Annotated in this window: 57 protein-coding genes (2 of these 57 only partly in view); 25 read left to right on the forward strand and 32 right to left on the reverse strand. The window is 75.2% G+C overall.

What is annotated here, in order from left to right; translation table 11 throughout:
* Positions 1-657, reverse strand: partial view of an ABC transporter substrate-binding protein gene (locus DMP15_RS19025; RefSeq protein ID WP_073577030.1) — the start only. 657 nt of this gene lie to the left of the window's left edge; 657 of the gene's 1,314 nt are visible here — the first part of the coding sequence; the start codon lies at positions 655-657; the stop codon falls past the left edge of the window.
* Between the two features lie 106 nt (positions 658-763).
* On the opposite strand from DMP15_RS19025, the gene DMP15_RS19030 reads away from it, so the two are divergent.
* The 5 genes from DMP15_RS19030 (at position 764) to DMP15_RS19050 (ending at position 5,796) form a co-directional block, all read left to right on the forward strand.
* Positions 764-1,744 carry a C40 family peptidase gene (locus tag DMP15_RS19030; RefSeq protein ID WP_083658875.1) on the forward strand — a complete coding sequence of 327 codons (981 nt, stop codon included), beginning with the start codon at positions 764-766 and terminating at the stop codon, positions 1,742-1,744.
* Positions 1,745-1,819: 75 nt separating this feature from the next.
* The gene (locus tag DMP15_RS19035) at positions 1,820-3,049 is read left to right on the forward strand and encodes a precorrin-3B synthase (RefSeq protein WP_337826263.1); all 1,230 of its coding nucleotides are present in this window, start codon (positions 1,820-1,822) and stop codon (positions 3,047-3,049) included.
* Complete coding sequence (locus DMP15_RS19040) at positions 3,046-3,687, forward strand: precorrin-8X methylmutase (RefSeq protein WP_073577137.1); 642 nt, start codon at positions 3,046-3,048, stop codon at positions 3,685-3,687. Before DMP15_RS19035 ends, DMP15_RS19040 begins: the two co-directional genes overlap by 4 nt.
* A gap of 32 nt (positions 3,688-3,719) precedes the next feature.
* Positions 3,720-5,276, forward strand: a complete 1,557-nt coding sequence (locus DMP15_RS19045) for a precorrin-2 C(20)-methyltransferase (protein WP_073577138.1) — start codon at positions 3,720-3,722, stop codon at positions 5,274-5,276.
* Between the two features lie 58 nt (positions 5,277-5,334).
* Positions 5,335-5,796: a GNAT family N-acetyltransferase gene (locus DMP15_RS19050; RefSeq protein ID WP_083658876.1), complete on the forward strand. Its 462-nt coding sequence runs from the start codon at positions 5,335-5,337 to the stop codon at positions 5,794-5,796.
* On the opposite strand, the gene DMP15_RS19055 is transcribed toward DMP15_RS19050, so the two are convergent.
* Entirely contained in the window at positions 5,777-6,406 is a 630-nt protein-coding gene (locus DMP15_RS19055) for an HAD-IA family hydrolase (RefSeq protein WP_304580174.1), read from the reverse strand. The two genes, DMP15_RS19050 and DMP15_RS19055, sit on opposite strands and share 20 nt — an antisense overlap.
* A 56-nt stretch (positions 6,407-6,462) precedes the next feature.
* Between DMP15_RS19055 and DMP15_RS19060 the strand changes: the two genes are divergently transcribed.
* Positions 6,463-7,479 (forward strand): alcohol dehydrogenase catalytic domain-containing protein, encoded by a 1,017-nt coding sequence (locus DMP15_RS19060; RefSeq protein ID WP_073577032.1) that lies wholly within the window; start codon positions 6,463-6,465, stop codon positions 7,477-7,479.
* A 103-nt stretch (positions 7,480-7,582) separates the two neighbouring features.
* On the opposite strand, the gene DMP15_RS19065 is transcribed toward DMP15_RS19060, so the two are convergent.
* Entirely contained in the window at positions 7,583-8,338 is a 756-nt protein-coding gene (locus DMP15_RS19065) for a cobalt-precorrin-6A reductase (protein ID WP_073577033.1), read from the reverse strand.
* Positions 8,339-8,356: 18 nt separating this feature from the next.
* Between DMP15_RS19065 and DMP15_RS19070 the strand changes: the two genes are divergently transcribed.
* On the forward strand, positions 8,357-9,019 hold the full coding sequence (locus DMP15_RS19070) for a haloacid dehalogenase type II (RefSeq protein ID WP_161151844.1): 663 nt from the start codon (positions 8,357-8,359) through the stop codon (positions 9,017-9,019).
* Positions 9,020-9,062: 43 nt separating this feature from the next.
* On the opposite strand, the gene DMP15_RS19075 is transcribed toward DMP15_RS19070, so the two are convergent.
* From DMP15_RS19075 to DMP15_RS19105, 7 genes are all read right to left on the reverse strand, one after another.
* Positions 9,063-10,235: an ROK family protein gene (locus tag DMP15_RS19075; RefSeq protein ID WP_062404671.1), complete on the reverse strand. Its 1,173-nt coding sequence runs from the start codon at positions 10,233-10,235 to the stop codon at positions 9,063-9,065.
* A gap of 1 nt (position 10,236) precedes the next feature.
* Entirely contained in the window at positions 10,237-11,739 is a 1,503-nt protein-coding gene (locus tag DMP15_RS19080) for a sugar ABC transporter permease (protein ID WP_379674580.1), read from the reverse strand.
* Positions 11,739-12,512 (reverse strand): ATP-binding cassette domain-containing protein, encoded by a 774-nt coding sequence (locus DMP15_RS19085; protein WP_100880336.1) that lies wholly within the window; start codon positions 12,510-12,512, stop codon positions 11,739-11,741. Before DMP15_RS19085 ends, DMP15_RS19080 begins: the two co-directional genes overlap by 1 nt.
* A gap of 75 nt (positions 12,513-12,587) precedes the next feature.
* Complete coding sequence (locus DMP15_RS19090) at positions 12,588-13,733, reverse strand: sugar ABC transporter substrate-binding protein (protein WP_100880335.1); 1,146 nt, start codon at positions 13,731-13,733, stop codon at positions 12,588-12,590.
* A gap of 251 nt (positions 13,734-13,984) precedes the next feature.
* Positions 13,985-14,701 carry an ABC transporter ATP-binding protein gene (locus DMP15_RS19095; protein ID WP_253068892.1) on the reverse strand — a complete coding sequence of 239 codons (717 nt, stop codon included), beginning with the start codon at positions 14,699-14,701 and terminating at the stop codon, positions 13,985-13,987.
* A gap of 8 nt (positions 14,702-14,709) precedes the next feature.
* Positions 14,710-15,477 carry an ABC transporter permease gene (locus tag DMP15_RS19100; protein WP_174565898.1) on the reverse strand — a complete coding sequence of 256 codons (768 nt, stop codon included), beginning with the start codon at positions 15,475-15,477 and terminating at the stop codon, positions 14,710-14,712.
* The gene (locus DMP15_RS19105; RefSeq protein ID WP_073577039.1) at positions 15,474-16,499 is read right to left on the reverse strand and encodes an ABC transporter substrate-binding protein; all 1,026 of its coding nucleotides are present in this window, start codon (positions 16,497-16,499) and stop codon (positions 15,474-15,476) included. The genes DMP15_RS19100 and DMP15_RS19105 overlap by 4 nt, the downstream gene beginning before the upstream one ends.
* Positions 16,500-16,832: 333 nt before the next feature.
* Here DMP15_RS19105 and DMP15_RS19110 point away from each other — a divergent pair, with 333 nt between their 5' ends.
* Positions 16,833-17,555, forward strand: a complete 723-nt coding sequence (locus DMP15_RS19110; RefSeq protein ID WP_073577040.1) for a hypothetical protein — start codon at positions 16,833-16,835, stop codon at positions 17,553-17,555.
* A gap of 7 nt (positions 17,556-17,562) precedes the next feature.
* Here the strand turns inward: DMP15_RS19110 and DMP15_RS19115 are convergent, their stop codons facing one another.
* Positions 17,563-17,991 (reverse strand): hypothetical protein, encoded by a 429-nt coding sequence (locus DMP15_RS19115; RefSeq protein ID WP_073577041.1) that lies wholly within the window; start codon positions 17,989-17,991, stop codon positions 17,563-17,565.
* A gap of 117 nt (positions 17,992-18,108) precedes the next feature.
* Here DMP15_RS19115 and DMP15_RS19120 point away from each other — a divergent pair, with 117 nt between their 5' ends.
* Positions 18,109-19,812 (forward strand): choline dehydrogenase, encoded by a 1,704-nt coding sequence (locus DMP15_RS19120; RefSeq protein ID WP_073577042.1) that lies wholly within the window; start codon positions 18,109-18,111, stop codon positions 19,810-19,812.
* Positions 19,813-19,904: 92 nt separating this feature from the next.
* Here the strand turns inward: DMP15_RS19120 and DMP15_RS19125 are convergent, their stop codons facing one another.
* Entirely contained in the window at positions 19,905-20,090 is a 186-nt protein-coding gene (locus DMP15_RS19125; RefSeq protein WP_062402550.1) for a DUF7455 domain-containing protein, read from the reverse strand.
* 344 nt (positions 20,091-20,434) lie between these two features.
* Between DMP15_RS19125 and DMP15_RS19130 the strand changes: the two genes are divergently transcribed.
* Entirely contained in the window at positions 20,435-21,316 is an 882-nt protein-coding gene (locus DMP15_RS19130; protein ID WP_337826710.1) for an EamA family transporter, read from the forward strand.
* Positions 21,317-21,550: 234 nt separating this feature from the next.
* Here DMP15_RS19130 and DMP15_RS19135 read toward each other — a convergent pair whose 3' ends face one another.
* Positions 21,551-23,278: a DEAD/DEAH box helicase gene (locus tag DMP15_RS19135; protein ID WP_073577043.1), complete on the reverse strand. Its 1,728-nt coding sequence runs from the start codon at positions 23,276-23,278 to the stop codon at positions 21,551-21,553.
* 167 nt (positions 23,279-23,445) lie between these two features.
* Positions 23,446-24,081 carry a class I SAM-dependent methyltransferase gene (locus tag DMP15_RS19140; RefSeq protein ID WP_157818546.1) on the reverse strand — a complete coding sequence of 212 codons (636 nt, stop codon included), beginning with the start codon at positions 24,079-24,081 and terminating at the stop codon, positions 23,446-23,448.
* Between the two features lie 114 nt (positions 24,082-24,195).
* Here DMP15_RS19140 and DMP15_RS19145 point away from each other — a divergent pair, with 114 nt between their 5' ends.
* The 3 genes from DMP15_RS19145 to DMP15_RS19155 all read left to right on the forward strand — a co-directional run bounded on the left by DMP15_RS19145 (position 24,196) and on the right by DMP15_RS19155 (position 27,472).
* Positions 24,196-25,929: a hypothetical protein gene (locus tag DMP15_RS19145; protein ID WP_337826265.1), complete on the forward strand. Its 1,734-nt coding sequence runs from the start codon at positions 24,196-24,198 to the stop codon at positions 25,927-25,929.
* A gap of 76 nt (positions 25,930-26,005) precedes the next feature.
* Entirely contained in the window at positions 26,006-26,851 is an 846-nt protein-coding gene (locus tag DMP15_RS19150) for an alpha/beta fold hydrolase (RefSeq protein ID WP_062404658.1), read from the forward strand.
* A 60-nt stretch (positions 26,852-26,911) separates the two neighbouring features.
* Positions 26,912-27,472 carry a GNAT family N-acetyltransferase gene (locus DMP15_RS19155; RefSeq protein WP_337826266.1) on the forward strand — a complete coding sequence of 187 codons (561 nt, stop codon included), beginning with the start codon at positions 26,912-26,914 and terminating at the stop codon, positions 27,470-27,472.
* Positions 27,473-27,478: 6 nt separating this feature from the next.
* On the opposite strand, the gene DMP15_RS19160 is transcribed toward DMP15_RS19155, so the two are convergent.
* The 3 genes from DMP15_RS19160 to DMP15_RS19170 are packed head-to-tail and all read right to left on the reverse strand — an operon-like array spanning position 27,479 to position 29,050.
* Positions 27,479-27,733: a DUF3039 domain-containing protein gene (locus DMP15_RS19160; protein ID WP_073577143.1), complete on the reverse strand. Its 255-nt coding sequence runs from the start codon at positions 27,731-27,733 to the stop codon at positions 27,479-27,481.
* 26 nt (positions 27,734-27,759) lie between these two features.
* Complete coding sequence (locus tag DMP15_RS19165) at positions 27,760-28,158, reverse strand: DUF3099 domain-containing protein (RefSeq protein ID WP_337826267.1); 399 nt, start codon at positions 28,156-28,158, stop codon at positions 27,760-27,762.
* Complete coding sequence (locus tag DMP15_RS19170) at positions 28,151-29,050, reverse strand: alpha/beta fold hydrolase (protein WP_337826268.1); 900 nt, start codon at positions 29,048-29,050, stop codon at positions 28,151-28,153. Before DMP15_RS19170 ends, DMP15_RS19165 begins: the two co-directional genes overlap by 8 nt.
* 40 nt (positions 29,051-29,090) lie before the next feature.
* On the opposite strand from DMP15_RS19170, the gene DMP15_RS19175 reads away from it, so the two are divergent.
* A complete protein-coding gene (locus DMP15_RS19175) occupies positions 29,091-30,830 on the forward strand; it encodes a GNAT family N-acetyltransferase (protein WP_337826269.1) in 1,740 nt (579 codons plus the stop codon).
* Between the two features lie 24 nt (positions 30,831-30,854).
* Here DMP15_RS19175 and DMP15_RS19180 read toward each other — a convergent pair whose 3' ends face one another.
* Genes DMP15_RS19180 through DMP15_RS19190 form a run of 3 tightly spaced genes read right to left on the reverse strand, consistent with a single transcriptional unit; the run spans position 30,855 to position 33,067 of the window.
* Positions 30,855-32,045 carry an AMP nucleosidase gene (locus tag DMP15_RS19180; protein ID WP_337826270.1) on the reverse strand — a complete coding sequence of 397 codons (1,191 nt, stop codon included), beginning with the start codon at positions 32,043-32,045 and terminating at the stop codon, positions 30,855-30,857.
* Entirely contained in the window at positions 32,042-32,449 is a 408-nt protein-coding gene (locus tag DMP15_RS19185; protein ID WP_062402532.1) for an ArsR/SmtB family transcription factor, read from the reverse strand. The genes DMP15_RS19180 and DMP15_RS19185 overlap by 4 nt, the downstream gene beginning before the upstream one ends.
* Before the next feature lie 27 nt (positions 32,450-32,476).
* Positions 32,477-33,067: an HhH-GPD-type base excision DNA repair protein gene (locus tag DMP15_RS19190; protein WP_073577049.1), complete on the reverse strand. Its 591-nt coding sequence runs from the start codon at positions 33,065-33,067 to the stop codon at positions 32,477-32,479.
* 31 nt (positions 33,068-33,098) lie between these two features.
* Here DMP15_RS19190 and DMP15_RS19195 point away from each other — a divergent pair, with 31 nt between their 5' ends.
* The 3 genes from DMP15_RS19195 (at position 33,099) to DMP15_RS19205 (ending at position 35,470) form a co-directional block, all read left to right on the forward strand.
* A complete protein-coding gene (locus tag DMP15_RS19195; protein ID WP_337826271.1) occupies positions 33,099-34,658 on the forward strand; it encodes a DUF7782 domain-containing protein in 1,560 nt (519 codons plus the stop codon).
* Positions 34,655-35,116 carry a D-aminoacyl-tRNA deacylase gene (gene dtd, locus DMP15_RS19200; RefSeq protein ID WP_100880323.1) on the forward strand — a complete coding sequence of 154 codons (462 nt, stop codon included), beginning with the start codon at positions 34,655-34,657 and terminating at the stop codon, positions 35,114-35,116. Before DMP15_RS19195 ends, dtd begins: the two co-directional genes overlap by 4 nt.
* A 69-nt stretch (positions 35,117-35,185) precedes the next feature.
* Positions 35,186-35,470 carry a YggT family protein gene (locus DMP15_RS19205; RefSeq protein WP_062402520.1) on the forward strand — a complete coding sequence of 95 codons (285 nt, stop codon included), beginning with the start codon at positions 35,186-35,188 and terminating at the stop codon, positions 35,468-35,470.
* Between the two features lie 14 nt (positions 35,471-35,484).
* On the opposite strand, the gene DMP15_RS19210 is transcribed toward DMP15_RS19205, so the two are convergent.
* The 4 genes from DMP15_RS19210 to DMP15_RS19225 form a co-directional block, all read right to left on the reverse strand.
* A complete protein-coding gene (locus DMP15_RS19210; RefSeq protein ID WP_100880966.1) occupies positions 35,485-36,795 on the reverse strand; it encodes a patatin-like phospholipase family protein in 1,311 nt (436 codons plus the stop codon).
* Between the two features lie 103 nt (positions 36,796-36,898).
* Positions 36,899-37,261, reverse strand: coding sequence for a hypothetical protein (locus DMP15_RS19215; protein WP_062402515.1), 363 nt, complete (start codon positions 37,259-37,261; stop codon positions 36,899-36,901).
* A gap of 109 nt (positions 37,262-37,370) precedes the next feature.
* Positions 37,371-37,868: a helix-turn-helix domain-containing protein gene (locus tag DMP15_RS19220; RefSeq protein WP_301549213.1), complete on the reverse strand. Its 498-nt coding sequence runs from the start codon at positions 37,866-37,868 to the stop codon at positions 37,371-37,373.
* Between the two features lie 219 nt (positions 37,869-38,087).
* Positions 38,088-39,878 (reverse strand): PHA/PHB synthase family protein, encoded by a 1,791-nt coding sequence (locus tag DMP15_RS19225; protein ID WP_083658881.1) that lies wholly within the window; start codon positions 39,876-39,878, stop codon positions 38,088-38,090.
* A 335-nt stretch (positions 39,879-40,213) separates the two neighbouring features.
* On the opposite strand from DMP15_RS19225, the gene DMP15_RS19230 reads away from it, so the two are divergent.
* From DMP15_RS19230 to DMP15_RS19245, 4 genes are all read left to right on the forward strand, one after another.
* On the forward strand, positions 40,214-41,500 hold the full coding sequence (locus DMP15_RS19230) for an alpha/beta fold hydrolase (protein ID WP_157818544.1): 1,287 nt from the start codon (positions 40,214-40,216) through the stop codon (positions 41,498-41,500).
* A 202-nt stretch (positions 41,501-41,702) separates the two neighbouring features.
* Positions 41,703-42,851 carry a sigma-70 family RNA polymerase sigma factor gene (locus DMP15_RS19235; RefSeq protein WP_226356376.1) on the forward strand — a complete coding sequence of 383 codons (1,149 nt, stop codon included), beginning with the start codon at positions 41,703-41,705 and terminating at the stop codon, positions 42,849-42,851.
* A gap of 257 nt (positions 42,852-43,108) precedes the next feature.
* Positions 43,109-43,624, forward strand: coding sequence for a flavin reductase family protein (locus tag DMP15_RS19240; RefSeq protein ID WP_073577054.1), 516 nt, complete (start codon positions 43,109-43,111; stop codon positions 43,622-43,624).
* Entirely contained in the window at positions 43,621-44,166 is a 546-nt protein-coding gene (locus DMP15_RS19245; protein WP_253068943.1) for an NAD(P)H-dependent oxidoreductase, read from the forward strand. Before DMP15_RS19240 ends, DMP15_RS19245 begins: the two co-directional genes overlap by 4 nt.
* Before the next feature lie 15 nt (positions 44,167-44,181).
* Here DMP15_RS19245 and DMP15_RS19250 read toward each other — a convergent pair whose 3' ends face one another.
* The 6 genes from DMP15_RS19250 to DMP15_RS19275 form a co-directional block, all read right to left on the reverse strand.
* The gene (locus DMP15_RS19250) at positions 44,182-45,081 is read right to left on the reverse strand and encodes a pseudouridine-5'-phosphate glycosidase (protein WP_073577055.1); all 900 of its coding nucleotides are present in this window, start codon (positions 45,079-45,081) and stop codon (positions 44,182-44,184) included.
* The gene (locus DMP15_RS19255) at positions 45,078-45,434 is read right to left on the reverse strand and encodes a hypothetical protein (RefSeq protein WP_073577056.1); all 357 of its coding nucleotides are present in this window, start codon (positions 45,432-45,434) and stop codon (positions 45,078-45,080) included. The genes DMP15_RS19250 and DMP15_RS19255 overlap by 4 nt, the downstream gene beginning before the upstream one ends.
* Positions 45,435-45,467: 33 nt before the next feature.
* Entirely contained in the window at positions 45,468-46,826 is a 1,359-nt protein-coding gene (locus DMP15_RS19260) for an MFS transporter (protein ID WP_208623079.1), read from the reverse strand.
* A gap of 63 nt (positions 46,827-46,889) precedes the next feature.
* Positions 46,890-47,564: an HAD family hydrolase gene (locus tag DMP15_RS19265; protein WP_083658883.1), complete on the reverse strand. Its 675-nt coding sequence runs from the start codon at positions 47,562-47,564 to the stop codon at positions 46,890-46,892.
* An 83-nt stretch (positions 47,565-47,647) separates the two neighbouring features.
* Entirely contained in the window at positions 47,648-48,196 is a 549-nt protein-coding gene (locus DMP15_RS19270) for a GNAT family N-acetyltransferase (RefSeq protein WP_073577059.1), read from the reverse strand.
* Positions 48,197-48,230: 34 nt separating this feature from the next.
* Entirely contained in the window at positions 48,231-49,928 is a 1,698-nt protein-coding gene (locus DMP15_RS19275) for an L-lactate permease (RefSeq protein WP_073577060.1), read from the reverse strand.
* 179 nt (positions 49,929-50,107) lie between these two features.
* Here DMP15_RS19275 and DMP15_RS19280 point away from each other — a divergent pair, with 179 nt between their 5' ends.
* Positions 50,108-51,322: a cytochrome P450 gene (locus tag DMP15_RS19280; RefSeq protein WP_100880319.1), complete on the forward strand. Its 1,215-nt coding sequence runs from the start codon at positions 50,108-50,110 to the stop codon at positions 51,320-51,322.
* A 22-nt stretch (positions 51,323-51,344) separates the two neighbouring features.
* Positions 51,345-51,965, forward strand: coding sequence for a TetR/AcrR family transcriptional regulator (locus DMP15_RS19285; RefSeq protein WP_062402483.1), 621 nt, complete (start codon positions 51,345-51,347; stop codon positions 51,963-51,965).
* A 120-nt stretch (positions 51,966-52,085) separates the two neighbouring features.
* Here DMP15_RS19285 and DMP15_RS19290 read toward each other — a convergent pair whose 3' ends face one another.
* Both DMP15_RS19290 and htpG read right to left on the reverse strand, forming a co-directional pair.
* Positions 52,086-53,132 (reverse strand): ABC transporter substrate-binding protein, encoded by a 1,047-nt coding sequence (locus DMP15_RS19290; RefSeq protein WP_301549212.1) that lies wholly within the window; start codon positions 53,130-53,132, stop codon positions 52,086-52,088.
* 81 nt (positions 53,133-53,213) lie between these two features.
* Positions 53,214-55,142: a molecular chaperone HtpG gene (gene htpG / locus DMP15_RS19295; protein ID WP_167410058.1), complete on the reverse strand. Its 1,929-nt coding sequence runs from the start codon at positions 55,140-55,142 to the stop codon at positions 53,214-53,216.
* Between the two features lie 157 nt (positions 55,143-55,299).
* On the opposite strand from htpG, the gene DMP15_RS19300 reads away from it, so the two are divergent.
* Together DMP15_RS19300 and secD are read left to right on the forward strand one after the other, a co-directional pair.
* Positions 55,300-55,668: a hypothetical protein gene (locus DMP15_RS19300; protein WP_167410057.1), complete on the forward strand. Its 369-nt coding sequence runs from the start codon at positions 55,300-55,302 to the stop codon at positions 55,666-55,668.
* A 95-nt stretch (positions 55,669-55,763) separates the two neighbouring features.
* Positions 55,764-56,305: the 5' end (the start) of a protein translocase subunit SecD gene (gene secD / locus DMP15_RS19305; protein ID WP_161152093.1), read on the forward strand. 1,765 nt of this gene lie beyond the right edge of the window; only the first 542 of its 2,307 coding nucleotides appear in the window; it begins with the start codon at positions 55,764-55,766; the stop codon falls past the right edge of the window.

Genomic DNA, 56,305 nt, shown 5'->3' on the forward strand with positions numbered 1-56,305 from the left:
GGCGTCGTAGGCGGTGGCGATGTCGGCGCTCGCGAGCAGCGGCAGCGCCAGCGGGTAGCGGATCCCGCCGTCGCGCTGCACCCGGGCCGCGACCTCGCGCAGCTCGGCGAAGGTCCGGGGTGGGGCCAGGCCGAGCCGGTCGAACACGTCGCGGCGGTAGACGAGCGTGAACGGCTGGGCCATGGTCGGCAGCCCGTAGAGCTTCCCGTCGTAGGACAGCGCCGCCAGCATCTCCGGGCTCAGCCGGTCCAGGCCGTACTCCTCGCGGTACCGGGCGACGAGGTCGTCGAGCGGGCGCAGCTTCCCGGTCGAGGCGAACTGCGGCACGACCAGCCCGTAGGTCTCGACGATGTCGTAGGTGCCGTAGCGCCCGGACAGCGTCGCGATGGTCTTCTGGGTCTGCCCGGCGAAGTCGATCGGCTCGTGGCGCAGCGTCACGCCGTCCCTCGAGCAGCTGCGGACCATCGTGTTCGTGAACGGGTCGACGGCCGAGGAGTTGTAGGCCAGCACCCGCACGTCGAGACCCTGCGCGGGCGGCGGGAACCCGCACGGCACGAGTGTCGCCGTCGCGGCCGGGGTGCGTGAGCCCGCGCCGCAGCCGGCCAGGAGCAGGGCCAGCACCGTCACGACGGCCGCGGTGATCCGGTGGGGGCGCACCGCACCATGAGAACCCACCCGTGTGGGCGGGGCCACTCCACCCGTCGTGGTGACCCGGCGGTGTGGCTGCTTGCCCCGGCCCATCCGGCTGTCGAGAGTCCCCGCCGTGCCCCGTGTCCTGTCCGTCCTGTTCGCCGCGGTGCTCGGCTGCGCCGTCCTGCCCGCGGTCGCCCTGCCCGCGGCCGCCGACGGACCGGGGCGCACGTTCGTCGCCGTGTCGGTCGCGACCGTGTGGACCTCACCGGACAGCCCGCGCCCGCGGGACCGGGCCGCCGTCGCCGCCCCGGCCGACCCGGCCGCATGGATGGGGTCGATGAGCAGCGCGGACCGCCGCGAGCTCACCACCGCCTCGCGGACCCAGACCCAGGCGCTGCTCGGCGCCCCGGTGACCGTGACCGAGCGCCGCGACGGGTGGGCGCGGGTCGTCGTGCCCGGCCAGCCGTCGGACAAGGACGGCCGCGGCTACCCCGGCTGGGTCCCCGCGGCCCAGCTCGTCGACGACCCCGCGTTCGGTGCGCTCGCCGCGGGGGCGCCCACCGGCACCGTCGACGGCGTCGCGACGGCCTGGCTGTACCGCGACCCGGCACGCACCGAGCGGCTGCGCGAGGTCAGCGTCGGCACCCGGCTGCCCATCGTCGGCGAGGCGGGCGACGCGGTCCGGGTCGCGCTGCCCGGCGGCGACCAGGCGTGGCTGGCGGCGGGTGAGCTGCGCGGAGGGGCCCCGCCCTCCCCGACCGGAGAGGGTCTGGTCACGACGGCACGGCTGTTCCTGGACCGCCCCTACCTGTGGGGCGGGCGTTCCGGGTTCGGCCCCGACTGCTCGGGGTTGACCGGGCTGTCCTACGCCCTGCACGGGATCACCGTCGGGCGGGACGCCTCCGACCAGTCCCGCGGCGGGCGCCCGGTCGACGACCCCGCCGACCTGCGTCCCGGTGACCTGCTGTTCTGGAACTCCCCGGCGACGCACGTCGCGATGTACGCCGGCGACGGCACGATGATCGAGGCCTTCGACGCGGCCACCCCCGTCCGGGTGACCCCGGTGCGGTTCGACGCGACCTACTCCGGCGCCCGCCGGTACCTGCCGTGACCTGAACACCTGACGAGGTGTGACCGCCGCCCCGACGGGTCCCCCCACCGGTCGCGGATGCCTACAGTGTCCGGCGTGCCGTCGCCGACCACCCGTACCCGCGCCGACGCCTGCCCCGGCGTCGTCTCGCCGCACGCGGCGGCGGACGGGGCCCTGGCGCGGGTCCGGCTTCCCGGCGGGACGGTCACCGCGGCGGCGCTGCGTGCGGTCGCGGCGCTGGCCCGCGACGCCGGCGACGGCGCCGTCCACCTGACCTCGCGCGGGAACCTGCAGCTGCGCGGCCTCGACCCGGCCGACCCGCGCCCGGTGGAGCGGCTGACGGCGGCCGGGCTGCTGCCGTCGACGACCCACGAGCGGGTCCGCAACGTGCTGGCCTCCCCGCTGTCGGGGATCGACGGCGGCCTCGCCGACGTCCGCGGCCTGGCCACCGCGCTCGACCGCGGCCTGTGCGCGCGCCCCACGCTGTCGGCGCTGCCCGGCCGGTTCCTGTTCGCCCTCGACGACGGCCGCGGCGACGTCGCCGCCGAGCGTCCCGACCTGTGCTGGCGGGCGCGGGGCTCCGACGGGGGCGAGCTGGTCGTGGCGGGCGCCGCGACCGGCCTCTCCTGTCCCCCCGCCGAGGCCCCCGTGCTGCTGCTCGACGCGGCCGCGGCGTTCCTCGACCTGCGGGCCGCCCACAGCGCCGACCCGGCCGCGCGGGCCTGGCGCGCCGCGGAGCTGCCCGGGGCCGCGACCGGGATCCCGGCCCGGCTCTCCGGCCGCAGGACGACGCCCGCGCCGGGACCCGGAGCCCGGTCCGCGGGCGACACCGGTGGTCGATCAGCACGTTCCCGCCGCGCGGGGGGCGGGAACGTGCTCGTCGGCGTGTCCGACGGCGGAGCACTGGGCGTCGCGCCCCTGCTCGGGCAGCTCTCGGCCGCGCAGCTCGATGTGCTGGCCGGTGAGGCCCCGGGGCTGCTGGTCACCCCGTGGCGCACCCTCGTGCTGCCCACCCCGGCAGCCGGTGCCGCCGACCGGCTGGCCGGGGCGGGACTCGTCGTCGACCCCGGGCACCCCGCGCTGCGGGTGAGCGCCTGCGCCGGATCGCCGGGCTGCGCGAAGTCGCTGGCCGACGTGCGTGCCCATGCGCTCGACCTGATCGGCCGGGGCGGCCCGCGGACGGGCGCGGGGCCGGACATGCTGCACGTCGTCGGCTGCGCCCGCCGCTGCGGCGCCCCGCACGCCGCGCACCGCGACGCCGTGGCCACCGGGCCGGGCACCTACGTCATCGACGGACACACGATCACGACCGAGGAGCTCCGCTGAGCGGGTACGACTACATCACCGACGGCAACGAGATCTACCGCCGCTCGTTCGCGACGATCCGCGCGGAGACCGACCTCTCCGGGCTCCCGCCCGGCGTCGACGACATCGCCGTCCGCATGATCCACGCCTGCGGCCAGGTCGACCTCGTCGACGACATCGCCGCCTCCGACGGCGTCGTCGCGGCCGCACGCGCCGCGCTGCGGGCCGGTGCCCCGATCCTGTGCGACGCGATGATGGTCGCCTCCGGGGTGACCGCCGCCCGGCTGCCCGCGGACAACGAGGTGCTCTGCCTGCTGCGCGACGCCCGGGTGCCCGACCACGCGCGGCGGATCGGCAACACCCGGTCCGCGGCCGCGCTGGAGCTGCTCGCCGACCGCTTCGAGGGCGCGGTGCTCGCGATCGGGAACGCCCCGACCGCGCTGTTCCACGTGCTGGACCTCATCGACCGCGGCGACGCACCCCGCCCGGCCGCGGTCATCGGCATCCCGGTGGGGTTCATCGGCGCCGCCGAGTCCAAGGCTGCCCTCGCCGAGCGGACCGACCTGGAGCACCTCGTCGTCCACGGCCGTCGTGGCGGGTCGGCGATCACCGCGGCGGCGCTGAACGCGCTGGCCCACGAGCAGGAGATCATCGCGTGAACGAGCGTGCGAGTGCCGCGCAGCAGCACAGCGTGACAGGCACCCTCTACGGCGTCGGCCTCGGTCCGGGCGACCCCGAGCTGACCACGATCAAGGCCGCCCGGCTCGTCCGCGACGCCGACGTCATCGCCTACCACTCGGCCCGGCACGGCCGCTCCATCGCGCGCCGGATCGCCGAACCGCACCTGTCGGGCACCGCGATCGAGGAGGCGCTGGTCTACCCGGTCACCACCGAGGCCACCGACCACCCCGGCGGCTACCAGGGTGCGATCGACGCGTTCTACACCGAGGCCGCCGCCCGGCTCGCCACGCACCTCGACGCGGGCCGCGACGTCGTGCTGCTCGCCGAGGGCGACCCGCTCTTCTACGGCTCCTACATGCACATGCACAAGCGGCTGGCCGGGCGCTACCCGACCGAGGTCGTCCCGGGCGTCACCTCGATCAGCGGCGCCGCCGCGGCGATCGGGCAGCCGCTGGTGGAGCGCGACGAGGTGCTCACCGTGCTGCCGGGCACGCTGCCCCGCGAGGAGCTCGCAAGGCGGCTCGCGGGCACCGACTCGGCGGCGGTGATGAAGCTCGGGCGCACCTTCACCACGGTCCGCGGGGCGATGGCCGACGCCGGCGTGCTCGACCGGGCCCGCTACGTCGAGCGGGCCACGATGGAGGGCCAGCGGACCGGCTCGCTGTCCGACGTGGATCCCTCGGACGTGCCCTACTTCGCGATCGCCCTGGTCCCCGGTGAGGTCGCCGCCTCGGTGCCCGAGGAGGCCGTCGGGTCCGTCGCGGAGCCCGGAGGCGCGGCGGCCGAGGAGCGGTCGGTGCGCGGGCCGGGTGAGGTCGTCGTGGTCGGGACCGGTCCCGCCGGGCGGGACTGGCTGACCCCGCAGGTCGCCCGCGCCCTGTCGGAGGTGGACGACCTCGTCGGCTACGGCCCCTACCTGGACCGGGTGCCGCCGAACCCGCGTCAGACCCGGCACGCCTCGGACAACAAGGTCGAGTCCGAGCGGGCGGCGCACGCGCTGGACCTGGCCGCCTCGGGGCGGCGGGTCGCCGTCGTCTCCGCCGGGGACCCGGGGGTGTTCGCGATGGCGACCGCGGTGCTGGAGGTGGCGGCGGAGCCGAAGTACCACGACGTCCCGGTCCGGGTGCTGCCCGGCATGTCCGCGGCGCAGGCCGTGGCGGCCGCCGTCGGTGCCCCGCTGGGGCACGACCACGCCCTGATCTCGTTGTCCGACCGGCTCAAGCCGTGGGACGTGGTCGCGGACCGGCTGCGTGCCGTGGCCGCGGCGGACCTGGCGATCGCGATCTACAACCCGCGCTCGAAGGCCCGGCCGTGGCAGGTCGGCGCGGCCCGCGACGTGCTGCTGGAGCACCGTGCACCGGAGACCCCGGTGGTGCTGGGACGCGACGTCGGCGGCGCCGGGCAGCGGATCGTCGTCACCACGCTGGGCGAGCTGGACCCGGAGCAGGTCGACATGCGCACCCTGGTGGTGGTCGGCTCGTCGACGACCCGGGCGGTCGAGCGCGGCGGCGCGACCGTCGTGTTCACGCCCCGGCACTACGGCCCCGGCGGCACGACGACCGACTGACCACATCCGCCGGTTGTCGACATCCTGACGGATGCCGGTTCCGCGCTAGCGTCACGCCGTGCAACTGCAGGTGCGGCGCTTCGGGCCCGACGACTGGGAGCCGGCACGCGCAGCCCGGCTCGCCTCGGTGCGGGACGGCTTCGGTGAGGACAGCGACTTCTACCGCGAGCAGGCGGCCATGGAACCGGCCGCCTGGCGGGCGGTCCTGGCCGAGCACGTCCGTTTCGGAGCCTTCGACGGCGACCGGCCGGTCGGCACCGCCTGCTGGCGGGCCGGTGACGACGGCGACGGCGACGGGCAGCTCTACGGCATGTGGGTCCATCCCGACGCGCGCGGGACCGGGCTGGCCGACGCGCTCGTCGACGCCGTCGTCGCGGCCGCGCGCGAACTCGGCTCGGCCACCCTGTCGCTGAAGGTGGAGCCGGGCAACGCCCGGGCGATCGCCTTCTACGTCCGTACCGGGTTCGTCGCCGACGGCGACCCCGGCCCGGGACTGGTCGTCATGACCCGCCCGGTCTGACCGCGGCGGCGAGCCCCAGCAGGGCCGTCAGCCCGGTCAGGCCGGCGGGCCGCAGGTCCCCGTCGAGGCCCCGCAGCGCCGCGGTCGCCGCGCCGGCGGCCCGGCCGGCGGCGAGCCCGACCTCGGCGTCCTCCACGACCAGGCAGGCGGCCGGGTCCACCCCGAGCGCGGCCGCGGCGGCGCGGTAGCCCTCCGGGTCCGGCTTGCCGTGCCGCACGTCGTCGCGGGCGACGAGCACCGGCGCATCGATCCCGGCGGCGCCGAGGCGGGCGGCGGCGAGCCGCCGGTCGGCGCTGGTCACGACGGCCCACGGGACCCGCGCCGCGTCGAGGGCGGCGAGCAGGGCGTGTGCCCCGGGCAGCGCGTCGACGTCGTCGAGGTCGTCGTACTGCAGCTCCAGCTGGCGGGCCGCGGCGGCGTCGAGTGCCGCGCCGGACAGGTCCGGGCGCAGCAACCGGATCGTGCCGTCGCTGGGCACCCCGTGCGCGACGCGGACGAGGTCGGCCCCGGCGACGCCGTACTCGCGCGCCCAGGCGGCCCAGGAGCGGGCGACCGCGGCGTCGGACCCGACCAGCGTGCCGTCCATGTCGAACAGGATCGCGGCGTACACACCGCACCACCCCTTTCCCTCGGATGGCGAGCCTATCGGCCTGGGAGGATCGCCCCATGCGAGCAGTACGGATCACCGCGTTCGGCGCACCGCCCGAGGTCGTGGACCTGCCGGACCCCACCCCGCCCGTGGGTGGAGTGGTCGTGCGGGTGGAGGCGACCGGGCTGTGCGCCAGCGACCGGTTCGCCTGGGCCGGGCACGACGGTGACGTGACGCTCCCCCACGTGCCCGGCCACGAACTGGTCGGGCACGTGGTCGCGACCGGCGCCGGGGTCACCCGGTTCCGGGCCGGTGACCGGGTCACGACGCCGTTCGTCTGCGGCTGCGGTGTCTGCCCGGACTGCCGGGCGGGCCGCGCGCAGGTCTGCCCGCACCAGCAGCAGCCCGGGTTCACCCACGACGGGTCCTTCGCCGAGCTCGTCGCGCTGCACCACGCCGACCACAACCTGGTGCCGGTCCCCGACGACGCCGACGCCGCCGGCGCCGCACTGCTCGGCTGCCGGGTCGCCACCGCGCACCGGGCGCTCGTCGGGCGCGGCGGACTGGCCTCCGGGGAGCGGGTCCTCGTACTCGGAGCGGGCGGGGTCGGGCTGGCCGCGGTGCTGATCGCGTCGGCGCTGGGCGCCGAGGCGGTCGTCGCGGACCCCTCGCCCGTGGCGCGGGACCGGGCGGTCGGGCTGGGCGCGGTCGCGGCGGTGGACACCGCGGACGGCCCGGACGCGGTGCGCGAGGCCGTCGGCGAGGGCGGCGCCCGCCTCGCGGTGGAGGCCGCGGGCCGCGCGGACGCCCTGGACCTCGGGGTCCGGTCGCTGCGCAGGCAGGGAACGCTCGTGCAGGTCGGTCTGCTCACCCGGGAGCCGGTGGTGCCGGTGCCGCTGATGATCGCGCACGAGCTGACCGTCACCGGCAGCCACGGGATGGCCGCAGCGGACTACCCGGAGCTGATGGCACTCGTCGCCGACGGGCGGCTCGACCCGGGCCGGCTGGTCACCCGGCGAGCCGGGCTGGACGCGCTCGCCGGGGCGCTGGCCGCGGCTCCCGAGCCGGGCGGGATCCTCGTCGGCCTGCCCTGAGACCCGGCCGCGGACCGCTCGGCCCTCCCGGTGGAGCCGGCTGTGCCCTCCCGCCCGGCGACGCGCACCGTCGTCCGCCAACGGGCGACCGGTCCCCTGGTGATCAGTCCCCGAGCAGCCGGGCCAGCGCCGCGTCCACCGTGGGCTCCACCGCGACCCCGCCGGGCAGCGGCGGCCGGTCGACGACGAGGACCGGCACCCCGCGCTCCCGGGCCGCGGTGAGCTTCGGCGCGGTCGCCGCACCGCCGGAGTCCTTGGTGACCAGCACGTGCGGGACCACGGCCTCGAACAGGGCGCGCTCGCCGTCGAGGGCGAACGGGCCCCGGTCGAGCAGCAGCTCGTGCCGGGCGGGCAGCGGGCCGTCGGGCGGGTCGACCGCACGGATCCAGAACGCCGCGTCGACAGCCGCGAAGTGCGCCAGTCCCCCGCGGCCGGTCGTCAGCAGGACCCGCCCGGCCGAGCCGGGGAGCAGGCCGGGCAGCGCGGCCGCGGCGGCGGCGACCGAGGTGACCCGGTGCCACCGGTCCCCCGGCCCGGGCGTCCAGCCCGGCCGGCGCAGCACGACCAGCGGTACCCCGGTCCCCGCGCAGGCGGCGGCCGCGTTCGCGGTCATCGTCGAGGCGAACGGATGGGTGGCGTCGAGCACCGCCGCGACCCGCTCGGCGCGCAGGTGCGCGGCCAGCCCCTCGGCACCGCCGAACCCACCGATGCGGACCTCGCCGTCGGGCAGGGCCGGGCTGCGCACCGCCCCGGCCAGGGACGACACGACCCGGACATCGTCCCGGCCTGCCAGCGCGGCGGCCGCGGCCCGGCCCTCGGTCGTACCACCGAGGACCAGCACCGTGCGGGGAGCGCTCACACCTGTGAGGGTAGGGGGATGGCGATCACGACCGTGGTGTTCGACGTCAACGAGACCCTGTCGGACCTGACCCCGATGGGGGCCCGGTTCGCCGCGCTGGGCGCCCCGGAGGGGCTCGGGCCGCTGTGGTTCGCCGCGACCCTGCGCGAGGGCATGGCGCAGGCCGCCGGTGGGGAGCTGACGCCCTTCGCCGAGCTGGCGAGGGCGACCGCGGCCGGGCTGCTGCGCCGGCACGGGGTCGCCGAACCCGACGCGGGCGCGCGGCACGTCGTCGACGGGTTCCTGGAGCTGCCGGTGCACGACGACGTCCACGGCGGGGTCGCGGCACTGCGGTCCGCGGGGCTGCGGCTGGTGACACTGTCGAACGGCGCCGCGTCGGTGGCCGAGCGGCTGCTCGGCGACCACGGCCTGCGCGAGCAGTTCGACGCGGTGCTGTCGGTGGAGGACGCCGGGATCTGGAAGCCGGCTCCCGCCTCCTACGCGTATGCGCTGCGGACCTGCGGGGTCGACGCGGCCGAGTCGGTGATGGTCGCGGTGCACCCGTGGGACCTCCACGGCGCCGCCCGGGCCGGCATGGCGACGGCCTGGCTGGAGCGCCACGGCGACACCTGGCCCGGGTACCTCAGCCCACCGACCTTCACCGTCGGCGCGCTGCCCGAGCTGGCCGGCCACCTGGCCTGAGCCCGCGGGACGCCGGGAGCGGTGCCGTCCGGCCCGCTCTCCGTCAGACCGCCGCCAGCACCGGCTCGAACGCGATCTCGGCCGCGCCGACCAGCGCGCCGTCGCGGCCGAGCGGAGAGACCGCGAGTCGGGTCCCGCCCGCGGCCCGGCTCACCAGGCTGCGCCGGCGCAGCTCGGACCCGATCCGCTCGACCACCGAGGGCGGCAGCGCGCCGAACAGGTCGCCCAGCACGACGAGCTCGGGGGCCAGCATGTTCACCACGGTGACCAGCCCGGCGGTCATCCACCCGGCGTAGCCCTCCAGCAGCCGGTCGGCCCGGCCCGGCACGACGGCCAGGTCGCGCAGCTCCGCGACGAGCACCCCGCGCGGGGTGTCCTCGGGCAGGCCGAGCGCGCGGCACAGCGCGGGCTCGCCCACCTCGGTCTCCCAGCAGCCGTGCGAGCCGCAGAAGCACTCCCGCCCGTCCGGGCGGACCATGAGGTGACCGAGCTCGCCGACGTAGCCGCCGGTGCCGCGCAGCGGCTGCCCGCCGGACACCACGCCGCCGCCGACGCCGACGTCGGCCGAGAGGTAGACCATGTCGGCGACGTCCCGGCCGATCCCGCGCAGGTGCTCGGCGAGTGCGCCGGCCTCCGCGTCGTTGGCGACCTGCACCGGCCGGGCGAGGACGGCGGCGAGCCGGGCACCCAGCTCGACGTCGCGCCAGCCGAGGTTGGGCGCCTCGTGCACGAAGCCGTCGGAGCGCCGCACGACGCCGGGCACCGAGACCCCGACCGCCTGCTCGGCGACGCCCAGCTCGTCGCGCAGCAGGGCGGCGGACTCGGCGAGGTGGGTGATCACCTCGCCGGGCAGCCGGGTGGTGCGGTGCAGGTTCCAGCTGTGCCGGCCCAGGATCTGGCCGCCGATGCCGACCATCGCCAGCGCGACCTGCTCGACCCGGATGTCGACGGCGAGCACCACCGCCGCCTGCGGGTCGGGCAGCACCAGCAGCGACGGCCGCCCGGCCCCGGAGCGCTGGGCCGGGACGGCCTCGGTGACGACGCCCGCCTCGGCGAGCCCGTCCACCACCGCCTTGATCGTGCTGCGGTTGAGGCCGAGCTCGCCGGCCAGCGTCGCGCGGGTGCAGGGACCCTCGACGTGCAGCCGGCGCAACAGGACGGCCCGGTTGTGCCGGCGCGCGTCGTCGGGCCGGGTCCCCGATCCGGGCTGAGTCATGTCACCGGCCGCTGGCCGCCGCCCGGCGCCGTGACGCCACGTCGACACCGGCCGCGAGCAGCAGCACCAGGCCGGTCACCACGAACACGACGGCGGCGGGCTGCTTGAGCAGGCCCAGACCGTTCTGCACCGTGGCGAGCACCGTGCCGCCGATGACGGCGTTGCTGATGCGGCCGCGGCCGCCGAACAGCGACGTGCCCCCGATGACCGCGGCGCCGACCGCGAACAACAGGGTGTTGCCGCCACCGGCCGCCGGGTTCACCGACCCGATCTTCGACGAGTAGACGATCGCGCCGATCGCGGCGAAGGCTGTGGAGATGACGAACACCGACGCCCGGATGCGGGCGACGTCGATGCCGGCCCGGCGCGCGGCCTCCCGGCTGCCGCCGACGGCGTAGACGTGCCGGCCGAACCGGGTCCGGTCGAGCACCCAGGTGCCCGCGACGAGCAGCACCAGCACGACCGGGACGACGTAGGGGATCCCGGCGATCGCGATGACGCCGGGCGAGCGGTCCTGCACGAGTGCGAACGTCACCAGCCCGCCGAGCACCACCACCGCTCCGATCTTGAGTGCGACCAGCCCCGTCGGCGGCGCGACCAGTCCGCCGCGGCGCCGGGTCCGCAGGCGCACCACCTGGACGGCCGCGTAGCCGCCGGCGACGACCACGAACAGCACCCAGGACGCCGTGACCGAGAGATTGCCGTTCGCCACGGCGTTGATCAAGGGGTCGCGCAGCGCGATGGTGCCGCCGTCGCCGATGAGCTGCAGGATCACGCCCTGCCACGTGATGAACAACGCCAGCGTCACGACGAACGACGGCATCCCGATCCGGGCCACGAGGAACCCGGTGAGGCAGCCGATCACCACCCCGACGCCGACGGCGAGCCCCATCACGGTGAACGCGTTCGCCGGGACCCCGATCACGAGCACGACCGCGGTGAGCAGGCTGATCACCGACCCGGCCCACACCCGGACCAGCGCGGCGAGCACGGCACCGGCCAGCATCACCGCCACGAGGAGCACGAACACGGTGGTGCCGGTGGCGCCGAGCACGTTGCCGTCGCTCATCAGGTGCAGTGCCATCAATGCCGCCGCCAGCCCGGACGCCGTACCGGCGGCCAGGTCGATCTCCCCGGTGAGCAGCACGAACACCAGACCCATCGCGATGATGGTCGGGCCGGCGCCCTGCTGGAGCAGGTTCGCCAGGTTGAGCAGGCTCGGGAAGGTGCCGCCCGAGTCCAGCACGCTGAACAGCACGAACAGCGCGGCCAGGCCGAGCAGCGCCGGCAGCGAGCCCAGGTCACCGCCACGCAGGCCGCGCAGGTACGTCGTGATCGCCTCGCGGGTGGTGCGGGCGGTGGTGTCGATGCCGAAGTCGGCGGCCCGGTTACCGGGGTTCGCCCGGCGGGCCGCGCTCTGCTCCTGCTCGGGCGCGGGCGTCCGTTCGGTCACGGTGTCTCCTCCCGGGCCGGCGGGGCCGGACGGATCGGGGTGGGGGGCCATCAGGTCACCGCCTGCTCGGGCCGCGGCAGCCCGAGCTCGCCGGAGCGGCCCGCGGTGATGAGCTGGACGACGTCGGAGTGGGTGACCTCGCGGGTCGGGACCTGCGCGACCATCCGGCCGAGGTAGAGGCAGGCGATCCGGTCGGACACCTCGAACACGTCGGCCATGTTGTGGCTGATGAGCACGACGCCGAGGCCCTGCTCGGCCAGGCGTCGCACGAGGTCGAGCACCTGGCGGGTCTGGGCGACGCCGAGCGCCGCGGTCGGCTCGTCGAGCAGCACGACGCGCGAGTCCCAGAGCACCGCCTTGGCGATGGCGACGGTCTGGCGCTGCCCGCCGGACAGCGACGCGACCGGGGTCCGGACCGAGGTGACGGTGCGGACCGAGAGCGACGCGAGGGTGTCGCGCGCGGCCTGCTCCATCGAGCCCTCGTCGAGCATCCAGGAGCGGCCGCGCTCGCGGCCGAGGAACATGTTCTGGACGATGTCGAGGTTGTCGGCCAGCGCGAGGTCCTGGTAGACGACCTCGATGCCGAGCCGGGAGGCGTCCGACGGCCCGGCGACGGTCACCGGCGCCCCTTCGAACAGGACCTCGCCGGAGTCGATCGGGTGGATACCCGCGACGCACTTGACCAGGGTGGACTTGCCCGCGCCGTTGTCGCCGACGAGCGCGGTGACCTCGCCGGCGCGCACGGTCAGGTCGACGTCGTGCAGGACCTGCACGGCGCCGAAGCTCTTCGACACACCGCGCAGGGAGAGGATGGGGTCGGCCACTTTCGGGCACCTTCCACGTGGGCGTCGGCCGGGCCGCGGCGGGGTCTCCGCCGCGGCCCGGTCCGGCTGCGGGTCCTACTTGATGCCGAGCTGGCCGCAGGCGGCCTGGGTCTCGGCGTTGCAGATCTCCGAGGCCTTGACGTAGCCGGCGTCGGTGACCTTCTTGACCGAGTCCTTGGTGATGAGCTGCGGCTCGAGCAGCACCGACTTGACGTCGCGGTCGCCCTTCGGGTCCTCGACCGTCTGGGTGGCGACGCCGTCGGCGGCCGCGGTGTCGCCCTTGGCCAGGGCACCGGCGAGCTTCGCGGCGGCCTCGGCCTCCTGCTCGATCGGCTTGAACACCGTCATGTACTGGTCCCCGCGCAGGATCGCGGCGAGCCCGTCGGCGGTGGCGTCCTGGCCGGTGACCACGACCTTGCCGTTCAGGCCGTACTTGGCCAGCACCGTGACGATGGCGCCGGCGAGGCCGTCGTTGGCGGCGACGACGCCGTCGACCTTGCCGCCGTTACCGGTGAGGATCTGCTCGAAGGTGGTGCCGCCGACCTGGTTGTCCCACTTGTCGATCTTCTGGCTCTGCACCAGCTTCAGCGCCCCGGACTCGTACTTGGGCTTCAGCACGGTCTGCTGGCCGTTGTAGAACAGGGTCGCGTTGTTGTCGGTCGGCGCGCCCTCGATCTCGATGACCTGGGCGCCCGGCTTGTCGCCGATGCCCTGGACCAGGCCCTCGCCCTGCAGGGCGCCGACCTTCTCGTTGTCGAAGGAGACGTAGTAGTCGCTGACGCCGCCGAGGTTGAGCCGGTCGTAGTCGATGACCGGGATGCCCTGGGCCTTGGCCTTCTGGGCGACGGCGGTCCCGCCGTCGCTGCTGATCGATGCGATGATCATGACCTTGACGCCGCTGGAGATCATCCCGTCGGCCAGGGTGGAGAACTTCTGCTCGTCGCCCTGGGCGTTCTGGATGTCGGGGTCCATGCCCTCGGCGCGCAGCGCCTTGTCCAGCATGGGCTTGTCGAAGCCCTCCCAGCGGGCCGAGGAGTCGGTCTCGGGGAGGATCACCCCGACCTTCACCCCGCCCCCGGAGTCGCCGGAGCCGCCCGCGGACTCCCCGCCGCCGCCCGCGCTGTTCTGTCCGCAGCCCGCGACGGCCAGCAGCAGGCCGAGGCCCGCCGCCGCGACCGCCCGACGCAGCCGGGGACCGCGCCCCGTGTTCCGTGCCCCCATCGGGGTCTCCCTCCACCACGTTGTGGACCGCTCGCATGATCACGAACGGGTGAATGTTGCGAGCGCCAACGTATTGGGCGGAACCGGTTCCACGACAGCCTTCTGAATCGAGAGAGTTCCTCTTTTGTCATCACGATCCGGTCACGAACATCGACTTTGTTGTCCTGCGGCACGATCCGGACGGCCGCAACGGCACCGGAACGCCGTGGCGGGCGGCGACCACCGGTCCCCGCCCCCGGGGTCGATCCCCCTCAGCCGCGCAGGGTCTCCAGCAGGTCCGCCTCGACCGCGGCCAGGGCCGGGTCGGTACGGCTGCGCGGCCGCCCGGCGTCGACGACGACCTCCCGCACCACGGTCGCCGGGCGCGGCGAGAAGACCAGCACCCGGTCCGACAGCAGGGCCGCCTCCCGCACGTCGTGGGTGATCAGGACCGTCGTCCAGCCGTAGCGGGCGCGCACCGACTCCAGCCAGTCCTGCATCGCGGTCCGGGTGAGCGCGTCCAGCGCACCGAACGGCTCGTCGAGCAGCAGCACCTCGCGCCCCCCGACGACGGTGCGCAGCAGCGCCGCGCGCTGGCGCATGCCGCCCGACAGCGCACCCGGGCGGACGTCCTCGAAGCCGGCCAGCCCGAACGGCTCGAACAGCGCGCGGGCACGCTCGCGGGCCTCGCGACGCCCCACGCCGGCGACCTCCAGCCCGAGGGTGGTGTTGTCGAGCACGGTGCGCCACGGGAACAGCAGGTCCTGCTGGGGCATCAGGCCGAACGGGGCGCCGCGCACCGGGCCGCCGTCGACCTCGATCCCGCCGGTCACCGTCGCCCCGTCGAGGATGCCCGCCAGGGCCCCGAACAGCGTCGACTTGCCGCACCCCGACGGCCCGACGAGCGTCACGAACTCCCCCGGCGCGACGTCCAGGTTCACCCCGGACAGCACCGGCAGGTCGCCGTAGGAGACCGACAGGTCACTCACCACGACCTTCACCGCGCACCGTGTCCGTCGTGGTCGGCCACGTACCAGGGCGTGACCAGGCGCTGCAGCAGGAAGGTCAGCGCGAACAGCGTCACCGACAGCACCGCGGTCACCCCGACGGCCGCGAGCACCAGGTCGGTGCGGAACTGGTTCTTCTGCAGCTGCATGAAGATCCCCAGGCCGGCCCGGGCGCCGACGTACTCGGCGAAGATCGCCCCGGTGACGGCGTAGGTGATCGCGATCCGCAGCGCCGTGAAGAACGACGGCAGCGCCCCGGGCAGCCGCACGTAGCGGAACCGCTGCCAGCGCGAGGCCCCCATCGACCGCAGCAGCGCGGTCGCGGACCGGTCGGTCGCGGCGAAGCCCTCGATCAGCCCGACCGCCACCGGGAAGAACGTCACCAGCGCGATGACCAGCACCTTCGGCAGCAGGCCGAACCCGAACCAGATGATGAGCAGCGGGGCGATCGCGACCACCGGCAGCGTCTGCGAGGCCACCAGCAGCGGGGTCAGCGCCCGGCGCAGCCACGGCGAGAAGTCCACCGCGACCGCGGCCGCCCAGGCCAGCACCATCGAGACGGTGAACCCGATCAGCGTCACCTGGACCGTCGGCAGCGTGTTCGCCCACAGCTCGGCCCGGAACGCCCAGCCCTGCTCGACCACCCGCAGCGGCGAGGGCAGCACCTGGGGGCGGGCGCCGGCGACGGTGACCGCGACCTGCCAGGCGACCAGCAGGACGGTGACCAGCGCCGCGGCCGGCCACAGCCGGCGGATCACGGTGCCAGGTAGTCGTTGGTGAACCAGGTCGAGAAGTCCGGCTTCTGCCGCACCGGGGCGCCGTCCGGCCCCGCGACGGTGCCCGTGTCGTAGAGGAACCCGGAGAACCCGGCCCACTGCTGCGGGGTCTGGAACCCGACGCGGCCCTGCGTGTCGCGCAGGAAACGCTCGCTGAGCATCTGCGCGCCCCGGTCGACCAGCGCGTCGGAGGTGAACGCGCCGGGGTTGGCCTCCTTCAGCATCCGGGCCGCGGTCGCCGGGTCCTGCGCGGCCAGCACGTAGCCCTTCTGGACGGCCTGCACGAACGCGCGGGCCCGGTCGGGGTGGTCGCGCAGCCAGGTCGAGTTGCCCAGCAGCAGCACGTTGTAGGAGTCCGGGAAGCCGTAGTCGGTGTAACGGAAGGTGCGGATCGGCTCGCCCCGCAGCTGCGCCTCGATGCCCTCGACGTTGACGAACGGCTCGGTGAAGTCGGCCTGGCCGGAGTAGAGCGCCTCGTAGGCCGCGGTGGACAGGACCTCGGTGCGGAAGTCGCCGCGCCCGCCGTCGGCCCGGATCACGGCCTGCATCTTCTGGTTCTCACCGGGCCCGCCGAATCCGGCGTAGATCTTGCCGTCGAGGTCGCGCGGGCGCCGGATGTCGGTGCGGTCGGAGCGCACCGCGATCTCGGTCGCCCAGTGCTGCAGGATCGCCATCACCGAGGTGATGTCGGCGCCCGCGGCCTTCGAGAACGTGAAGGAGTCCTGGAAGCCGACGCCGAAGTCCGCGGCGCCGGAACCGACCAGGGTGTCCGGCGAGGTCTGGTTGTAGGGCAGGAACTCGACGTCGAGGCCGGCGTCGCGGAAGTAGCCCGCCTGCTGGGCGGCGAACAGCCCGATGTGGTTGGTGTTCGGCGTCCAGTCCAGCGCGACGCGGATCGGCCCGCCCCCGGCGGAGCCGCCGGAGCCGTCCTCCGCGGCGCAGCCGGACAGGGCCAGCGCGAGCGCCAGCGCGACGGCGAGTGGACGGAGAGCACGTGACAGCACGGGGCGGCCTCCCTACGCCGGTGTGACCCGGATCAGGTTCGAACGGTCGGCGGCCGGTCCTGCCGCCCTCTCAGCCTCGGTGCGCGGGCTCCCGCGGTACGACCGTGAACCCTACGCGGTCCGCCGGGTCCTGCCGGGACGACGTCCGCCGCACCGGACCGGCCGGACACCCGCAGTCACCGTGGCCGTCCGATCCGGTCACCTGCGGTGATCGTCGGGACTGCCGGGCGAGCCGCCGTCCGCGGCGCGGACCACGATCGTTATCCTCGCCACCACACCCGCGACGCTGTGTCACGAACCCCCGCTCGCGGGAGCTGACGCGGAAGGGACGAGATGGCGGCCTCGCTCTGGACCTCCGGCACGACCGGGCGGCCGACGCCCGACCCGGCCCCCGCCCTGGTGCGGGTCGCGTTGCAGGCCGGCGCCACCTCCGTGGCGCACGCCGACATCGCCGCGATGCTGTCCGGGATCTGTGTCGCGCTGGTGCCCGCCGCCCGGGTCGGGGGTGCGGCGCTGCTGCTGCGCGAGCCCGCCGACCCCCGCGACCCCGAGGCCCGGCGGGTGTTCGGCTCCGACACCGCCGCGCTGCGCCTGGGTGAGCTGCAGCGCCGGGCCGACGCCGGGCCGGGCCCCGCCGCCGAGCGCGGCGACCGCACGCTGACCACCCCGGACCTGACCCGGTCCGGACCGCCCGAGCTGGCCGCCGCCGCGGCCGACTGCGGCCTGGTCCGCTCACTGTCGGTGCCGGTCCCGGTCGCCGGGCGCACCGCGGGCGTCCTGCAGCTGTTCGCCCGCGGCGGGCCCGACGACCCGCTCGGCGAGCGTCTGGTCGTCGCGCTGGCGCCGGTGGTGACCGCGCTGGCGGCCCGGCTCACCGACGTCCGCGAGCTGGCCCGGCTGCAGCTGCGCGCCGCGCCGCCGTCGGTGCCGGAACAGCCCGACGCGCTCGACCGCACCGCGCTGATCCCGGCGGCCCGCCGCTCCCCCGTGGTGCCGGTGGCGCCGCGAGTGCCCGCCCAGCGGCAGGCGCGGCACCGCAGGCACGACCAGGGCTGACCCGGGGTCAGGCTTCCGGCCGGTCCTGGCGGTCCGCACACCGTTCGAGGAGCTGCTGGTGCTCCTGCAGGTAGGCCGATACGCGCTGGCGGCTGACCCCGAACAGCCTGCCGATCCCGGCGATCGTCTCGCCCTCGCCGTGCAGCGCGACGGCCTCCTCGCGGCGGAACCGGCCACCGACGGCGCCCAGGCCGTCGAGGGTGCGGGTGAGGGTCTCCACGATCAGCGGCCGTGCCTCGCGCGGGACGATCGCCCGCCAGCTCAACCCCTGAGAGCGCAGCTCCTGCAGCTCGGCCACCCGTTCACGGGCCGAGGACAGCTCGGCGACCGACGCCTCCAGCTGGGCGGCGAGGGCGGCCAAAGCGGCGTCGGCGTCGTCCGCGGCGGCATCGCGGAGGTCCGCTCCGTCCTCGGCGTCACGCTCGGTCGTCGTCACACCATCGAGCCTACGGGGGTGGCGGCGACGGCCGGTGGGCGCGGCGTACCGTGATCCACGCAAGGGGGGTTGCTCCCTCGAACAGGGCAATCCCGACAGTGGGTGTGGAGGGCGCGCATGGGCCGGTACGACGTCGTCATCGTCGGCGGGGGATCCGCGGGGGCGGTGCTGGCCGCCCGGCTCACCGAGGAGCCCACGCGCCGGGTGCTGATGCTCGAGGCGGGCCGGCCCGACCACCGCTGGGACCCGATCATCCGGATGCCCGCCGCGCTGTCGAAGGCGTGGGGCAACCCCCGCTACGACTGGTGCTACGTCACCGAACCCGAGGCCGGTCTGGCCGGGCGCCGGATCGCCGTCCCGCGCGGGAAGGTGCTGGGCGGCAGCAGCAGCATCAACGGGATGGTCTACCAGCGGGCCCACCCGGGCGACTACGACCGCTGGTCCCGCCTGCCCGGCTGCGAGCAGTGGAGCTCGGCCCACCTGCTGCCCTACTTCCGCCGCCTGGAGCGGCGGATGTCCGAGCGCGGCACCCCGCTGACCGACGGCGGTCACGGGCCGCAGGTCCTCGAGCGCGCCCCGGCCGCGGGCCCGCTGAACGCGGCGTTCCTGGCCGCGGCGCAGCAGGCCGGGCACGCGCTGCTCGACTCCACGAACGGCCCGGTCCAGGAGGGCTTCTCCCGCACCGAGCGCACGATCTCGCGCGGGCGCCGCTTCTCGGCGACCGACGCCTGGCTGCACCCGGTCGCCGACTCGCGGCCCAACCTGACCGTCCGCACCGGCGCCCTGGTCCGCGCGCTGCGCACCGACGCCCGCGGTACCCGGGTCATCGGCGTCCGCTACCGCGCCGCCGACGGCACCCTCCGCGACGTCGACGCCGGCGAGACCCTGCTCGCCGCCGGCTCCATCGCCACCCCGCAACTGCTCCAGGTGTCCGGCTTCGGCGACCCGGAGCACCTTGCCGGGATCGGCGTCGAGACCCGGGTGGCGCTGCCCGGGGTCGGCGCGAACCTGCAGGACCACCTCGCGGTGCACCTGCAGCACGCCTGCTCCCAGCCCATCTCGCTGGCCCCGCACCGGGCCCCGCACCGGCTGCCCGCCGCGGCGGCCCGCTGGCTCGTCTCGGGCACCGGGATCGGGGCCAGCAACCACTTCGAGATCGGCGGGTTCGCCTCCACCTCGATGGCCGGGGGCATCCCCGACGTCATGATGCTGTTCGCGCCGGTCGCGATGCGCTTCGCGCCGGACGTCCCGCCGGTCGGGCACGGCTACGAGATGCACGTCTCGGTGATGGCGGGCGACGTCCGCGGGACGGTGCGGGCGGTGTCCCGCGACACCGCCGTCCCACCGCGCCTGGTGCAGAACTACCTGGTCACCGACGGCGACCGGCGTCGCTGGGTGGAGGCCGTCGGCCTGGCCCGGGAGATCCTCACCCAGCCGGCGTTCGCGGGCCTCGACGCCGGGGAGACCTTCCCCGGCGAGGGTGTCCGCTCCGACGCCGAGATCCTCGCCTGGGTGTCCCGGCGCGCCCAGAACGGGCTGCACCCGACCAGCACCGCGCGGATGGGTACCGACGCCGACGCCGTCGTGGACCCGTCGACGCTGCGTGTGCACGGCACCGAGGGTCTGCGGGTCGTCGACGCGTCGATCTTCCCGGACGTGCCCAACGCCAACACCTACGGCCCGGTGGTGGTGGTGGCCGAGCGGGCCGCCGACATCGTCACCGGCGCCACCCCGCTGCCCGCCGACCCGGCGCCGTCGCGGCCGGCCGGGGCACGCGGGGCCCCGGGCACCGGCCCGGAGCCGCTCGCACCGGTGTCCTGAGCACCCCCGGACATACCGAACGGGGCGGGGATCCGATCGGATCCCCGCCCCGTTCGAGGGTCTGTGTGGGGGCGCGGGTGGCGCCCCGGGTGTCACTCCCCGGTCTGCACCTGCACCCCGGACTCACGCAGCTTGGCGGCGTGGGCGTTGCCGTGGTGGTTGCAGAACAGGAGTTCCCCACCGGAGGGCAGGATCGCGCGCACCTTGGCAGCCGCACCGCAGCGGTCACAACGGTCGGCAAGGGTCAGTTCGGGCCGGGTCAGCGTTTCGGGCTGCATAGCGGTCTCCCTCCGTCGCGGCGGCGGGCTTCGGGCGCTCGCCGCCGTATCACTGTGACGACCGCACGAGCGGTTCGCCCACACCTGTACAGACGCTCGAGGCCCCTGCACGTGTTCCCGGGATGCGTCGCGACGTCCGTCACGTGTGGCGTGCGCCGCACGGTTCGGTGGCGCCGCGATGTACCCGCGGTGACCGGTTGCGTATGAAGTTGACTGCGTGTGAATCATGCGGGCAACTCGCCCGACGTGCAAGCGCGCCACGGTAAATACGGTGTGTCGCGGTCTACGGTGGCCGGGTGAGTCCCCGCCCGTCGCCCGATCGTGTTCCCGCTCCGTTGCTGTTCATGGCCGGTGGGACCTCGATGTACGTGGGGGCCGCGCTGGCCGTCGGGCTGTTCGACCGGCTCGCGCCGTCGGCGGTCGCCGAGCTGCGCCTCATCGGTGCCGCGCTGGTCCTGCTGGCGTGGCGCCGCCCCGGCCGCGACTCGTGGCGCGGCGTCCGGCTCGTCCGCGCGGGGACGTTCGGGCTGGCCACGGCGCTGATGAACGTCGCCTACTACGAGGCGATCGCGCGGCTGCCGCTCGGCACCGCGGTGGCGGTCGAGTTCACCGGCCCGGTCGTGGTCGCGGCGCTCGCCTCGCGCCGGTTCCGCGACGTCGGCGCGGTCGGCCTCGCCGCGGCGGGCGTGCTCCTCATCGCCGACGTGCGCTGGTCCGGCAGTCCCGCCGGGGTGCTGTGGGCGCTGGGCGCGGCGGCGATGTGGGCGGCCTACATCGTGCTGGGCAAGCGGGTCGCGCGGGCCGGTTCCGGCATCGACGACCTGGCGACCGGGTTCACCGTGGCCGCCGTCGTCCTGGTCCCGCTGCTGTTCACCGGGGGTACGGGTGCCGCGACCGGGTTCGGGCTCGCGAACCTCGCGCCGCTCGCCGATCCGGTGGTGCTCGGCCTGTCCGTCGGGCTGGGTGTGCTCAGCTCGGTGATCCCCTACGTGCTGGACCAGGTCGTGCTGCGCCGGGTCGGGCAGGCCCGATTCGCGGTCCTGCTGGCGCTGCTGCCCGCCACCGCGACGCTGGTCGGGCTCGTCGTGCTCGGTCAGCTGCCGGGGCCGCTGGAGGCCGTGGGGATCGCGCTGGTCGTCGCCGCGGTGGCCCTGCGGTCCCGCGACGGCGACGAACCCGTCCCCGTTCCCGCCACGTACGTCCGGGATCGGTCCGCCCCGTCCTGACCGCTCCGGCGGCGCGACGTCCGCACGGTGATCCGGAGCTCGCGCGCTGATCCGCGGTCCGCGCGTGTCCGGACGCGCGCCCCGAGCGGATCAGCGCGCGCGGAGTGGATCACCGCGTGCCGGCCGTGGTGGCTCTCCGGTCCCCCGACGGTGCCGGGCCGGCCCCCACCGCGCCCGCACGGGCGGCGTCGTCCTCCGGCCCGCCGGCGACACGGCGGCCCGCCAGGGCGGCTCTCAGCGCCAGGACCGCAGGGTCGCGATGCGTTCCTCGAGCTGCTCGATGGTCGCCATCGCCACCGGCGGGCCGCCGCAGTGCGCCCGCAGCTCGTTATGGATCTTCCCGTGCGGCTTGCGGGTCTTGTGGTTGTGCAGCGCGACCAGGGTGTTGAGCTCCTTGCGCAGCGTCTGCAGCCGCTCCCGCACGCTCTGCCCGCGCTCGGCGGCCGGCGGCGGGGTGGGCTCGGTCGCCGGGGTGGCGCGGGCCTGGGCGCCCGTGCGCGGCGAGCCCTTCGCGATCCAGTCGGCCTGCCGCTGGGACAGCAGGGTGCGCACCTGGTCGGGCTCCAGCAGCCCGGGCAGCCCGAGGTAGTCCTCCTCGTCGGCGGAGTAGGTGGCGCCCTCGTAGATCAGCTGGTCCAGCTCGGCGTCGGCGCCGAGGGAGGTGAACGCCTTCTCCTGCTCGCCGGGCTCGTCCTTGACCGTGTTGGCCTCGTTGAGCTCGGCGTCGTTCCAGACCTCCTCGGGCCGCTGCGGCTTGCCGAGGACGTGGTCGCGCTGGGCCTCCAGCTCGCTGGCCAGGCCGAGCAGCACCGGGACGCTGGGGACGAACACCGACGCGGTCTCGCCCTGCCGCCGCGACCGCACGAACCGGCCGATGGCCTGGGCGAAGTACAGCGGGGTCGAGGCGCTGGTGGCGTAGACGCCGACGGCGAGGCGCGGCACGTCGACACCCTCGGACACCATCCGGACCGCGACCATCCACCGCTCGGTGGAGCGGGAGAACTCCGCGATCCGGTCCGAGCCGCCCGCCTCGTCGGACAGGACGACCGCGGGCCGGACCCCGGTGATGCCGGTGAGCAGCGCGGCGTAGGCACGGGCGGCCGTCTGGTCGGTGGCGATGACGAGGCCTCCCGCGTCGGGCATGCCGCCGTCGCGGTGGCTCTGCAGGCGGCGGTCGGCCGCGGCGAGCACCGCGGGCATCCAGTCCCCGGACGGGTCCAGCGCGGTGCGCCAGGCCATCGCGGTCTGCTCGCGGGTCAGCGGCTCCCCCAGCCGGGCCGAGATCTCCTCGCCCGCGCTGGTGCGCCAGTTGGACGTACCGGAGTAGGCCAGGAAGACGACCGGCCGGACCACGTTGTCGGCGAGCGCCTCGGCGTAGCCGTACTGGTGGTCGGCCCGGCTGCGCGGGGCGCCCTCGGCGTCGGGGACGTACTCGACGAACGGGATCGGGTTGTCGTCGGAGCGGAACGGCGTCCCGGTCAGGGCGAGGCGGCGGGTGGCGGGCTCAAACGCCTCGTAGACGCCCTCGCCCCAGCTCTTGGCGTCGCCCGCGTGGTGGATCTCGTCGAGGATCACCAGCATCCGGCGGTTCTCGGTGCGGTTGCGGTGCAGCATCGGGTGCGCGGCGACGCCGGCGTAGGTGATCGCGATGCCCTGGTAGTCCCGCGAGGTACCGCCCGCGGAGTTGCGGAACTCCGGGTCGAGCGCGACGCCGGCGGCCGCGGCCGACTCGGCCCACTGGTACTTCAGGTGCTCGGTCGGGGTGACGACGGTGATCGCGTCGACGACCCGGTCGCGCAGCAGCTCCGAGGCGACGCGCAGGGCGAAGGTCGTCTTGCCCGCGCCCGGGGTCGCGACCGCGAGGAAGTCCCGCGGCGACGTCGCGAGGTAGCGGGCGAGTGCGCTGCGCTGCCACGCGCGCAGCGGGCGGGTCTCGGGCGACACGAGCTGGGTCTGCGACACACGTCTCCCCTGGTCCGTGGGTCGTTCCCGGGCGGGAACCGGCGATCCCCGGCAGGTCCGCGCGTCGACGCCGACCGGGCTGCGGGGCGCGGATCAGGGTAGCCGGGGGCCGCACCGTCGCCGCCCGGTGGGCGGGCCCGGGACCTCCCCGGCGGTGACGGGCCAGGTCAGCCCCGGGGCGGCCGCGGACGGCGGGCGGTGAGGACGAACGCGGGCGGGACGTTGGCGAGCACCGCGCGGCCGTGCACGACCTCCTCGAACGCCGCGGCGAGCCGCCGCCGGAGCCGGCGGGCGGGCGGCAGCGACCGGGTCACCGAGTAGCCGAACTGGGTCAGGGCGCCGTCGGGGTGCAGGCAGCCGGCGACGACGTCGGTCAGCCACGGCTCGTCGCGCGGGTAGGCCGCCCACGGCAGCCCGGAGACGACCACGTCGGCGCCGCCGAGCCCGCGGGCGGCGAGCAGCGCGGGCAGCTCGGCCGCGTCCGCGACGGCGACGTCGAGCCCGGGGTGGCGGGCCCGCAGCAGCGCGGCCAGGCGCGGGTTCAGCTCGACGGCCAGGTGGTGGCCGCGGCCGCCGAGGCGCTCGGCGATGACGTCGGTGAACGCCCCGGTGCCCGGCCCCAGCTCGACGACGACCGGGTCCCCGGTCGCGGGGACCGGTGCGGTGGCGGCGAGGGCCAGCGCCCGGGAGCTCGGCAGCGCCGACGCCGTGCGCAGCGGGTCGCGCAGGAACTCCCGCAGGAACGCACCGGTCCCGGCCGGGGACGCGTGCGGGGACGGGGTGGACGGGGCGACGGTGCTCATCGGGCTCCGGGGTCTCGTGCGGCGCGACCGGGTCACCGTGCCGGTCCGGTCCGAACGCCGCCCGACGGCGGGGTGAACGCGCCGCGACCGGTGGCGGTGGGGATGATGGAGGCGATGAGCGAGCGCGACCGCACCCCAGCCGACGCCGGCCCCCTCGCGCTGCCCGCTGCGGGACTGCGGCTGGCGGCCGCGGTGTCCGCCCGGCCGCTGCTGCTCCTGCGCCGCGGCGGCGACTGGGTCGCCGAGCTGGGCCGGGTCGGCCTGGGCCGCTCCGCCCTCGCCCCGGACGTGCCGGCCGGTCCGGTCGCGCCGGTGGCGCGGTGCGCGGCCCAGGTGCTGCTCGCGACGACCAGGGCGGTCTCCGGGCTGCTCGACGACGCCGTCGCGAGCCCGGACGTGCCGCTGCCCGCCGCGGACGCCGAGCGGCTGCGCGCGACCCTCGCCGGGCTGACCGCCCTCCTGCTGCCCGCCCCGGGCCCTCTCATGATCACCGGCTCGGACGGGATCGCTGCCACCGGCGGCACCGATCCCCTCCCAGGTGACGATCACGGCCGTCCCGCGACGACCGCCGGGCCCGACCCGGCTGCCGGTGACGTCGCCGACCGGGTCTTCACGCCCCCCGGAGCCGACACCCCGCCGGTCCCCTTCGACACCGGCGCCCGCGACGCCCGGGGCGGCCCCGTCCCCGGCCGCGACGTCGCCGCCACGCCCGGCGCGGTCGTCCTGCGCACCCCGATGTTCGAGCTGCTGCAGTACCTGCCGCGGACCGAGACGGTGCACGACACTCCGGTGCTGGTCGTCCCGCCGCTGGTGCACCGCTACTGGCTGGCCGACCTCGCGCCCGGGTACTCGCTGGTCGAGCACCTGCTCGGGAAGGGCCTGCAGGTGTTTGCGCTGTCCTGGCGCCCGGCGGGCCCCGCCGACGCCGACCGCGACCTCGACGCGCACGCCGCCGCCGTCCTCGACGCCGTCGACGCCTGCGGGCGCATCACCCGCGCCCCGCGGGTGTCGCTGCTCGGCGTGCGCACCGGCGGGCTGCTGACCGCGGCGGTGCAGGCCCACCAGGCGGCGATCGGGCTCGACGACCGGGTCGCCGCCGCCGCCTACCTGGCGACCGTCCTCGACCAGTCCGACGCGCTGCCCGGCTTCGCCCCCGACCCTGCGACCGTCGCCGAGACCGCGGGCCTGGCCGCCCGCGACGGCGTCCTCGACGGTGCGACGGCGGTGCGGGCCTGGGCGTGGCGGCGCGGCCCGGACCGGGTGCTGCCGTGGGCGGTGCCGCGCGGTGGCGGGACCGCCGACCTGGACGGACGCGCCGCGCGGGCGATGCGGGCGTGGGTGTCCGACCTGCTGCCGCTGCCCGCCGGGCTGCACACCGACCTCGCCGCCCTGGCCGCGGCGTCCGGCGACGGCGGGGGCCCGGGCCGACCCGACGTGCGGGTCCTCGGCACCCCCGTGCGGTTCGCCGAGCTGCGTCGCGACAGCTACCTCGTCGCCGCCGACGACGACCCGGTGCAGCCCTGGACGGGCGGGTACCGCACCGCGCAGCGCCTCGGCGGAGCCTGCCGGCTCGTCCTGGCCCCCGGCGACCAGGCGGGCGCGCTGATCGCGCCGCCGTCGGTGGCGACCGGGTTCCTCGCGGCACCCTGCTCCACCGGCGACGGTGCGGCGCAGCGGTGGCGGGCCGGGGCCGAGGCCGTCGAGGGCTCCTGGTGGGACGACCTGGCCGCCTGGCTGGTCGAACGCTCCGGCACGATGCGCGACGCGCCCCCGGAGCTGGGCGGACGTCGACTGCGCCCGCTGTTCCCGGCCCCGGGGACCTACCTGGGCGAGCCCGCCCCCGTCTGAGGGTGGGGTCCGGGATCGTCACACCCGGGGCCGTCCGCACCCCACCGCCCGGCCGCGGCACCTAGGCTCGGCGGTGATGACCACTTCCAGCTCCCGGCCCGTCGGCGGCGCGGGCCTCGAGGAGCACGACGTGCTCGTCGGCGGCCGTGCCCTGCGCGTCGTGCGTCGCCCCGCCTCCGGCCCGGGCCCCCGCCGCACCCCGCTGCTGTTGTGCAACGGCATCGGCGCCGCCACCGACGTGCTCGACCCGCTGGTCGCGGCGCTGCCCGCGGACCTCGACGTCATCCGGTTCGACCCGCCGGGCATCGGCGGGTCGGCGGTGCCGCGGATGCCGTACCACCTGACGTGGATGGCGCACCGGCTCGGGCAGGTGCTGACGAAGCTGGGCGTGCGGGAGGCCGACGTCCTGGGGTTCTCCTGGGGCGGGATGCTGGCCCAGCAGCTGGCGATCAGCCGTCGCCGCCGGGTGCGCAAGCTCGTGCTGGCCGCGACCGGCCCGGGGGCGCTGATGATCCCGGCGTCGCCGCGGGTGATGGCGGTCATGACCTCGCCGAAGCGCCACCAGGACCCGTCCTACGTCGACGCCGTCGCCGCCCGCATCTACGGCGGCTCGCTGCGCGACCACCCGGAACGGGCCGCGGAGGCGCTCGGCGCGGGGGCCCGGCGCGGCCCGATGCGCGGCTACTACTACCAGCTGATGGCGCTCTCGGGCTGGACCAGCCTGCCGCTGCTGCCGGCGATCACCGCGGACACCCTGATCATCGCCGGCGACGACGACCCGATCGTCCCGCGCGGCAACGCCACGATGCTGCACCGCGGGATCCGCCGCTCCCGGATCAGCCGCTACCCCGGCGGCCACCTGGAGCTGCTGCTCGACCCGGAGCCGTTCGCGGCGGAGATCGACGCCTTCCTGCGGTCCTGACCCCGCCACCGCGCTGCCCCCGGCCGAGCGGGACCGCGCGGATGGACGCACGATGGCCGGGTGGCGCCCCCCGCACGGACGACAGGTGAACGCACGACCCCCGCACGCCCGGCCCGGGACGCCGTTCTGCGCCCGTGGCGCGGCCCGGCGGACTCCGCCGCACTGGTCGCGCTCGACGACGGCGCCCCGGGCATCGGCGTCGCCTGCGGACCGGAGTGGCACGACGACGCCGCGGCCGACCCGGCGCGGCTGCACCTGCTCCTGGAACGTCAGGGCGAGCCCGGCCCGGTGGGCTACGTCGTGCTGGCCGCACCCCGCGGCCCGGAGCCGGGGGTCGAGCTGCACCGGCTCGTGGTCCACCCCGACCGGCGGGGTACCGGGGCCGGACGGGCCCTGCTCGGTGCCGCCCTCGCCGTCGCCGGGGTACCCGGAGCGACCGGCGACGCCCCCGACGGGCCGCCGTGGGCGGGCCCGGGGCGGTTGTGGCTCGAGGTGGCCGCGGACAACGTCGCGGCGCTGGCGCTCTACCGGTCGGCCGGGATGGTCACCGAGACCGTGCTGCGCACGGTGCCCGGCGACCCGTCCTCCACCCCGCTGCGGCTGCTGCTCGCGCGGGGCTGAGGGGTCTCACTCCCCGTCGCCGCCACCCGGGGGGAGCCCCTCGAAGATCTCCTTGCACCGCGGGCACACCGGCGATCCCGGCTTGGGCGACTTGGTCACCGGGAAGGTCTCGCCGCACAGCGCCACGACCATGTTCCCCAGGACCGCGCTCTCGGCGATCCGGTCCTTCTTGACGTAGTGGAACATGTCCGGCCGGTCGTCACCGGTCTTGTCGGTGGTCTCCGGCCGGGTGTCGACCTCGGGCAGCGTCGTCGTGGACATGGCGCCCATGATGCCCGAGACCGGCCTCAGGGCGGGGAGGCGGTGCCGCCTCCCGTGGTCCCGGTGGGCTGTTCGTCGTCGGTGGTGGGCCGGGGGCCGGCGGGATCGTCGCCACCCTGGTCGATCACCGGACGCGGACCGGCCTCGATCGCCCGGTGGTCCTGCCGGTGCCGGTTGGGCGTCTCCGCCTTGCGCGGCAGCCGGTCGTTCGCGATCAGCACGGCGATCCACGGCAACGGCACCGAGATCGCGAGCAGGGTCACCGCGACCCAGGGGATCTGGTAGAAGACGCCGGCGAGGACCATGCACGGGATCCGCATGCCCATCGTCCACTTGTAGCGCCGCTTGCGGATCTCCAGTTCCTCTTCGTAGGACATCTGCGCGTCCGTGATGAGAACGGGGTCCACGCGTCGCCGCTCAGCCACTGTCGAACCACCTCCCTTTCCATGGTGACACCCCTACGCGATCCCCGCGCGGGCGCCCGCCGGTCGCCTCGCGCACACCCGCGGGCCCGCCGTCGACGGTGGGGTCGAGCGTCTCCCAGCGGCGCAGCCGCGCGGCGAGCAGCCGCGACCACCAGACGACGTCGTCCGGGGTCGCCGCGATCGACAGCGCGGCCGCGGGCAGCCGCTCCCGCAGGGTCTGCGCGGTGGACTCCGGATGGCCCGGGTCCCCGGTCCAGGCCAGTACCTGCACCGGCACCGTGATCCGCTCCAGCTCCTCCGGTGCGGGGAGGTCGGTGGCGGCCGCGCCGCGCAGGATCGCCGGGAGCAGGTCGGCGCGCACGTCGGGCCCGGTCCGCGGGCGGCCCCGGGCGGCCGGGGGCAGGTCCGCGTCGTCGGCACCGGCGTCGAGCACCGCGACACCGTCGGCCTCCACGGCCGACGCGGACCGCTCGTAGTCGCGGGACCGGGCGCGGCGGGTTCCCCAGGCGGTCGGCGGCAGCATCAGGGTGAGGCTGGCGAACCGGGCCGGGTCGGCCAGCGCGGCGTGCAGCAGCGTCCCGGCGCCCATCGACGGCCCGACCCCGTGCACCCGCTCCCCCGGCACGACGTGGTCGAGCAGCCCCAGCAGGTCCCGGGCCAGCGCGGGCCACCGGTAGTCCGCGGGATCGGTGGTACCACCGGAGCGGCCGTGGCCGCGCGCGTCGTAGCGCAGCAGCCGGACGCCCTCGACCCGGGAGGCGATGTCGAGCCGCATCAGGGCCTCACGGCGACGGCTGGAGGTGAGGCCGTGCAGCGCCACCACCGCCGGACCGCCGGAGGTGTCGCGGACGTCGAAGTCCAGTGTCGCCCCGGCGATCCCGAACGTGGCCATGCGCTACGCCTCCCGATCTTCGTCGGCCTAGGTTATGGCCATGCGGCTGACGAGCGTGACGCACCTGCGCCTGCCCTACGGGACGCTGCTCGGCTACGACGTCGCCGTCGGCCGGACCGGGCACCCGGTCCCGGTCTCGTTCGACCAGCGCCGCCACGTCGGCCGCGGGGACCGGCCGGGCTCGTGGATGGCGATCACCTGCCGGCTGCCCGCGGTGGACCTCGACGCGCTGGCCGGGGCCTGGCTGGCGGTGCTGCGCCGGCACGGGACGCTGCGCACGGTGTTCTCCCCCGGCCCGGACGGCCCCCGGCTGCACGAGGTGGACCTGCGTCCCGGCCGCTGGGTCACCCACCCGGTCGCGCCCGGCCAGGCCGTCGACGACGCCGTCCGCCGGATGCTCGACGAGCGCTGCACCCCCTACGCGGCGCCGTCGCACCGGCTCTGCGTGATCCTCACCGCGGACCGGCCGACGCTCGTCGTGGCCGCCGACCACGCCCACGTGGACATGTGGTCGCTGCTGGTGGTCCTGCGCGACCTCGTGCAGGGCCTGGGCGGGACGCTGCCGCCCGGCACCGTGCGCCCCTTCGCCGAGCACACCGCCGCCCTGGCCGGCCGGGAGCCGGCGCCCGACGGGGTCCGGCAGCGCTGGGCCGAGATCCTGGCCGCGGGCGGCGACGTGATGCCCCGCTTCCCGCTGCCGCTGGGCGAGCTCACCCCCGCTCCCCCGGAGCGCGTCGAGGTGCGTGACGTGCTCGGCGTCGACGACTGCGCACTGTTCGAGCGCCGGGCCCGCGGGTCCGGGGTCTCGACGCTGGCACTGGTCACCTCGGTCATGACCCGCACCACCCGGGAGCTGGCGCACGCCCCGCTGCGCGCGGTGTTCCCCGTGCACAGCCGCTACGACGACCGCTGGCACGGCTCGGTCGGCTGGTTCATCACGAACGCGGTGATCGACGCGCGCGACCCGGATCCGCGGGCCTGCGCCGACGCCGTCCGCGAGGCCGTGCGGCTCGGCTCCTGGCCGCTCGACGACGTGCTGGCCCCGTGGGGCGGGATGCCCGAGGCGCCCGGCATGTTCGCGATCTCCTGGCTGGACCTGCGACGGCTGCCGGTGCGCATCGACCACGCCGGGCTGGACGCCCAGTACGTCAGCTCGGCGGGCGACGCCGACGGCGTGATGGTGTGGTTCATCCTCGACGAGGCGGGCCTGCACCTGCGCTGCCGTTACCCCGACACCGACGAGGCACGGGAGAACGTCGGCGCCTGGCTGGACCGGGTCGTCGACGGCGTCCGGTCCAGCGCCCACCCGGCGGGGGCGGACGTCGTGCTGGCCGGGGACCGGCTCGTCGTCGACCGGGCCACCCGGGCCGACGTCGCGGCGGTCGTCGCGCTGCTGTCGGGTTCCGGGGACGCCGACGCCGACGACCCGGACCTGGCGCCCTACGAGGAGGCCTTCGACGCCCTGGACCGCGACCCCGGCCGGTTCCTCGCGGTCGCCCGCGCCGGCGACGGCCGGGTGGTCGCGACCGTGCAGCTCACGATCCTGCCCGGGCCCGCCCTGCGCGGCGCGACCCGGCTGCAGGTCGAGGGGCTGCGGGTCGCCGTCGGGTGGCGACGGCGCGGGGTCGGGTCGGCGCTGGTGGAGTGGGCGCACGAGCACGGGCGGGCCCGCGGCGCCGTCCTGGCGCGGGCCGGGGACACCGCCGGGGACGGGCCGCACCGGTTCCTGGCGCGGCTGGGCTACGAGCCCGACCGGGCCGGGTACACGCGGCCGCTCTGACCCCCGCCGTGCCCGGGCCGCCGGTCAGGCGCCGTCGGGCCCGTTGCCGAGCAGCGGCTCGTCGGCGGAGCGGACCTCGGAGCCGGGCAGGCCGTCGGGGTGCTCGTCGCGGACCCGGTCCAGCGCGTCCAGTGCGATCCCGAGGTGCTTGCGCTTGCTCGCCTCGTAGAACGCCCGCGCGCCGCCGGCCAGCTTGGGCTCGGCGTGCAGCGGCTTGTCCGACACGCACAGCAGGGTCGCGTTCGGGATCCGGTAGCGGAACCCGTTGGCGGCGATCGTCGCGGACTCCATGTCCACCGCCACGGCGCGGGCCAGCCGCATCCGGTGCAGCGTCGCGGCCTGGTTGAACTCCCAGTTGCGGTTGTCGGTGGTGTGCACGACCCCCGGCCGCCAGGTCGCCTCGGCCGCGCCGAGCGCATCCATCAGGTAGCCGTTGAGCCGGATGCTCGGGATGACCGGCACGTCGGCCGGGAGCACCTCGTCGAGCACGTGGTCGGCCCGCTGGTAGGCGGTGGCCAGCACGAAGTCGCCCAGCTCCTGGCGGTTCCGCAGGCCTCCGCAGTGCCCGATCATGATCATGGTGTCCGGGCGGAGCACGGCGAGGTGGTCGGTGACGGTCTTGGCGTTGGCCGGGCCCACGCCGATGTTCACCAGGGTCACGCCGTCGCCGTCGGCGCCCGCGTGGTGGTAGGCGGGCATCTGGACGCCGGCGCGGTCGGGCCGCTCGGCGTCGGGGAAGCGCTCCAGGAACGACTCGACGTGCATCGCGTAGTTGGTGAACAGCACGTGCCGCTGGAAGGACTCGGCGGGGGTGCCGGTGTAGTGCGAGAGGCGGTCCAGCGAGAGCGCCATGCGCTCCGGACCGAACAGGAACAGCTTCTTGACCCGCAGGTCGAAGCGGTCCTCGTCGAGCGCGGCGAAGAACTCCGGGTCGGTGAACGCCCGGGCCGGGCGGGCCGCGCGAGCGGTGACGGTGGCCCCGGCGGCGAGCAGACCGCGCAGCTCCCGGTGCAGGTAGCGGCGGATCGCGCACGGGCGGGCGAACTCCCCGGAGATGCGCGGGTTGTGCGTCGACCAGGGGCGCACGACCTCGAGCTCGGGGTACCAGCAGTCATCGTAGACCGACTGGAGGGCGCCGAGCAGCCGGGCGATCTCGTGGTCGAGCTTCTCCGCCGGGACCGGCGGGCGGACCTGCTCGATCATCGCGGGCGTCACGACGCATCCCCGTCGTCGGCGCCGTGCGCATGCAGCGCGCCCGGGGCGACGGCGACCGCCGACACGATCTCCAGCACGCGGCGGGCGAGCCCGTCGGTCAGCCGGTAGCGGACCAGCCGCCCCTCGCGGTGGGCGGTGACCATGCCGTGCGCGCGCAGCAGGCGGAGCGCGTGCGAGACGGCCGAGTCGCTCATCCCGACGGCGACGGCGAGGTCGGAGACGCAGAGGTCCCCGGCATGCTGCAGCGCGAGCAGCAGCGACAGGCGGTTGACCTCGCCCAGGACGTCCAGGACGGTCGCGACCTCGGCCACCTTGGTGGCGTCGGCGAGCACCGCGACGGCGTCGCAGACCTGGTCCGGGTCGATCACGCGTGCGCCGGCGAGCGCCTCCGGAACCTTGTGCACGCCCGTGATGCTAGCCCTGCCGGCGGATCACTTCGCCGCAGCGGCCTTCTTCTCGCGCGCCGCGGCCTTGATCGCTTTCTTCGTGTCGCGCACCTCGAGCAGGGTCCGGGAGTCGACGACGTCGGCCGCGGAGAGCCGGGTGCCGTCGGCGCCGTAGTCCCCGGCGGCCTCCCGCCAGCCGTCCGGGGTGACCCCGTACTGCTTGCCGAGGATCGCGACGAAGATCTTCGCCTTCTGCTCGCCGTAGCCGGGCAGCGCCCTGAGCCTGCGCAGCACCTCGCGCCCGTCGGGGTCGTCGCGGGTCCAGATCGCGGCCGGGTCCCCGTCCCAGTCCTCGACGATCGCGCGGCACATCTCCTGCACCCGCCTGGCCATCGAGCCGCCGTAGCGGTGGATGGCGGGCGGGGTGGTGGCCAGCGTCGCGAACCCCTCGGGGTCGTGGTCGGCGATGACGCGCACGTCGAGCCCGCCGAGGCGCTCGTGCAGCTTCAGCGGGCCGCGGAACGCGACCTCCATCTGGATCTGCTGGTCGAGCAGCATGCCGATCAGCAGCGCGAGGGGCTCGCGTTCCAGCAGCGCGTCGGCCTCCGGTTCCTGGGCGATGCAGATCCCGCTCATGCCGCACAGGATGGCACGCGACAATGGGGGGGTGCTCCCCCATCTCGACGCCGGTGACATCGAACGCGTCCGCGGCTGTCTGCTCGACGCCGGCTACACCCCGGACGGCGTGCGCGCCCTGCTGGGCCGCTCCGCGCACGACGCGCTGACCCGCGGCGAGCCGGAACCCGCCGCCCGGGCCAGCCGCGACGGCGGGGAGCTCGGCACCCTGGTGCGGCTGTTCCTGCTGGAGGACACCGAGCCCGAGCCGGCGGTGACCGCGGCGCTCGGCGACCTGGACCCGCTGCTGGCGGGCCGGATCCTGCGCCGCACCCCGGAGGGCATCCGGGCCGCGCTGGACGTGCGTCCCTACGGCGAGGGCCCCGGCGCCGACGGCGAGCCGGGCACCGACTGGTGGGTGGTGTCCGACATCGACACCCCGGCCGCGCGGCAGGACCGCGAGCACGTCACCGGCGTCGGCGGGGCGTCGCTGACGCTGGCCGCGGCGACCGTCCGCCGCCCGGTCGGCACCCTGCTCGACCTGGGCACCGGCTGCGGGGTGCAGGCGCTGCACGGCTCCCGGCACGCGCTGCGGGTCACCGCGACCGACGTGCTGCCGCGCGCGCTGGCGCTGGCCCGGCTGTCGCTGGGGCTGTCCGGGGTGGAGGTCGACCTGCGCGAGGGCCCGTGGTTCGCCCCGGTGGCCGGGGAGCGCTTCGACCAGGTCGTGTCCAACCCGCCGTTCGTGCCGGGCCCGCCGCGGGTGGACTACGTCTACCGCGACTCCGGTGCGGCCGGGGACTCCGCGCTGGCCGGACTGCTGGGTGAGCTGCCCGGCCTGCTCAACCCGGGCGGGGTCGCGCAGCTGCTGGGGTCGTGGCTGCACGTGCGCGGCGAGGACTGGCCGGACCGGGTGCGGTCCTGGCTGCCCGACGGCGTCGACGCCTGGGTCCTGCAGCGCGAGGTCGTCGATCCGGGCCTGCACGTCGGCACCTGGCAGCGCGACGCCGGGCTGGTCCCGACCTCCCGGGCGGCCCGCGAGCAGGCCGGGGCGTGGCTGGACTGGATGGCCGCCGAGCGGGTGGAGGGGGTCGGGTTCGGCTTCCTCATGCTGCGCCGCACCGACGGCGAGCCGACCGTCGTGGTCGAGGACCTGCCCGGCGAGCTGGGCGAGGGCCTGGGCCGGGAGATGACCGGCTGGCTGGACCGGGTGGACTGGCTGCGCGCCCACACCCGCGACGAGGACCTGCTCGGCGCACGGCTGCTGCTCGCCCCGGAGACGGTGCTCGAGTCGGCCTCGTCGGTCGACCCGGACGGCGGCTGGGCCGAGCTGTCGACGACCGTGCGCCGCTGGGGCGGCCCCGGCTGGGAACACCCCGTCGACGCCCCGGCCGCGGCGCTGCTGGCCGGCTGCCGTGGCGACCTGCCGCTGTCCGAGCTGCTCGCGCTGCTGTCCTACGCCCACGACCTGCCGGTCGACGCGCTGGTCGCGGCGACGCTGCCCGCGGTGCGGGAGTTCGTCCGGCACGGCCTGCTCCAACCGGTCGACGGCTGGCCGCACCCGGTGCCCGCGCGGACCGCGGCCGCGTCGCCGTCGGGGCCGGTCGGGTGAGGGCCGTCGTCGCCCGCGTACGACGGGCGTCGGTGACGGTCGAGGCGCCCGACGGCACACCGCTGCGGGTGTCCGGTGAGATCGGGCCCGGGCTGCTGGTGCTGCTCGGCGTGCACGCCGACGACGTCGGCACCGACCCCGCCGCGACCGCGCGGAAGGTCGACACGATGGCTCGCAAGCTGCACGAGCTGCGCATCCTGCGCGACGAGCGCTCGTGCGCGGACGCCGATGCCCCGCTGCTCGTGGTCAGCCAGTTCACCCTGTACGGCGGGACCCGCAAGGGACGCAGGCCGTCCTGGTCGGCGGCGGCCCGCCCGCAGGACGCCGAGCCGGTCGTCGACGCGGTGGTGGCCGCGCTGCGCGGGCGCGGCGCCACCGTCGGGACCGGGGAGTTCGGCGCGCAGATGGCCGTGGAGTCGGTCAACGACGGCCCGTTCACGGTCCTGGTCGAGGTCTGAGCCCGGTACCGGTCCCCGGTCTCAGCCGTCTCTCACCGGACTCTCAGCCGGAAAGGGGACGATGGAGACATGGTCGCCTACCTGCTGTCCTGGTTGTTGGGGCTGTTCCAGCTCGTGCTGGTCGCCCGGGTCGTCGTGGACTGGATCGACGTGCTCGGCTCCGGGCGCGGCGGCGCCGTGCTCGACACCGCCCGCCGCATCACCCACGGCCTGACCGAGCCGGTCGTCGCCCCGATCCGCCGCCGCGTCCAGCCGGTCCGGATGGGCGCGGTCGGGCTCGACCTGTCGGTGCTGATCGTGTTCGTGGCCGTGCTGCTGGCGCGGCTGGTCGTGGTGCCGCTGATCCCGTTCTGACCCCGGGCCCGGGGTCAGCGGCGTGGCCCGAGCCGCAGCGCGACGACCCGGCCGTCGTCGTCGAGGCCGGCCTCGGCCCGCCCGTCGGTGACACCGCCGTCGCGGTGCACCCGCACGGCCCACTCCGCGGTGTCGCGGGCGACCTGCTTGCGGGTCGGGTCGACGGTGAACTCCCCGTCGAGCAGCTCGCCGAGGTGGGCGAGCAGCGGCACCGGGGACGGCCGCTCCCGGAACGGTGCGGTCGAGGTCAGGGTCGCGTCCGGGGTGACGGCGGCCGCGAGCGCGACCGGGTCGCCGTCGCGCACCGCCCGTTCGAAGGCCAGCGCGCCGAGGAACCGGTCGGCCGCGGCGGCGCCCCGGCGCTGCAGGTGGTCGAGGAACGCGACGTCGCGGTCGATCTTGGAGGCGGCACCGAGCAGCCGGGACCGCACCGCGCCGGCCGGCATCTCCAGCACCCGGAGGGTCACCTGCCGGTAGCCCGAGTCCGGGCCGAGGCTCCCGTCGGCGAGCAGCCGGTCGATCGTCTCGATGAACCCGAGCTCCTGGTTGAGCGACAGGTTGCCGGCCAGTGCGTTGCGCCGGTCGGCGATCTCGATCGGGCTGCGCGGCTCGTCGTCGATCTCCGACGGGTTGATCTGCACGACCCACAGCTCGTCGGGGTCGGTGTCGAGCAGGTCGCGGGTGGGCGGGTTCTGCGAGAACAGCCCGTCCCAGTGAACGCCGCCCGCGGTGTGCACCGCGCGGAACAGGGTGGGGATCGCGGCCGAGGCGAGCACGGTCTCGGCGGTCAGGGTGTCGGTGCGGCTGGAGAACGCCCGGAACTCCCCCGTCAGCACGTCGACGGCGCCGAGCAGCAGCAGCGGCGCGGTGCCTGCCGGGTCCGGACCGATGGCGGCGAAGTCGACGTGCCGCGAGACCAGGTCGAGGAACTGGCGGGTGCCGTCGAACGGGCGCGGCACCAGGTACGGGGTGCCTGCCGGGACGAGCCCGAGCCCCTGCAGCGCACCCGCCGTCACCACGCCCAGGTTGGTGAGGCGCTCCAGCGGGGTGCGGGCGGCGTTGTCGGCCCAGAACTCCTCCAGCGCCGTCGCCGCGGCCTCGCGCCGGTCGGGGGTCTGGCCGTCGCGCAGCCGGTCCCAGGCGACGAGTGCGCAGATCGCGCCGCCCGAGGTGCCCGAGATCGCGACGACCTCGGCCGGGTCCGCGGCGGAGCCGAGCGCGTCCGAGCGCAGCAGCCGGGCCAGGACCCCCGCGGTGAACGCGGTGTGGCTGCCCCCGCCCTGGCAGGCGATCGCGATGCGGCGGGGCCGGGTACGGGGGCTCATGGGGCCACCCTCGCGCGGACAGGCGGACAGCGACAGCGCGACCCGGTCACACACGACGACGACCCCCACCCGGGAGCCGGGCGGGGGTCGTCGTCGGGCGGGGTCACTTGCCGGCGGCGCTCCGGGTGGCGCGCGCGGTCTTCTCCGCGGCGGCCTCGGTGCTGCGCCCGGCGTGCTCGGTCACGGCCTCGGCGGCCTTGGTGGCCTGCTCGGTGACCTGGTCGAACACCGAGGTGCCCGCGCCGACGACGGTACGGGCGAACTCGCGCTGGTGGCCGAGCACCTGCTCGTAGAAGTCGAAGACGCGCTCGACGGCGGCACCCGCGTCGGGCAGCTGCGGGCGGTCACCGGCGCCGAACTGGCGGGCCAGGCCGCTCGCGGCCTCGGTCCACCCGCGGACGGACTCGGTGACCAGGTCCTGGCCCCGCTTGGCGATGTCGACGAACTGCTCGGTGGAGGCGGTCATCGGTGCTTCCCTCCCGGGAGACGTTTCTCGGCGTGGACGGGGTGCTGACGTGCACCCCGGCATGCCAAGAAAACTACGCACGCCCGTTAAGTATGTCAAGCACGGCAGCTCAGTCCCGCTGCACGAAGCTCCGGTACACCCCCAGCAGGGCCGCCTTCTGCTCGTCGGACAGCCGTGCGTCGGCCTCGATCGCGGCCTCGACACCCGGCGGCGACTCGGCCACGGGGGCGGCCTGCTCGGCCGGGGCGGCGTCGCCCGCGACGTCCGGGTCGCCGACCGACCAGCCGGCCCGGCTGAGCATCTGGTCGGTGTTGAGGTGCAGCGCGTCGGCGATCGAGCGCAGCACCTTCAGCGACGGCTGGTGCAGCCCCCGCTCGACCTGGCTGAGGTAGGCGTTGGACACCTTGGTCATCGCCGCCATCTCGCGCAGCGAGAGCTTGGCCATCTGGCGCTGCGCCCGGATGAACCCGCCCAGGGCGTTCACCTGTGCACTCCACGCGTCCTCGGCGGCCCGGCGGCCGTTCTCGCGCAGCTCGTCGGCGGCGGTCTCCCCGGCGCTCCGCGGCCGGCGCCCGCCGTGCGTGGGGGCCTCCCCCGCGCGGCTCACGGCGTCCCCGCCCGGAGGGGCCCGCGCGGCGGTCGCCGGCGCGCGGGCACAGAACGTACGCGGTCCATGGCGACGCATTCTCCCCGCCGGACGGCGGTTGCGCACGCATCCGATGCAGCGTCGACAGTGGACAGCGCAGACGACCATCCATCCTGGACACGGCACCGCCCCGGTGACCAGCGGTGATCACCGGGGCGGCGGCGGGGTCCGGGTGGCGGCTCAGCCGCGCAGCACGTAACGGCCGGGAGCGGGCTCCAGCGGCGGGTGCGCGTCCGACCCGATCTTCTTGGGCGCCGCGACCTCCTTGCCCGCGCGCTCGGCGATCCACGGCGTCCAGTCCTCCCACCAGGAGGCCTTGCGCTCGGTGGCGTCGTCGCGCCAGTCCTCGGCGCGGGCCGGGAGGTCGTCGCTCTCGCCGAACCAGTGCCGCGACTTCGGCGACGGCGGGTTGACCACGCCGGCGATGTGCCCGGAGTTGGACAGCACGAACCGCACCGTGCCGCCGAGCTTCGACGCCCCGGTGTAGACCGACTTCCAGGGCGCGATGTGGTCGGACTCGGCGGTGACGATGTAGCTGTCGGGCCGGATGTCGGCCACGTCGAGCCGCTCCCCCGCGAGCTCCAGCTTGCCCTCGGCGAAGCGGTTCTCCAGGTACAGCGTGCGCAGGTACTCGGTCTGCATCGCGGCGGGCATGCGGGTGGAGTCGGAGTTCCAGGTCAGCATGTCGAACGGCTTCGGGTCCTCGCCGAGCATCCAGTCGTTGACGACGTAGTTCCAGACCAGGTCGGTGGCCCGCAGCAGGTCGAAGGTCGTCTTCATGCTGGTGGCGGGCAGGTACCCGTCCTTACGCATGCTCCGCTCGAGCCGGTCGACCGTCTTCTCGTCGGTGAACACGCCCAGCTGGCCCGGGCCGGAGTAGTCGAGCAGCGTGTTCATCAGGGTCAGCGAGTTGACGTGCTGGTCGCCCTTGGCCTCCAGCCACGCCGTCATCGCGGCGGACAACGCGCCGCCCAGGCAGAGCCCGGCGACGTTGACCGTGTCCCGGCCGGTGATCTCGCGGACGACCTCCAGGGCCGTGACCGGGCCCTCCTGCAGGTAGTCGCTCATCGTCACGTCGGCCAGCGACGAGTCCGGGTTGCGGTAACTGATCATGAAGACGGTGTGGCCGTGCTGCACCGCCCACTCCACCAGCGACTTCTGGGGCGCGAGGTCCATGATGTAGTACTTGTTGATCCACGGCGGGCTCATGAGCAGCGGGATCTCGTGGACCTTGTCCGTCTGCGGCTCGTACTGGATGAGCTCGATCAGCCGGTTGCGGAAGACCACGTGGCCCGGGGTGACCGCGAGGTCCTTGCCCACCTGGAAGGCGCCGGGGGTGACCTGGCGCGGCATACCCTGGTTCTGCACGGCGTCGCGCAGCATGTTGCGCGCGCCCCGCACGATGTTCAGCCCGCCGGTCTCGACGATCTTCTTCGGCCAGGCCGGGTTGGTGACGACCGCGTTCGGCGGGGCCAGCGCCTCGACGATCTGGCCGACCAGCCAGTCCAGCTTGCGGCGCGCGGTCGGCGAGACGCGGGCGGCCTGCGACAGCTCGGTCAGCCGGTCGGCCAGCAGGGTGTGCTCCTGGCGGGCCAGGTAGTACCAGGCGTTGCCCTCCCAGGCCGGGTCGGCGTAGCGCTTGTCCTTCTCGGGCAGCGACGCCGGACCTGTGGTCGTCCGGCCGACGGCACGCGCGGCCGCGGCGGACACGGCCTTGGCCGAGTCGACACCGAAGCCCAGACCGGTGCGCAGCACCGCGCCGGGCCGGGTGACCAGCGAGCGGGCGGCCTCGCCGAGCGCCCCGCCGAAGCCGACCGGGTCGACCTTCGCGGCGAGCCCCTCGGGGCTGGCGAGCTCGCGCAGGTCCCGCACGAGACCGGCCGCCTGCCGTCGCAGCACCTCCGCGGCCTGGTTCGACGCGGCGGCGCTGCCGTTCTCGGACTCGGGCTGGGATACGGGCTGCGTGGTCACTGTTCGTCACTCCTGACGGCCGGTTCGGTCTCCGTGCCTGGGTTCCCGCGCTCCCTCAGGGAACGGGAGGCGCAACGGGATGGACACATGGTGACCGCGTACTCACCGGTAGGCAGCCCCGGATTGTTGTAAGGCCTCTCACCTGCGCTAAGCGAAGCAAGCACTACTCCGGAGTAGGCCAGCGCTTGCTTGGCATACCGATCGCGTTTTACCGTTCGGTAACCCGGATAGCCCCCGGTCATCAGAGTTGATGGGAGAGGCCCATGAGCACGGCGATCACCCGACGGTCCGCACCCTCCAGGGAGCACGGACCGCGTGCCCTTCCCGAGACCCCCGTGGCCGCGGCCACCGGGAGCGACGACCGGCCGGACCCCCTCCGGTACCTCGTGTCGTACAACACCCGGAACCTGACCAAGGTGGTGGCCGAGGTCGGCCGGGCCACCGGCGCCTACTGGATCGACGCGGTCCAGCGGATCGCCCGGCCCGGCGACGCCGCCCGGCGCGGGCTGCTGTGGATCTCGGCGATGGCCGACCGGCGCGAGCCGACCTGGCACCTGGCCAACGAGGTCGTGCTGTCGACGCCGTTCGCGTCGCTGCGTGACTTCACCGCCGCCGAGCACCGCGACGACGACGTGGTCCCCACCCTGGTGCTGCCGCCCCAGGCCGGCCACTCCTCGACCGTCGTGGACTACTCGCCGCAGCAGAGCCAGATCGCCATGATCCGCGCCTCGGGCCTGACGAAGGTCTACGCGCTGGACTGGCGGCCCGCCACGACCGCGACGAAGAACGTCACGATCACCGACTACCTCGAGGTGATCGACCGCTCCATCCGGCGGATGGGCGGGAAGGCCAACCTGGTGGGCGACTGCCAGGGCGGCTGGCTGGCGACGATCTACGCCGCGCTGCACCCGGACCGGGTCAACACCCTGACCCTGGCCGGTGCGCCGATCGACTTCCACGCGGGCGAGTCGGTGATCGCCGCCTCGACCCGGCTGATGGCGGGGACGATGGGGATGGCGCCGTACAAGGCGCTGGTCGCCGCGGGGGGCGGCAACATGCCGGGCTCGGCGGTGCTGTCGAACTTCATCTCGATCCAGCCGCAGTCGGAGATCTCCCGGCAGCTGCAGCTGCTGGAGAACATCGACGACCCCACCCACGTCGAGCGCTACCGTGTGTTCGAGGACTGGTTCAAGTACACCCAGGACATCCCCGGCGCGTTCTACCTGTGGCTGGTGGAGAACCTGTTCTGGAAGAACCGGTTGATCAAGGGCACGCTCACCGTCGACGGCCGGACCGTCGACATGGGGGCGATCGGCTGCCCGCTGCTGCTGCTGGCGGGCTCCGCGGACCACATCACCCCGGCCCCGCAGCTGTTCGCGGCGGCGGAGAAGGTCGGGACCCCGGCCGCGGACGTCACCTACCGGACGGCGACCGCGGGCCACCTGGGGCTGTTCATGGGCCGTGACGCACTGCGCCACGACTGGCCGGTGCTGATGGAGACCGTCTACGGCCACTCGGTGCCGTCGAAGAAGGACACCGGGGCCGGCAAGGCGTCGCGGCGGCGCAGCAGCGTCCGCGCCGTGGCCGACCCACGGGACACCCCGCGGGTGCCCGCACCCTGACCGGTACGCCCGGCCGGGTCGCTCTCTAAGAGGACCCTGAGAGAACCGCAACTGCATGTGACCGACGACACGGCCCCGCAGGCACATTTCCGGCCTGCGGGGCCTCGTCGTGGGAACGATCCCCGGAACGGCTGCGTTGACCCCGTACAGGGCAAGCGGCGAGGCCCATCAATCGCCCGCCGCAGCCCGCGCAGGGGAGGAAATGCACATGACGGTGACCACGACCGCTCCGGCCGTACCCGGCCCGCGCCTCACGACCGAGGCCCCCGCTCGCGCCACCGTGTCGTCGTCCGGCGCGAAGCGGACCGCCCCCAAGGTCGCTCGCAGCTCCCGCCGTCGCACCGACGGCGACGGAGGCACCGCACTGGAAGCCACCGTACCCGGTGCCGCGGCCGCGGTGGCGGAGGATCTCGACGCCCAGAGTCCCGCCGCGGACCTGGTGCGCGTCTACCTCAACGGGATCGGCAAGACCGCACTGCTGACCGCGGCGCAGGAGGTCGAGCTCGCCCGGCGCATCGAGGCCGGCGTGTTCGCCCAGCACCGGCTGGACACCGCCGCCGCCGACGGCACGCTGGACGGGCTGGACCTGCAGTACCGCCGCGACCTGCGCGCGGTCGTCCGCGACGGGCTGCTGGCCAAGAACCACCTGCTGGAGGCGAACCTCCGGCTGGTGGTCTCGCTCGCCAAGCGCTACACCGGGCGCGGGATGCCGCTGCTGGACCTGATCCAGGAGGGCAACCTGGGCCTGATCCGCGCGGTGGAGAAGTTCGACTACACCAAGGGCTTCAAGTTCTCGACCTACGCGACCTGGTGGATCCGGCAGGCCATCACGCGGGGCATGGCCGACCAGGCCCGCACCATCCGGCTGCCCGTGCACCTGGTGGAGCAGGTCAACAAACTGGCCCGGATCAAGCGGGACATGCACCAGCGCCAGGGCCGCGAGCCCAGCGACGCCGAGCTGTCGGCCGAGTCGGGGATCCCGGAGCACAAGATCCAGGACCTGCTCGACCACGCCCGCGACCCGGTGAGCCTGGACATGCCGGTCGGGTCCGAGGAGGAGGCGCCACTCGGTGACTTCATCGAGGACGCCGAGGCGACCGACGCCGAGAACACCGTGATCTCGAGCCTGCTGCACGACGACCTCCGCCGGGTGCTGTCGACCCTGGAGGACCGCGAGCAGAAGGTCATCCGGATGCGGTTCGGCCTCGACGACGGCCAGCCGCACACGCTCGACCAGATCGGCCGCGCCTTCAAGCTCTCCCGCGAGCGGGTGCGCCAGATCGAGCGCGAGGTCATGTCGAAGCTGCGGGTCGGCGAGCGCGCCGACAAGCTGCGCGCCTACGCGAGCTGACCCGGGCCGGCCGGGCGTCCCCCCACCCGGCCCCCGGTGACGGACGGCCGGCGGAGCGATCGCTCCGCCGGCCGTTGCCGTCTCGGGCACCCCGGGGCTCCCCACGAGTTCGGGATGCACGGCACGGGGAGTTCTACCGGATCGATTCCGGAGCGGTCACGGCGACACGGTGGCGGCCGCGACACGGCACGGCGTGTTCCCCACCACCCGGGTCCGGATCGTTGGCCGAGCGCACCGTCCCCGCCTAGGGTCGGGTCATGTCGCGTTCCCTCCCCGGCCCGGTCACCCCCGGCGTGACCCCGGAGTCCATGCGCGACGCACTGGGCGCGTTCGCGTCCGGCGTCGTCGTCGTCACCGCGATCGGCCCGGACGGGCCCATCGGGTTCACCTGTCAGTCCTTCGCGTCGCTGTCGCTGGACCCGCCACTGGTGAGCTTCGCGCCGTCACGCGGGTCCTCGACCTGGCCGCGCATCCGCGAGGTGGGCCGGTTCTGTGTGAACGTGTTGGCCGCCGACCACGAGCACCACAGCGCCGGGTTCGCCCGCTCCGGGGTCGACAAGTTCGCCGGGGTGACCTGGGAGGCGGCCCCGTCCGGCTCACCGGTCCTCGACGGCGTCGGCGCCTGGGTCGACTGCACCCTGTGGAACGAGTACGACGGCGGCGACCACACGATCGTCGTCGCCCGGGTCGACGCGCTCGGCGCGGACCCGGAGCGGCTGCCGCTGCTGTTCCACCGCGGCACCTACGCCCTCACCCCGCGGGCCGAGTCGTGAGCGGCACCGTGGGCCGGATCATCGGGGTCGTCGCGGGCCCGGAGCCGGGCGGGCGCACGGCGGCCGCCGTCGCCGGGATCCTCGCCGGTACCGGGGCCGACACCGCCCTGGTCGAGCTGTCGCAGACCCCCGTCGCCGAGGTCACCGCGGCCTTCGCCGACGCCGACGCCGTCGTGTTCGGCAGTCCGGTCTACCGGGCCGGGCACACGGCGTCGCTGCGCGCGCTGCTGGAGGCCACCGAGCGCGGGAAGTGGGGCGAGAAGACCGCCCCGCTCCAGGGCAAGGCGGCCGCGGTCGTGCTGACCGGCGCGAGCGGGCACCACTTCCTCGCCGTCGACGGGCTGCGGTCGGTGCTGGCCGGGTTCTTCGCCGTCCAGGTTCTGTCCCCCGGGCTCTACCTCGACCATTCCGGCTACGTGGACCGCAACACCCTCACCGAGGCCTCCGCGGAGCTCGCGGCGGCGCACGGGCGGGCGCTGGCCGACCTGACCACGGCCGTACGCGGCTCCGAAGCGCTGCGGGCGATCACGCCCGTCGTCTGAGGAGCCACCGGCACGTCACCGCCCCGTCAGGGCGGTGGCGATCCGGGCGCCCAGTGCCACGTTGTGGCGGTACACCGCGACGTTGACCTCCAGGCTGGCGTCGCCGGTCGCGTCGCGGACCCGCGCCAGCAGGAACGGCGTCGCGTCCTGTCCGCCGATCCCGGCCCCGTCGAGCGCGGCGAGGGCGTCGGCCAGGGCGGCGTCATGGACATCGGGCGGGAGCTGCTCGGCGGCCGGGACCGGGTTCGCCACCAGCAGCGCCCCGGGCAAGCCGAGGTCGCGGGCGGCCCGCCAGGCCGCAGCGGCCTGCTCCGGCGACTCCACCCGCTGGCCGACCCGGTGCCCGGAGTCGGCGACGTAGAAGCCGGGGAAGGCGTGCGTGCGGTACCCGGCGACGGTGACACCGAGGGTCTCCAGCCGCTCCAGGGTGGCCGGCACGTCGAGCACCGACTTCACCCCGGCGCTCACCACCACCAGCGGCAGCGCGGCGAGCGCGGGCAGGTCGGCCGACTCGTCGAAGGTGCGCGCGGCACCGCGGTGCACCCCGCCGAGCCCGCCGGTGGCGAACACCCGGATGCCGGCCCGGTGGGCGAGGTGCGCGGTCGCCGCGACCGTCGTGCCCCCGCTCGCGCCGGTCGCCACGGCCACCGGCAGGTCCCGGGCGGACAGCTTCGCCACGCCGGGGGATCCCGCCAGCCGGGAGAGCTCGTCGCCGGTCAGCCCGACGACGACCTCGCCGTCGAGCACCCCGATGGTCGCCGGGACGACGCCGAGCGAGCCGACGAGCTCCTCGGCCTCCCGGGCGACGGCGAGGTTGCGCGGTGTGGGCAGGCCGTGGGTGACGATCGTCGACTCGCACGCCAGCACCGGGCGGCCTGCGGCCAGGGCGTCGGCGACCCGCTCCCCCACCCTCATGCGGCGGCCGGCGCACGGAGGGCGGCCTCGGCTCCGTCGACGGGCGAGGTGCCGAACGCGATCGCCGAGCCGGGCGCGTGCCGGTGCACCAGGTTCACCACCCGCTCGAACAGCTCCAGGCACTCCGGGGGCTTCCGGAGCCCGCCGCCGACGAGCACGCAGTCGTAGCGGCGGGCGGTCAGCGCCGCGGTGATCCGGGGCAGCTCACCGTCCGGCCCGACGAGGACCTCGGTCGCCTCGATCCCGGCCGCGCGGTAGGCGTCGCGGCCCCGTTCCAGGGCGGTGAGCACGGGCGCCGGGTCGTACCCGGGGATCCGCGCCGGGTCGAATCCGATCACCAGCAGGGTCGTCACGTCCCCGCACGCTGCTCGCCGCGGCACCGGCCGTCAACCCTGCGGCGCCGGGACCGGGGGGCGGGCTGCCGAGCGGGCGCAGGCCAGCGCGATGAGTGCGCCGAGCAGGGTGAACCCGGTCGCGACCAGCACGGCGACGTGCCAGCCGGCCAGCAGCACCGGCACCGGCTCGTCGCCCGCCGGTGAGGTCAGCACCGAGGTCAGCGTGACGCCGACGGCGGCGCCCAGGTAGCGGGTGGTGTTGTTGATGCCGCTACCGGTGCCCGCCCGGTCCGGCGGCACCGAGGCGACCGCCTCGCGGCCGAGCGTCGCGTTCACGACCCCGGTGCCGACGCCGACGACGACGAGCGCGGCCAGGACCGCCCCGGTGCCGGAACCGGTCGCGAGCAGCCCGAGCTGACCGGCCGTCATGACCAGCAGGCCCACGCCGAGACGGACCCCGCCGGTGACCCGTTCGCTGATCCGGCGGGTGAGCAGCGCGGTCACGATGCTGGTGCCCGACCAGCCGAGCAGCAGCAGCGCCGCCGTCGCGGGGGCGGTGCCGTGCACCGGGGCGAGCAGCGCGGGCAGGTAGGAGCTCAGCGAGATGATGCCGAGCCCGGTGGCCATGCTCGCGACGGTCGCCGCGACCAGCCCGGGATGGCGGAACAGCTCCGGCCCCGCCATCGGGTGCGCGACGACGAACTGGACGGCGACGAACCCCGCCAGCAGCGCCGCCCCGGCGACCAGCAGCACGACGGTCGTGGTGGTGACCGGCAGCCGCCGGGCCTCGGTGAGGCCGGCGAGCAGCACCGTCAGCCCGGCGGCGAGCAGCACCATCCCCGCGACGTCGACCGGGCGCGGCCGCCCGGCGGTGGACTCGGTGAGCAGCGTCGCGCCGGCGACGGCGAGCGCCAGCCCGGCGACCGCGACCGCGAGGTAGAGCACCCGCCACGGCAGCAGGCCCGCGAGCAGCGGACCGGCCGCGATCCCGGCGGCCAGCGCCGCGCCCCACAGCCCGGTGGCGGCCGAGCGGCGCGGACCCGGCGGCAGCGCGTGCCCGATCAGCGCGAGGCTGCACGCGACGACCGCGGCGGCCCCGACGCCCTGCCCGATCCGGCCGGCGACGAACCCGGCGGTGCCGGTGGCGAGCGCGCCGCCCGCCGAGGCCAGGGCCAGCACGACCGCGCCGGTCGTGAACACCGCGCGCCGCCCCAGCCGGTCGGCCAGGGTCCCCGCGGTCAGCAGCACCGCGGTGAGCCCCAGGCTCATCGAGCTGAGGATCCAGGAGCGCCCCGACGGCGAGGAGCCCAGGTCGGCCGCGATCGGGGCCAGGGTGGCCAGCGGCGCGGTGTAGCTGACCAGGGCCAGCATCGTGCCGAGCGACGCCACCGCCACCGTGCGTCGGGCCACGCCGCCACCCCCGTCATCACCGCGGACCGGTCAAGATCGGGACGGACGCTACGCCGTGCGGGCTCAGCTGGGGAGGCCGAGCAGCGCGGGCAGGTCCGCGACCGAGTCGATGACGGCGTCGGCGCCCGCCGCACGCAGCCGCGGCTCGCCGTGCGCCCCACCCCGCACCCCGACCGCGAGCCCCGCCCCCGCCCGGACGGCGGCGTCGATGTCGGCGGTCGCGTCACCGGCCACCGCGACCTGGGAGTGCTCGGTCCCGGCCCGCCGTGCCGCGGCGTGGAGCAGGTCGGGCTCGGGCAGGCCGCGGCCGTCGACGTCGGCGGGCGACAGGACCATGTCCGCCCGTTCGGTGAACTCCAGCGCCGACACCAGCCGGTCCCGCAGCTCGGGATCGAACCCGCAGGTCAGGGCCACGCTCAGGCCGGCGTCGCGGAGCGCGTCGAGGGTCTGCGCGGCGCCGGGGACCGGGCGGACGCGGCCCGCGTCCAGCGCGGCGTGCAGGTGGTCGGCGAACGCGGAGTGCGCGCGGCGGGCCCGGTACATGTCGCCGTCGAGGAGCTCGCCGAGCACCGTCATGACCGGGCGGTCCATCGTCGCGCGGGCCTGCCGGTCCAGCGCCGGGTAGCAGGGACCGTCGACGCGGACCCCGGCGGCGCGCAGGCCGGCCCGCAGGCCGGCGAGCACGAGCCCGTCGTCGACCATCGTCGTACCCGCCAGGTCGAGCACCGCCAGTTGCACGGGTGAACTCCACCGGCGCCGGATGACGATCACCCGACTCCTGGTCGACATCCGGGTGAACCGGCCGCGTCACTCCGGGGGCGTCACCACAGCTCGCCGTCGCGCCAGTCGCAGACCAGCGCGCGGGCCGGGTCGAGCGGCGCGTCGACGGGCAGGACGTGCACGGCGCCGCGCTCGTCGGGGGTGTCGACGACGCCGTAAGGGGTGAGCGCGGCGAGCGGGCCGCACCACGGTTCCCAGCCGTGCCTGCGGTAGAGCCGCGCGGCGCGGGCGGCCGCGCCGAGCGCCCCGAGCCGGTACCCGCCGCGCACGATCCGGTCCACCTCGGCCATGAGCAGCCCGCCGAGCCCGCCGCCCTGGCTCCCGGGCCGCACGGCCACGGCCTCGACGTAGCCGGTGCGCAGCGCGACGCCGTCGTGCAGCAGCCTGCGGCCCACGACGGCCGCGTGCCCGACCGGGTCGTGCAGCGGACCGGCCAGCACGTGCACCCCGCCGAGCGCGTGGTCGAACGAGGCGTCGTCGAACCCGCCGGCCCCGTCGGCGTCGGCGGGGAACGCGGCGTCGAGCAGGGCACGCAGGGCACGGAGCCCGTCGCGCCCGAGATCGGCGGTGGGCAGGACGGTCAGGCGCACCCGGGCGATCTTTCCGCAGCGCCCGGCGGCGTGGTCAGAAGGTCGGGAGCATCCATCCGAGCACCGGGGTCGACTGCAGGAACACCAGCACGCACAGCACCGCGAGCAGCCCGACGCTCCACAGGATCGTCCGCCGGAACAGCTCGGACTCCCGGCCGGCGACGCCCACGGCCGTCGCCGCGATGGTGAGGTTCTGCGGACTGATCATCTTCCCGACGACGCCGCCGGAGGTGTTCGCCGCGACCATCAGGTGCGGGTCCAGGCCCGCCTGCTCGGCCGCGGTCTGCTGCAGCGTCGCGAACAGGGCGTTGGCCGAGGTGTCCGAGCCGGTGACCGCGGTGCCGAGCCAGCCGAGGATCGGCGAGAGGAACGCGAACGCCGCGCCGGTCCCGGCGATCCAGGTGCCTATGGAGATCGTCTGCCCGGACAGGTTCATCACGTAGGCCAGCGCGAGGACGGTGGCCACGGTGAGGAAGGCGAACCGCAGCTTGTACGCGGTGGCGGCGAACTCCCGGACCGCCGTCGCGGGCGTGAGCCGGTACATCACCGCGACGCCGATGCCGCAGATCAGCAGCAGCGAGCCGGGCGAGGACAGCCACTGGACGCTGTAGGTCGTGGTCGACACCGGGTCCCCGGACGCGCCGAGGACCTGTCCGTCGAGCCCCGGCCAGCCGATCTCGATGTCGGTGCCGGTCAGGAAGGTCGACACCGGGCCGACCAGCTTCGCCACCGAGAACACCACGATGATCAGCAGGTACGGCGCGAAGGCCATGAACAGCCTGCCGACCGACAGCGCCTGCGAGCGCTCGGCGAGGGTGCGCTTCTCGGTCGCGACGGACCCACCGCCGTCGCCTCCCGGGTCCTCGACGGGTGCGTCGGCGGTGCGCTCGATGCGCAGCGTCTCCGTCGCCTCGGCGCCGCCGCGCGGCTGCCAGAAGCGCAGCAGGACCACGCCGGCCGCCAGCCCGGTCAGTGAGGCGACGATGTCGGTGAGCTCGACCGAGAGGTGGGTGGCGGCCAGCCACTGGGCGACGGCGAACGCGAGACCGATGACGAGCGCCACCGGCCAGACCTGGCGCACCCCGCGCCTCCCGTCGACGAGCAGCACCAGCAGCGTCGGCACGATGAACGCGAGCACCGGGGTCTGGTGTCCGACGACGGCGCCGATCTCGTTGTACGGGATCCCGGTGAGGGTGCCCGCGGTGATGATCGGCGTGCCGACCGCGCCGAACGCGACGGGGGCGGTGTTGGCCAGCAGCACGACGACCGCCGCCCGGACCGGGGAGAACCCGAGCGCCATCAGCATGACGCCGGTGATCGCCACCGGGGCACCGAACCCGGCCAGCGCCTCGAGCAGACCACCGAAGCAGAACGCGATGATGATCGCCTGCACCCGGGGGTCGTCGGAGATCAGCCCGAAGGCGGCGCGCAGGTCCTCGAACCGGCCCGCGGCGACGGTGAGCTGGTAGAGCCAGATCGCGGTGAAGACGATCCACATGATCGGGAACAGGCCGAACACCGCTCCCTCGGTGGCCGAGAGCAGGGCCAGGTGCACCGGCATCCCGAAGGCCGCCACCGCGACCGCGACGGCGACGACGAGTGCGGCCAGCCCGGCCCAGTGCGCCTTCCAGCGCAGGGCACCCAGCGTCACGAAGATCGCCACCAGCGGGAGCAGTGCGACGAGTGCGGACAGCCAGAGACTGCCGAGTGGTTCGGGATCTTGCTGGAACACGGATCTCCCCGGGGCGCCGTCGCCGATGACGGTTGCAGCCTGTCACGGTTCGCCCGGTGCCACCGGTCCGGCGGTCATCCGGGGCGTACCGGACAGGTGACGCGAAACGAGAGCACACTGTCGTTTGAGCGGTTACCGTGGGGTGCGACGCGCCCGCCGACCCTCCGGAGGCCAGCACCATGACCGACACCGCCACGGACTTCACGCTCCCGCTGCACATGCGCCGCGACCGGTTCCTGCCCGACGCCGAGCTGGAGCGCATCCGCGACTCCGGCGACGTCCCACGGGTGCGGACCGCCTTCGGCGCCGAGGCCTACCTCGTCACCCGCTACGACGACGTGCGGCACGTGCTCGGCGACGCCGCGACCTACTCCAACGCCGGGAGCGCCGAGCTGACCCGCCCGGACGCACCGCCGCTGTCGGAGCGCGAGCAGGAGCAGATGCGGGCCGGCCAGCTGCTGCTGCAGGACCCGCCGGAGCACACCCGGCTGCGCTGCTTCCTCACCCGCGAGTTCACCCAGCGCCGGATGGCCCGCCTGGAGCCGCGGATCACCGAGATCGTCGACGAGCACCTCGACGCGCTGGAGGCCGCCGGGCCGGGTGCCGACCTGGTCTCCCTGTTCGCCCTGCCGGTGCCGTCGATGGTCATCTGCGAGCTGCTCGGGGTGCCCTACACCGACCGCGACGAGTTCACCGCCCGGTCGACGCGCCTGCTCGACGTGTCCCTGCCCGCCCGGGAGCGGCTGGCCGTGGGCCGGGAGAACCGCGCCTACATGAGCCGGCTCGTCGACGCGGCTCTGGCCGACCCGGGCGAGGACATCCTCGGGATGCTGATCCGCGAGCACGGCGAGGAGATCAGCCACGACGAGCTGGTCGGGATCGCGTCGCTGCTGCTGATCGCCGGGCACGAGACGACGTCGAACATGCTGTCGCTGGGCACCCTGGCGCTGCTGGAGGACCCGGAGCAGGCCGCGCTGCTGCGCAGCGACCCCGAGCTGGCCCGGCCCGCCGTGGAGGAGTTGCTCCGGTGGCTGTCGATCGTGCACACCGGTGTGGTCCGGGTGACGACGACCGACACCGTCCTGCGCGACACCCCGATCCCGGCGCGGTCGCTGGTGATGTGCTCGCTGCCCACCGCCAACCGCGACACCGGGTCCGGGTTCGACGACCCCGCCCGGCTCGACCTCACCCGCGGCGCGGCCGGACATGTCGCGTTCGGGCACGGTGTGCACCACTGCCTGGGTGCCCCGCTGGCCCGGATGGAGATGGCGACGGCGTTCCCGGCCCTGCTCCGCCGCTTCCCGACGCTCGCCCCGGCCGGGCCGGTCCCGCCCGAGGCCTTCCGGGCCTACCACTTCGTCTACGGCATGCACACGCTGCCGGTGACCTGGTGAGGCCGGGCGATACCGTGCAGTGATGACCGCTTCGTCGCTCGACGGCTCCCCGGCGGGCCGTCCGCTGCGCGCCGACGCCGCCCGCAACCACCGCCGGATCGTCGACACGGCGGCCGCGGCGTTCGAGTCCGACGGAGCGGACGTCCCGCTGGAGGAGATCGCGCGCCGGGCCGGGGTCGGCGTCGCGACGCTGTACCGCCGGTTCCGGACCCGCGACGTGCTGGTGCGGGCGGTGCTGGACCAGGTGTTCGTCGCGGAGATCGAGCCGACCGCGGCCGCCGGGGACGGCGACCCCTGGGCCGACCTGGCCGGGTCGCTGGGCCGGGCGGTGGAGGCGATCGCCGGACGGCGGACGATCCTGCAGCTGGCCCGTGAGGCCGGCGCGTTCGACGTCGAGTCCGCCGAGCGCTACGGCCGGACGCTGACCCGGCTGCTGGACCGGGCGCGCGAGGCCGGTGCGGTGCGTCCGGAGCTCACCCCGCGGGACCTGTCGGCGGTACTGGTCATGGCGCTGGCCGTCGCCGAGGGGTCGGACGCGGCGGAGACGGCGTCGGGCGAGGACCGCGCCCGCTACCTGGCGCTGCTGCTCGACGGGCTGCGACCGGGCAACCCGCCGCTGCCCCCGGGCTCGGAGGAGCCCTAGCAACGATCGGGGCACGGTCGCTGTCGCGGGCGACGCGGACCCGCTACGGTTCCGGTCGTCCGCTCGGCAACGGCGCCGGGCGGATCCGCACTCCACCCCCGACCCGCCCGTCGCCGGGGCTCAGCCGCCGAACCGGTCGGGGTGCAGCCGCCGGGCGAGCGTCGCGACCGCGTCGGCGTTGCGGATGCCGGGGCTGATCTCGGCGAAGGTCGTGGTGAACACCTTCCCGTCGCGTACCGCGGGGACCGTCGCGAGCGCCGGGTCGTTCCGCAGACGCTCGGCCAGCGGCTCCGCGCCCTCCGGGCCGACGTCGCGCCCGCAGCAGGCCGGGATCACGATCACGTCCGGGCTCGCCGCGACGACGCCCTCCAGGGACACGGTGCGCTGCCGGCCGGCGAGGGTGTCGAACGCCTGCCGCCCGCCCGCGGCCTCGATGATCGTGGTCGCGACGTCGCCGGTGCCGAAGACCCGCAGTTCACCGGTACTGCCCGGGGAGTTCAGCATCGCCACCCGCGGACGGTCGGTGACGCCGTCGAGCCGGGCGGCGACGTCGGCGAGGGTGCCGCGCATGCCGGCGACGACCTGCGCGGCCCGGTCCTCGGCGCCCAGCAGGCGCCCGAGGTCGGTGAGGTCGCGTTCGACGCCGGCGAAGGACACGTCGTTGTCGCCGATGCTCTGCTGGTCGCCGCCGTCGGCGGTCGGGCAGTAGGCGCTGAACAGGAAGGTATGCGTGCCGGTGGCACCGAGCTCGGCGCGGGTGCCGAGACCCTCCCGGGTGAAGGCACCGGTGAAGCCGGAGACGACGAGGTCCGGGTCGACCCGCAGCACCTCCTCGCGCGACGGGTACTCCTCGGGCCAGTAGTCCTGCGGCCGGAAGTCCGGGTCGAGCTGTGCCGGCAGCGGGTTGTCCAGGTAGGCCGCGCCGACCAGCCGGTGCCCCGCCCCGAGCGCGAGGACGGCCTCGATGCCGTTCTGGAACATCGCGACGACCCGCTCCGGGCGCTGCACGTGCACGTCGACGCCGCAGTTGACGACCGCGTCGGCGGCGGGGCCCGTGCCGTGGTCGCCGTGCCCGGCGGGTGCCGCGACCGGGTCACCCGCGCCGCACCCCGCGAGGAGCACCAGTCCGGCGAGCAGCGGCGCCCAGCGGCGCGGGTTCCCGATCACCGCGACAGCATAGCCACGACACCTGAGCGACTCTTCAGATGTGCGGCTCTCGTCACGGCACGGTCCCCGCGCCGCCCGGCGTCAGAGCGCGTGCTGCAGGCGCTCCGCGAGCAGCCCCACGAACCGGGACGGGTCGGCGAGCTCGCCGCCCTCGGCCAACAGCGCCATGCCGTGCAGCAGCTCGACGGTGCCGCTCTCGTCCTTCCCCGCGGCGCGGGCGTCGCGCAGCCCGGTGACCAGCGGATGCGACGGGTTGAGCTCGAGGATCCGCTTCACCTTCGGCGGCTCCTGCCCCATCGCCCGGTACATCTTCTCCAGGGTCGGGGTCATGTCGAACTCGTCGCCGACGAGGACGGCCGGGGAGGTGGTGAGCCGGGTGGAGAGCCGGACCTCCTTGACGTCCTCGGTCAGCACCGCGGCCATCCAGGTGCAGAGGTCGGCGAACTCGGTCTGCTTCGCCGCCGCCTCCTCCTTCTCCTCGTCGGTCTGCAGGTCCACCTGGCCCTTGGCGATGGAGCGCAGCGGGGTGCCGTCGAAGCCGTCGACGGCGTCGACCCACACCTCGTCGACCGGGTCGGTGAGCAGCAGGACCTCGTAGCCCTTGTCCCGGAACGCCTCCATGTGCGGGGAGGCCTCGATCGCGGTCCGCGAGTCCCCGGTCATGTAGTAGATCGCGTCCTGGCCCTCGCGCATCCGCTCCGTGTAGGCGGCGAGCGAGGTCGGCGCGTCGGCGTCGTGGGTGGTCGCGAACGCCGAGACCCCGAGGATGGTGTCGCGGTTGTCGGCGTCGGACAGCAGTCCCTCCTTGAGCGCCCGGCCGCACTGCTCCCAGAAGGTCGCGTACTTCTCCGGCTCGTTGTCGCGCAGCGAGCCGAGCACCGACAGCACCTTCTTCACCAGGCGCCTGCGGATCGCCGAGATCTGGCGGTCCTGCTGGAGGATCTCGCGCGACACGTTCAGCGAGAGGTCCGCGGCGTCGACGACGCCCTTGACGAACCGCAGGTACTCGGGGACGAGCGCCTCGCAGTCGTCCATGATGAACACGCGCCGGACGTAGAGCTGGACGCCGCGGCGGGCGTCGCGCATGTGGAGGTCCATCGGCGCGACCTTCGGCAGGAACAGCAGCGCCTGGTACTCGAAGGTGCCCTCGGCGGCGAGCCGGATCGTCTCCAGCGGCTCCTGCCAGTCGTGGCTGACGTGCCGGTAGAACTCGGCGTACTCCTCCTCGGTCACGTCCTTCTGCGGGCGGGCCCACAGCGCCTTCATCGAGTTCAGCGTCTCGGGCGCAGCGTCGTCCGCGTCCCCCGCCGTGCGGGTTCCGGGAGGCATCCGGACCGGCCAGGTGATGAAGTCGGAGTAGGTCTTCACGATGCGCCGCAGCACCGAGGGGTCGGCGTAGTCGTGCAGCTGGTCCTCGGCGTCGGACGCCTTGAGGTGCAGGGTGACCGCGGTGCCCTGCGGGGCGTCGGCGACGGGCTCGATCGTGTAGGTGCCCTCACCGTCGGAGGTCCACCGCACGCCCTCGCCCGCGCCGGCCTTGCGGGTCACGAGCTCGACGCGGTCGGCGACCATGAACGAGGAGTAGAAGCCGACGCCGAACTGGCCGATCAGCTCCTGGCGGGCGTCGTCGCCGGCCTCCCGGAGCTTCGCGAGCAGCTCCGCCGTGCCCGACCTCGCGATGGTGCCGATCAGGTCGACGACCTCGTCGCGGGTCATCCCGATGCCGTTGTCGCGGACGGTGAGGGTGCGCGCCCCGGCGTCCGGCACGAGCTCGACGTGCAGGTCCTCGGTGTCGGCGCCCAGGTCCTTGTCCTGGTAGGCGGCGAGGCGCAGCTTGTCCAGCGCGTCGGAGGCGTTGGAGATCAGCTCGCGCAGGAAGACGTCCTTGTTCGAGTAGATCGAATGGATCATCAACCGCAGCAGCTGCCGGGCCTCGGCCTGGAACTCGATCGTCTCCCCGCCCGTCGTGTCGGAGTCGATCGTCTCGCTGGTCGACGGATCCGTGCTCACGTCAGTCGTCCTCTCTGGGTCGTCACGCTGGTGCGGTCGCGATTGTGCCGAACGGCGAGCGGCCGCGCGCCCGGTGCCCGACCCCTGCGCCGTCGTCGCCGGTGCGGTGACCGGTACCGTCGCCGCAGGAAACCCCCGAACCGGACGGATCACCCTCGTGCGCACGACCCGCAGCCCGGCCCGCCGCCTCGTCGCGGTGCTGCTGCTGTCGCTGGTCGCGGCGCTCGCCCCGATCGCCGGGTCGCTGACCGACGAGGCCGTCCCGGCCACGGCGGCGGCTTCGGTCGGGCAGGACGTCGCGCCCGCCGAGGCGCCCCGGCCCGCACTGCTGGGGCGCTCCGCGCACGACGGTCCGGTCGCCCCGGACGCGACCGGCCACCCCGGGCCCGCCCTGGACGTGCTGGTCCTCGACGCCGCCGGGCTCGGGCACGATGCGCCCGCGCCCGCCGACGACCGGACGACGGCCGCCGCCCCGAGGCCCGGGACCGGCGCGGACATCGGGTCGCGGGGCCCGCCGCGGGCCTGACCGGACGACCCCGCCGGTCGCCACCGCCCGCCACTCCCCCGCACCACCCCGCCGTGCCCCGGTCCCGACCGGGGCGCCCGCCGCCGAGGATCCCTGTGAAGCCACGCCCCGTGCTCTGGCGGGCGCTCATCGCGCTCGCCGTGCTCGCCCTGTCCTCCGTCGTCGCGCTCACCACCGCCCCCACGCTGGGGCTGGACCTGCGCGGCGGCACCCAGATCGTCCTGGAGACCCGCGACACCCCCGAGGTCGCCGCCGACGGCGAGGGCACCGACCGCGTGCTGGAGGTGCTGCGCGGGCGCGTCGACGGGCTCGGTGTCGCCGAGCCCAGCCTGGCCCGGTCCGGGGAGAACCGGATCATCGTCGAGCTCCCCGGGCTGACCGACCCCGCCGAGGCCGCGGAGACCCTCGGCCGGACCGCGCAGCTGACGATGCACCCGGTGCTCGGGATCGGCGACCCCGCCGCCGGGGGCGCCCCCGGCACCGACGAGCAGGGCCAGCCGCTCCAGCTCGGCCCACCGGCGCTGACCGGCGACATGGTGGGCTCGGCGATGTCCTCGCCCAACCCGCAGGGCGTCGGGCACATCGTGAACATCAGCTTCGACGGCGACGGCCCCGCCCGCTGGCAGTCCCTCACCGG

This window comes from Pseudonocardia sp. UM4_GMWB1 (assembly GCF_017312155.1).
GTDB classification, from domain to species: Bacteria; Actinomycetota; Actinomycetes; order Mycobacteriales; family Pseudonocardiaceae; genus Pseudonocardia; species Pseudonocardia alni.

Coding starts and splice junctions, on each gene's coding strand:
- DMP15_RS19190 (WP_073577049.1), bottom strand. CDS start 33,067: ATGAGCGGGATCTGCATCGCCCAGGAACCGGAGGCCGACGCGCTGCTG.
- DMP15_RS19075 (WP_062404671.1), bottom strand. CDS start 10,235: ATGACTCAGCCCGGATCGGGGACCCGGCCCGACGACGCGCGCCGGCAC.
- DMP15_RS19280 (WP_100880319.1), top strand. CDS start 50,108: ATGACCGACACCGCCACGGACTTCACGCTCCCGCTGCACATGCGCCGC.
- DMP15_RS19170 (WP_337826268.1), bottom strand. CDS start 29,050: ATGGCCACGTTCGGGATCGCCGGGGCGACACTGGACTTCGACGTCCGC.
- DMP15_RS19090 (WP_100880335.1), bottom strand. CDS start 13,733: ATGGGGGCACGGAACACGGGGCGCGGTCCCCGGCTGCGTCGGGCGGTC.
- DMP15_RS19070 (WP_161151844.1), top strand. CDS start 8,357: ATGGCGATCACGACCGTGGTGTTCGACGTCAACGAGACCCTGTCGGAC.
- DMP15_RS19240 (WP_073577054.1), top strand. CDS start 43,109: ATGTCGCGTTCCCTCCCCGGCCCGGTCACCCCCGGCGTGACCCCGGAG.
- DMP15_RS19210 (WP_100880966.1), bottom strand. CDS start 36,795: ATGAGCCCCCGTACCCGGCCCCGCCGCATCGCGATCGCCTGCCAGGGC.
- DMP15_RS19175 (WP_337826269.1), top strand. CDS start 29,091: ATGCGGCTGACGAGCGTGACGCACCTGCGCCTGCCCTACGGGACGCTG.
- DMP15_RS19145 (WP_337826265.1), top strand. CDS start 24,196: ATGAGCGAGCGCGACCGCACCCCAGCCGACGCCGGCCCCCTCGCGCTG.
- DMP15_RS19120 (WP_073577042.1), top strand. CDS start 18,109: ATGGGCCGGTACGACGTCGTCATCGTCGGCGGGGGATCCGCGGGGGCG.
- DMP15_RS19130 (WP_337826710.1), top strand. CDS start 20,435: ATGGCCGGTGGGACCTCGATGTACGTGGGGGCCGCGCTGGCCGTCGGG.
- DMP15_RS19150 (WP_062404658.1), top strand. CDS start 26,006: ATGACCACTTCCAGCTCCCGGCCCGTCGGCGGCGCGGGCCTCGAGGAG.
- DMP15_RS19080 (WP_379674580.1), bottom strand. CDS start 11,739: ATGGCCCCCCACCCCGATCCGTCCGGCCCCGCCGGCCCGGGAGGAGAC.
- DMP15_RS19060 (WP_073577032.1), top strand. CDS start 6,463: ATGCGAGCAGTACGGATCACCGCGTTCGGCGCACCGCCCGAGGTCGTG.
- DMP15_RS19125 (WP_062402550.1), bottom strand. CDS start 20,090: ATGCAGCCCGAAACGCTGACCCGGCCCGAACTGACCCTTGCCGACCGT.
- DMP15_RS19235 (WP_226356376.1), top strand. CDS start 41,703: ATGCACATGACGGTGACCACGACCGCTCCGGCCGTACCCGGCCCGCGC.
- DMP15_RS19215 (WP_062402515.1), bottom strand. CDS start 37,261: ATGACCGCCTCCACCGAGCAGTTCGTCGACATCGCCAAGCGGGGCCAG.
- DMP15_RS19285 (WP_062402483.1), top strand. CDS start 51,345: ATGACCGCTTCGTCGCTCGACGGCTCCCCGGCGGGCCGTCCGCTGCGC.
- DMP15_RS19160 (WP_073577143.1), bottom strand. CDS start 27,733: ATGTCCACGACGACGCTGCCCGAGGTCGACACCCGGCCGGAGACCACC.
- DMP15_RS19205 (WP_062402520.1), top strand. CDS start 35,186: ATGGTCGCCTACCTGCTGTCCTGGTTGTTGGGGCTGTTCCAGCTCGTG.
- DMP15_RS19250 (WP_073577055.1), bottom strand. CDS start 45,081: ATGAGGGTGGGGGAGCGGGTCGCCGACGCCCTGGCCGCAGGCCGCCCG.
- DMP15_RS19110 (WP_073577040.1), top strand. CDS start 16,833: ATGGCGGCCTCGCTCTGGACCTCCGGCACGACCGGGCGGCCGACGCCC.
- DMP15_RS19140 (WP_157818546.1), bottom strand. CDS start 24,081: ATGAGCACCGTCGCCCCGTCCACCCCGTCCCCGCACGCGTCCCCGGCC.